This window comes from Aeromonas sp. 603404, assembly GCF_049171775.1.
GTDB classification, from domain to species: Bacteria; Pseudomonadota; Gammaproteobacteria; order Enterobacterales; family Aeromonadaceae; genus Aeromonas; species Aeromonas veronii_A.
Window position 1 is genome coordinate 1 of record NZ_JAAKPE010000020.1, and the last position, 57213, is coordinate 57213.

55 protein-coding genes (1 of these 55 only partly in view) are annotated in these 57213 nt (G+C 60.0%); 24 read left to right on the plus strand and 31 right to left on the minus strand.

Features of this window, described 5'->3' with window-relative positions; translation table 11 throughout:
* From G5306_RS19425 to trhA, 3 genes are all read right to left on the minus strand, one after another.
* The coding region (locus G5306_RS19425; RefSeq protein ID WP_421313511.1) for a retention module-containing protein at positions 1-1550 on the minus strand (1550 nt) is incomplete at its 3' end.
* A gap of 229 nt (positions 1551-1779) precedes the next feature.
* On the minus strand, positions 1780-3441 hold the full coding sequence (locus G5306_RS19430) for a putative transporter (RefSeq protein WP_216952965.1): 1662 nt from the start codon (positions 3439-3441) through the stop codon (positions 1780-1782).
* Between the two features lie 127 nt (positions 3442-3568).
* Positions 3569-4204, minus strand: coding sequence for a PAQR family membrane homeostasis protein TrhA (gene trhA, locus G5306_RS19435; RefSeq protein ID WP_421313513.1), 636 nt, complete (start codon positions 4202-4204; stop codon positions 3569-3571).
* 175 nt (positions 4205-4379) lie between these two features.
* Between trhA and G5306_RS19440 the strand changes: the two genes are divergently transcribed.
* The 3 genes from G5306_RS19440 to G5306_RS19450 all read left to right on the plus strand — a co-directional run bounded on the left by G5306_RS19440 (position 4380) and on the right by G5306_RS19450 (position 6878).
* Positions 4380-5903, plus strand: coding sequence for an aminotransferase class V-fold PLP-dependent enzyme (locus G5306_RS19440; protein ID WP_421313515.1), 1524 nt, complete (start codon positions 4380-4382; stop codon positions 5901-5903).
* Between the two features lie 90 nt (positions 5904-5993).
* Entirely contained in the window at positions 5994-6557 is a 564-nt protein-coding gene (locus G5306_RS19445) for a septation protein A (protein WP_064335576.1), read from the plus strand.
* Positions 6558-6581: 24 nt separating this feature from the next.
* Positions 6582-6878, plus strand: a complete 297-nt coding sequence (locus G5306_RS19450) for a YciI family protein (protein ID WP_265061416.1) — start codon at positions 6582-6584, stop codon at positions 6876-6878.
* 87 nt (positions 6879-6965) lie between these two features.
* Here the strand turns inward: G5306_RS19450 and cysQ are convergent, their stop codons facing one another.
* On the minus strand, positions 6966-7721 hold the full coding sequence (gene cysQ, locus G5306_RS19455) for a 3'(2'),5'-bisphosphate nucleotidase CysQ (protein WP_421260601.1): 756 nt from the start codon (positions 7719-7721) through the stop codon (positions 6966-6968).
* A 47-nt stretch (positions 7722-7768) separates the two neighbouring features.
* A complete protein-coding gene (locus G5306_RS19460) occupies positions 7769-8629 on the minus strand; it encodes a DeoR family transcriptional regulator (RefSeq protein WP_421313517.1) in 861 nt (286 codons plus the stop codon).
* A gap of 274 nt (positions 8630-8903) precedes the next feature.
* Here G5306_RS19460 and kbaZ point away from each other — a divergent pair, with 274 nt between their 5' ends.
* The 10 genes from kbaZ (at position 8904) to G5306_RS19510 (ending at position 18867) form a co-directional block, all read left to right on the plus strand.
* Positions 8904-10217 (plus strand): tagatose-bisphosphate aldolase subunit KbaZ, encoded by a 1314-nt coding sequence (gene kbaZ / locus G5306_RS19465; protein ID WP_421313519.1) that lies wholly within the window; start codon positions 8904-8906, stop codon positions 10215-10217.
* 12 nt (positions 10218-10229) lie between these two features.
* Positions 10230-11399, plus strand: coding sequence for an SIS domain-containing protein (locus tag G5306_RS19470; RefSeq protein ID WP_421313521.1), 1170 nt, complete (start codon positions 10230-10232; stop codon positions 11397-11399).
* Positions 11399-11872 carry a PTS N-acetylgalactosamine transporter subunit IIB gene (gene agaV / locus G5306_RS19475; protein ID WP_005335358.1) on the plus strand — a complete coding sequence of 158 codons (474 nt, stop codon included), beginning with the start codon at positions 11399-11401 and terminating at the stop codon, positions 11870-11872. The genes G5306_RS19470 and agaV overlap by 1 nt, the downstream gene beginning before the upstream one ends.
* A 15-nt stretch (positions 11873-11887) precedes the next feature.
* Positions 11888-12661 (plus strand): PTS N-acetylgalactosamine transporter subunit IIC, encoded by a 774-nt coding sequence (gene agaW / locus G5306_RS19480; protein ID WP_005354369.1) that lies wholly within the window; start codon positions 11888-11890, stop codon positions 12659-12661.
* Entirely contained in the window at positions 12651-13529 is an 879-nt protein-coding gene (agaE, locus tag G5306_RS19485; RefSeq protein WP_005354370.1) for a PTS N-acetylgalactosamine transporter subunit IID, read from the plus strand. Before agaW ends, agaE begins: the two co-directional genes overlap by 11 nt.
* A 48-nt stretch (positions 13530-13577) precedes the next feature.
* A complete protein-coding gene (gene agaF / locus G5306_RS19490; RefSeq protein WP_236368401.1) occupies positions 13578-14018 on the plus strand; it encodes a PTS galactosamine/N-acetylgalactosamine transporter subunit IIA in 441 nt (146 codons plus the stop codon).
* Positions 14018-15217 carry an N-acetylglucosamine-6-phosphate deacetylase gene (gene nagA / locus G5306_RS19495; RefSeq protein WP_236368402.1) on the plus strand — a complete coding sequence of 400 codons (1200 nt, stop codon included), beginning with the start codon at positions 14018-14020 and terminating at the stop codon, positions 15215-15217. The genes agaF and nagA overlap by 1 nt, the downstream gene beginning before the upstream one ends.
* Positions 15208-16062 carry a tagatose bisphosphate family class II aldolase gene (locus G5306_RS19500; protein WP_421210083.1) on the plus strand — a complete coding sequence of 285 codons (855 nt, stop codon included), beginning with the start codon at positions 15208-15210 and terminating at the stop codon, positions 16060-16062. The genes nagA and G5306_RS19500 overlap by 10 nt, the downstream gene beginning before the upstream one ends.
* A gap of 104 nt (positions 16063-16166) precedes the next feature.
* On the plus strand, positions 16167-17636 hold the full coding sequence (gene malX, locus G5306_RS19505) for a maltose/glucose-specific PTS transporter subunit IIBC (protein ID WP_232354435.1): 1470 nt from the start codon (positions 16167-16169) through the stop codon (positions 17634-17636).
* Positions 17623-18867 carry a MalY/PatB family protein gene (locus G5306_RS19510; RefSeq protein WP_323928053.1) on the plus strand — a complete coding sequence of 415 codons (1245 nt, stop codon included), beginning with the start codon at positions 17623-17625 and terminating at the stop codon, positions 18865-18867. Before malX ends, G5306_RS19510 begins: the two co-directional genes overlap by 14 nt.
* A gap of 96 nt (positions 18868-18963) precedes the next feature.
* On the opposite strand, the gene pdxJ is transcribed toward G5306_RS19510, so the two are convergent.
* From pdxJ to rpoE, 10 genes are all read right to left on the minus strand, one after another.
* A complete protein-coding gene (gene pdxJ / locus G5306_RS19515; RefSeq protein WP_421313524.1) occupies positions 18964-19701 on the minus strand; it encodes a pyridoxine 5'-phosphate synthase in 738 nt (245 codons plus the stop codon).
* 84 nt (positions 19702-19785) lie between these two features.
* Positions 19786-20496, minus strand: a complete 711-nt coding sequence (recO, locus tag G5306_RS19520; RefSeq protein ID WP_005335391.1) for a DNA repair protein RecO — start codon at positions 20494-20496, stop codon at positions 19786-19788.
* On the minus strand, positions 20497-21396 hold the full coding sequence (gene era / locus G5306_RS19525; RefSeq protein WP_042053921.1) for a GTPase Era: 900 nt from the start codon (positions 21394-21396) through the stop codon (positions 20497-20499).
* The gene (rnc, locus tag G5306_RS19530; protein ID WP_005335394.1) at positions 21393-22064 is read right to left on the minus strand and encodes a ribonuclease III; all 672 of its coding nucleotides are present in this window, start codon (positions 22062-22064) and stop codon (positions 21393-21395) included. Before rnc ends, era begins: the two co-directional genes overlap by 4 nt.
* Positions 22065-22988, minus strand: coding sequence for a signal peptidase I (lepB, locus tag G5306_RS19535; RefSeq protein ID WP_005335395.1), 924 nt, complete (start codon positions 22986-22988; stop codon positions 22065-22067). It abuts the gene before it with no gap.
* Positions 22989-22991: 3 nt separating this feature from the next.
* Positions 22992-24785 (minus strand): translation elongation factor 4, encoded by a 1794-nt coding sequence (lepA, locus tag G5306_RS19540; RefSeq protein WP_005335396.1) that lies wholly within the window; start codon positions 24783-24785, stop codon positions 22992-22994.
* 116 nt (positions 24786-24901) lie between these two features.
* Entirely contained in the window at positions 24902-25363 is a 462-nt protein-coding gene (locus G5306_RS19545) for a SoxR reducing system RseC family protein (RefSeq protein WP_319920499.1), read from the minus strand.
* A gap of 100 nt (positions 25364-25463) precedes the next feature.
* Positions 25464-26444, minus strand: a complete 981-nt coding sequence (locus tag G5306_RS19550; protein ID WP_421313526.1) for a MucB/RseB C-terminal domain-containing protein — start codon at positions 26442-26444, stop codon at positions 25464-25466.
* 21 nt (positions 26445-26465) lie between these two features.
* The gene (locus G5306_RS19555; RefSeq protein WP_421313528.1) at positions 26466-27068 is read right to left on the minus strand and encodes an RseA family anti-sigma factor; all 603 of its coding nucleotides are present in this window, start codon (positions 27066-27068) and stop codon (positions 26466-26468) included.
* Positions 27069-27090: 22 nt separating this feature from the next.
* A complete protein-coding gene (gene rpoE / locus G5306_RS19560; protein WP_042062096.1) occupies positions 27091-27672 on the minus strand; it encodes an RNA polymerase sigma factor RpoE in 582 nt (193 codons plus the stop codon).
* Between the two features lie 182 nt (positions 27673-27854).
* Between rpoE and nadB the strand changes: the two genes are divergently transcribed.
* The gene (nadB, locus tag G5306_RS19565; protein WP_005354382.1) at positions 27855-29462 is read left to right on the plus strand and encodes an L-aspartate oxidase; all 1608 of its coding nucleotides are present in this window, start codon (positions 27855-27857) and stop codon (positions 29460-29462) included.
* 155 nt (positions 29463-29617) lie between these two features.
* Here nadB and G5306_RS19570 read toward each other — a convergent pair whose 3' ends face one another.
* Both G5306_RS19570 and G5306_RS19575 read right to left on the minus strand, forming a co-directional pair.
* Complete coding sequence (locus G5306_RS19570; protein WP_421313530.1) at positions 29618-30010, minus strand: protein YgfX; 393 nt, start codon at positions 30008-30010, stop codon at positions 29618-29620.
* A gap of 19 nt (positions 30011-30029) precedes the next feature.
* Positions 30030-30299, minus strand: a complete 270-nt coding sequence (locus G5306_RS19575) for a succinate dehydrogenase assembly factor 2 (protein WP_005335417.1) — start codon at positions 30297-30299, stop codon at positions 30030-30032.
* A gap of 111 nt (positions 30300-30410) precedes the next feature.
* On the opposite strand from G5306_RS19575, the gene ygfZ reads away from it, so the two are divergent.
* Positions 30411-31319 carry a tRNA-modifying protein YgfZ gene (gene ygfZ, locus G5306_RS19580; RefSeq protein ID WP_421313531.1) on the plus strand — a complete coding sequence of 303 codons (909 nt, stop codon included), beginning with the start codon at positions 30411-30413 and terminating at the stop codon, positions 31317-31319.
* Between the two features lie 6 nt (positions 31320-31325).
* Here the strand turns inward: ygfZ and G5306_RS19585 are convergent, their stop codons facing one another.
* Entirely contained in the window at positions 31326-32207 is an 882-nt protein-coding gene (locus tag G5306_RS19585) for a LysR family transcriptional regulator (RefSeq protein WP_076494938.1), read from the minus strand.
* A 125-nt stretch (positions 32208-32332) separates the two neighbouring features.
* Here G5306_RS19585 and G5306_RS19590 point away from each other — a divergent pair, with 125 nt between their 5' ends.
* Positions 32333-32779, plus strand: a complete 447-nt coding sequence (locus G5306_RS19590; protein WP_047436069.1) for a PACE efflux transporter — start codon at positions 32333-32335, stop codon at positions 32777-32779.
* 162 nt (positions 32780-32941) lie between these two features.
* Here the strand turns inward: G5306_RS19590 and G5306_RS19595 are convergent, their stop codons facing one another.
* The gene (locus G5306_RS19595; RefSeq protein WP_421313532.1) at positions 32942-33298 is read right to left on the minus strand and encodes a hypothetical protein; all 357 of its coding nucleotides are present in this window, start codon (positions 33296-33298) and stop codon (positions 32942-32944) included.
* Between the two features lie 244 nt (positions 33299-33542).
* Between G5306_RS19595 and cutA the strand changes: the two genes are divergently transcribed.
* From cutA to G5306_RS19615, 4 genes are all read left to right on the plus strand, one after another.
* Positions 33543-33860, plus strand: coding sequence for a divalent-cation tolerance protein CutA (gene cutA, locus G5306_RS19600; protein WP_139733334.1), 318 nt, complete (start codon positions 33543-33545; stop codon positions 33858-33860).
* Entirely contained in the window at positions 33857-35656 is a 1800-nt protein-coding gene (locus G5306_RS19605) for a protein-disulfide reductase DsbD (RefSeq protein WP_421313534.1), read from the plus strand. The genes cutA and G5306_RS19605 overlap by 4 nt, the downstream gene beginning before the upstream one ends.
* Complete coding sequence (locus tag G5306_RS19610; protein WP_236382560.1) at positions 35646-36137, plus strand: GNAT family N-acetyltransferase; 492 nt, start codon at positions 35646-35648, stop codon at positions 36135-36137. Before G5306_RS19605 ends, G5306_RS19610 begins: the two co-directional genes overlap by 11 nt.
* A gap of 70 nt (positions 36138-36207) precedes the next feature.
* A complete protein-coding gene (locus G5306_RS19615; protein WP_042080037.1) occupies positions 36208-36621 on the plus strand; it encodes a hypothetical protein in 414 nt (137 codons plus the stop codon).
* Between the two features lie 54 nt (positions 36622-36675).
* Here G5306_RS19615 and G5306_RS19620 read toward each other — a convergent pair whose 3' ends face one another.
* From G5306_RS19620 to G5306_RS19670, 11 genes are all read right to left on the minus strand, one after another.
* Positions 36676-37263, minus strand: coding sequence for a hypothetical protein (locus G5306_RS19620; RefSeq protein WP_421313537.1), 588 nt, complete (start codon positions 37261-37263; stop codon positions 36676-36678).
* Between the two features lie 235 nt (positions 37264-37498).
* Positions 37499-38803 carry an NAD(P)/FAD-dependent oxidoreductase gene (locus G5306_RS19625; RefSeq protein WP_421313539.1) on the minus strand — a complete coding sequence of 435 codons (1305 nt, stop codon included), beginning with the start codon at positions 38801-38803 and terminating at the stop codon, positions 37499-37501.
* Positions 38804-38962: 159 nt separating this feature from the next.
* Complete coding sequence (gene fbaA, locus G5306_RS19630; RefSeq protein ID WP_005340963.1) at positions 38963-40042, minus strand: class II fructose-bisphosphate aldolase; 1080 nt, start codon at positions 40040-40042, stop codon at positions 38963-38965.
* Between the two features lie 115 nt (positions 40043-40157).
* Entirely contained in the window at positions 40158-41321 is a 1164-nt protein-coding gene (locus tag G5306_RS19635; protein WP_005335436.1) for a phosphoglycerate kinase, read from the minus strand.
* 61 nt (positions 41322-41382) lie between these two features.
* Entirely contained in the window at positions 41383-42393 is a 1011-nt protein-coding gene (epd, locus tag G5306_RS19640; RefSeq protein WP_139402656.1) for an erythrose-4-phosphate dehydrogenase, read from the minus strand.
* A gap of 60 nt (positions 42394-42453) precedes the next feature.
* Positions 42454-43383 carry an ROK family protein gene (locus G5306_RS19645; protein ID WP_270906106.1) on the minus strand — a complete coding sequence of 310 codons (930 nt, stop codon included), beginning with the start codon at positions 43381-43383 and terminating at the stop codon, positions 42454-42456.
* Positions 43384-43495: 112 nt separating this feature from the next.
* Positions 43496-44563 (minus strand): uroporphyrinogen decarboxylase, encoded by a 1068-nt coding sequence (hemE, locus tag G5306_RS19650; RefSeq protein ID WP_005335440.1) that lies wholly within the window; start codon positions 44561-44563, stop codon positions 43496-43498.
* A gap of 180 nt (positions 44564-44743) precedes the next feature.
* Positions 44744-45523, minus strand: a complete 780-nt coding sequence (gene nudC / locus G5306_RS19655) for an NAD(+) diphosphatase (protein ID WP_421313540.1) — start codon at positions 45521-45523, stop codon at positions 44744-44746.
* Positions 45524-45782: 259 nt separating this feature from the next.
* A complete protein-coding gene (gene putA / locus G5306_RS19660; protein WP_421313542.1) occupies positions 45783-48947 on the minus strand; it encodes a bifunctional proline dehydrogenase/L-glutamate gamma-semialdehyde dehydrogenase PutA in 3165 nt (1054 codons plus the stop codon).
* Positions 48948-49260: 313 nt separating this feature from the next.
* Complete coding sequence (locus G5306_RS19665; protein ID WP_216952951.1) at positions 49261-49866, minus strand: TIGR04211 family SH3 domain-containing protein; 606 nt, start codon at positions 49864-49866, stop codon at positions 49261-49263.
* 147 nt (positions 49867-50013) lie between these two features.
* Positions 50014-50763 (minus strand): potassium channel family protein, encoded by a 750-nt coding sequence (locus G5306_RS19670; RefSeq protein ID WP_266135366.1) that lies wholly within the window; start codon positions 50761-50763, stop codon positions 50014-50016.
* Positions 50764-50863: 100 nt separating this feature from the next.
* Between G5306_RS19670 and G5306_RS19675 the strand changes: the two genes are divergently transcribed.
* The gene (locus G5306_RS19675) at positions 50864-52114 is read left to right on the plus strand and encodes a methyl-accepting chemotaxis protein (RefSeq protein WP_421313544.1); all 1251 of its coding nucleotides are present in this window, start codon (positions 50864-50866) and stop codon (positions 52112-52114) included.
* A gap of 140 nt (positions 52115-52254) precedes the next feature.
* Here the strand turns inward: G5306_RS19675 and gltX are convergent, their stop codons facing one another.
* The gene (gene gltX / locus G5306_RS19680; RefSeq protein ID WP_421313546.1) at positions 52255-53670 is read right to left on the minus strand and encodes a glutamate--tRNA ligase; all 1416 of its coding nucleotides are present in this window, start codon (positions 53668-53670) and stop codon (positions 52255-52257) included.
* 260 nt (positions 53671-53930) lie between these two features.
* Here gltX and G5306_RS19685 point away from each other — a divergent pair, with 260 nt between their 5' ends.
* From G5306_RS19685 to G5306_RS19695, 3 genes are all read left to right on the plus strand, one after another.
* A complete protein-coding gene (locus G5306_RS19685) occupies positions 53931-56033 on the plus strand; it encodes a methyl-accepting chemotaxis protein (RefSeq protein WP_421213425.1) in 2103 nt (700 codons plus the stop codon).
* Positions 56034-56132: 99 nt separating this feature from the next.
* Positions 56133-56801 (plus strand): LysM-like peptidoglycan-binding domain-containing protein, encoded by a 669-nt coding sequence (locus G5306_RS19690; RefSeq protein ID WP_005349384.1) that lies wholly within the window; start codon positions 56133-56135, stop codon positions 56799-56801.
* 274 nt (positions 56802-57075) lie between these two features.
* Positions 57076-57213 carry the 5' portion of a cold-shock protein gene (locus tag G5306_RS19695; protein WP_005338972.1) on the plus strand. The gene runs 72 nt beyond the window's last position, so 138 of the gene's 210 nt are visible here — the first part of the coding sequence; it begins with the start codon at positions 57076-57078; its stop codon lies off the right edge, out of view.

Genomic DNA, 57213 nt, shown 5'->3' on the forward strand with positions numbered 1-57213 from the left:
GACTTGCCGTTCACGTCGGTCACGGTCAGGGTGACTTTCTGACCATCTTCCACGTTGCTGGTCGTGCCCTTGAGCTCGACCGCCTTGGCTTCATCCACCGACAGGTTGCCATCGCCAATCGCCGCCAGGTCGATGCTCGGCAGGTCAGTATCCACTTCATAACCTTCGCTGTCGGTCGCGGTGGCGCTGTTGCCCGCCACGTCGGTGCTGGTCACGCTGGCATCGATGGTGCGGTCGCCATCGGCCGCCAGATCGCTGCCCGCCACCAGGATGGTGAAGCGGCCATCGGCAGCCACCTTGCCGGTGTATTCGGTGTTGTTGACGGTCAGGGTGACGGTGTCCCCTACCTTGAACTCGCCCGTCACGGTGCCGCTGACCGGGATCTGCTGACCCGCTTCAGCGGCGTTGATGACGTCGTCGGCGGTGATGTCGGCATCCAGGGTGATGGCCAGGTCAGGGGCCTTGCTATCAACACTGCCATCGTCGGTAGCGGTACCTGTGTTGCCAGACGGATCGGTGATGCTGGCCGTCACCTTATAGCTGCCTTCCGCCAGCGGAGTAGTGACATCTACGCTGTAACCACCACCCGGTTGCACGATGGCGGTCAACGTTTGTTGAGTGCCATTGGCATCGGTCACGACCAGAGTGACCGTGCTGCCAGCAGGTGCATCCGTAGTGCCCGTAATGGTCGGGGTGGTGTCATTGGTATTGTCAGGTGCATCAACAGTAATCACCGGAGCGGTTACATCCACACTGCCATCATCGGTCGCGGTGCCGGTGTTGCCGGCCGGATCGGTCACGGAAGCCGTCACCTGATAGCCCCCTTCGGCCAGCGGTGTGGCGACATCCACGGTGAAGGTGCCATTAGGTGTGACAATAGTGGTCAGGGTCTGCTGATTGCCGTTGGCATCGGTCACCACCAGGGTCACCGTGCTGCCAGCAGGCGCATCCGTGGTTCCGGTCAGGGTCGGAGTGGTGTCATTGGTATTGTCTGGCGCTACCACGGAGATGGTTGGAGGCGTAAGGTCAAATACCTCATCTTCTCCTGCAGCATCCAGCGGTGGCTCGCCATTGGTGTTGTAGGTGGTATCGAAGGTCGCTTCGGCAATGGTTGCGGAGCCGGTACGGTCGATGGTGACAAAACCGCCGTTGCCACTGGCTCCGGCTACACCACCAACCCCGCCACCACCGGCAGCAGGTGCACCGCCTGCGGCGGAGGCTTCAAAGGCCTGAGTCGGGTCAGCGCCACCCAAAATGGCTTCTTGCAGGGCACTGATATCATCGGGTGTGCCTGCGGCACTGTTTTGCGCCAGCTGGGGAGCATCTTCCTCTTCGGCAGGCTCACTCTGCTCGCTGGCAGGTTGCACATTGAAAGACTGTCCGCCGCCCATGAAACTGGCGCCATCCGGCGACATGATCACCGCCCCTTTCGGCAGCACATCCCCTTCCACCAGCAACTTGCGGCTACCATCTGCAGCCACCTGATAAACTTGACCTTTGAGCTGGGTGACGGTTACGCCCTGTTCCAGAGTAACGGAATTGGTAATCATGTTCTCTCCTGAATCCTGATTTGCATGCAAAAAGCCACAGCCTACTCTGCACAGAGAGAGAGCAAATAACCAGTTCGAAAATTCGAAAGAATAGACTGATTTGAGGCTGGACCGTTCAGCCAGACAGAAGGGTGATGAGGGGATTACCGAAAAATAAAAACTAAAATTATCAATATATTACATTATAATGGCAGGAGCATGACAAGGCATGCTCCTGTCCGGTTTAACCCTATGCACCGGCCCAGAGGATGATGGCCAGCAGTTGTGGCGAGATGATCCGCAAGAACATCACCAGCGGGTAGACAGTGGCGTATGAGAGCGCACTGGCACCACTGGTCGGGTGCATGGCGTTGGCAAAGGCCAATGCGGGAGGATCCGTCATGGAGCCAGCCAGCAAGCCACAGAGGGTGAGATAGTTCATCTTGCCATAGAGACGCGCCAGCACCCCGACCACCAGCAAGGGGATCAGGGTAATCGCTGCCCCATATAGCATCCAGGAGGGGCCATCACCGTTGATCAGGGTATCAACAAAGCCGGCCCCTGACTTGAAGCCAACCACCGCCAGAAACAGCACGATCCCGATCTCCCGCAGCGCGAGGTTGGCGCTGGGGGGCATGAACCAGTAGAGCTTGCCGATGCTGCCGATCCGCGACAGGATCAGCGCCACCACCAGCGGCCCCCCCGCCAGACCCAATTTGAGAGCGGCCGGGAATCCGGGCAGGTAGAAGGGGATGGAGCCGAGCAATACGCCGAGGCCAATCCCGATAAATACCGGCAACATCTGCACCTGTTGCAGTTTTTGTTGCACGTTGCCGACCACATTGGTCACGGCCTCGATGGCATCGAGACGACCTACCAGGTTGAGGATGTCACCAAACTGCAGACTGGTCTGGCTGGTCGGTACCAGCTCGATACCGGCCCGGTTGAGGCGCGAGATCACCACGTCATAGCGCTGTTTGATGTCAAGATCGCGGATCTTCTTGCCCAGCACCTGCTCGTTGGTCACCACGACCCGCTCCACCCTCAGGTCGGTACCGCGAGTCGATAGGGAGGTGTCGACCTCTTCACCCAGCACCAGCAACACCTTGTGCAGTGCATGGCGCTCACCAACCAGGTGCAGCAGGTCGCCCAGCTCGATACGGGAATCAGGGCGCGGCACCATCAGCTCGTCGCCACGCTTGAGGCGTGAGCAGATGACATCAGACTCGTCGAGACTCGGGATCTCGCTCAGCATCAAGCCATGCATGTTGGGGTTGCGTACCGCGATGTTGATGGTCTGCAAGCTCTCCTTGGTTTTACCTGTCTGCAACTCGAACTGGGCGGCTTCATCGTCGATCTTGATGCGAAAGAAGACCCTGACCAGCCACATGGTGAGCAAAATGCCGCAGATGCCGAATGGATAGGCCACTGCGTATCCCATCCCCATCAGCCCGGTTGAACCATGGGGAGCTCCCAGCTCCGCCAGGATCTGCTGACCCGCACCAAGAGATGGGGTATTGGTCACGGCACCGGAGAAGACCCCGAGGATCACCGGTAGCGGCACATCAAACAGTTGATGAAGTGCCGCCGCAACGATGCACCCCAGGATAACCAGCAAAGCAGCAAAGGCATTGAGCTTGAGTCCGGAGCTGCGCAATGACGAGAAAAAACCGGGGCCGACCTGAATGCCGATGGTATAGACAAACAGGATCAGGCCAAACTCTTGAATAAAATGGAGTGTTTGCTCATCGAGCGCCAGCTCTGACACCCCGGCAAAGTGACCCACTATGATGCCGCCGAACAGCACCCCACCGATCCCTAACCCAACGCCATAGACTCGCCAGTTTCCCAGCCAGAGTCCTAGCACTGCCACCAGCGACAACATGCTGATGGAAAGCGCGATTTCACTCATTTCGTGCATCCTTTGCGAATTGAACTGGCCCTAGCTTGTCAGCAAACGCTGATGCCAACTGTGTGATACCGCACGAATTTATCCTTTTACGCGCCAAAAATACCAATTAAGGGCTAGTTACAAGACGTTAGGCGACGTAGCCGTAAATGGCCATAAAGTGACAAACGCTGCCACCCAGCACAAAGATATGCCAGATGGCGTGGTTATAGGGGAGCTGCTTGGCCACATAGAAGATGACCCCGAGGCTGTAGATAAGGCCGCCAAGCCCGAGCAGCAACAACCCCTCACCGGCCAGATGGATATAGAGCTGGTAGATGACCACCAGCGACAGCCAGCCCAACATCAGGTAGGTAAAGAGCGACAACTTCTTGAAGCGGTTGATAAACACCAGCTTGAACACCACCCCGGCCAGCGCCAGGGCCCAGATCACCACCATCAACCCCTTCGCCAACGGCGTATCGAGCGCCACCAGCAGAAAGGGGGTATAGGTGCCGGCAATCAGCAGATAGATGGCACAGTGATCAAACACCTTGCACCAGCGTCTGGCACGCCCTTCAGCCATGCTGTGATAGAGGGTCGAGGCGAGATAGAGCAATACCAAACTGCCGCCATAGAGGCTGTAGCTCACCAGCGCCTGCGTACCCTGTCCCCATCCCTTGATGAGCAACAGCACCAGCCCGACAATCCCCAGCAACAATCCCGCACCGTGACTCAGCCGGTTTGCCAGCTCCTCCCGGGGGGAGTAATCCATCACACCACTCATAACATCGACTCCACAATAACTGTGGCTCACTCTACCCAGCACCATTTCGGAGTACAAGTGTTCGCTTAAAAAATGGGGTGGCTGTCACCCGCCCCCCTTTGGTGTATGCTCTGCCGCCGATGCCCGAGACAAGCGGCATAGACACCTAACCCGGTGACCTGGTCTGGAGAACCTGATGAAGTTGACTGAGTTGTTTGCACAAGCGGATCCCGCCTTTGGCGAGGCGATGAACACCTTGCTGGAGAGCTTCCACCACTCCGACGACAGTCAGGCCCCCTATCAGCGCGACCTGTTCACCCACCAGCTCGATCAATCCCGCATGCCTGCAGTCGGCCAACCTATCGAGGAGTATCTGGCGCGGCTGGCTACTCTGGTACCCGGCGCCTCGCACCTCACCTCGCCACGCTACATGGGCCACATGACGGCGCCCCTGCCGGCCTATACCGCCGAGCTGTCGCGCCTGCTGGTGATGCTCAACCAGAATCCGATGAAGATGGAGTCCTCCCGCCTGCTCAGCTTTCTGGAGCGGGAGGTGCTGGCCAAGCTGCACCGCCTCATCTATGGCAGGGACGATGCGTTCTACGGCGAGCAGATGCATGCCAAGGATGCCGCCCTCGGCGTCATGACCAGCGGCGGCACCATCGCCAACGTCACAGCTCTCTGGCTGGCCCGCAACCGCGCCTGCGGCGACAACCTGTTCGCGCTCTATGAGCAAGGCTATCGCGGTGCAGTCATTCTGGGCTCCCGGCTGATGCACTACTCCTTCGACAAGGGGATGGATCTGCTGGGACTGGGCGCCCGCAGCGTCTGGCGCCTCGAGACCGACGAGCAGAACCGGCTCAGTCTGGCTGCGCTGGAACAGGCGCTGATCCAGTGCAAAGAGCAGAAATTGAAAGTACTGGCATTGGTCGGCGTGGCAGGCAGTACCGACTTTGGCTCCATCGATCCCCTGCCTGAGCTGGCGGCCATTGCCGAACGAGAGCAGATCCACTTCCACGTGGATGCTGCCTGGGGTGGCCCGACCCTCTTCTCCCCCCGCTATCAAAACCTGCTGGCCGGGATCGAGCGCGCAGATACCGTCACCCTCGATGGCCACAAACAGCTGCTGGTGCCGCTCGGTACCGGCATGCTGCTCTGCCGCCAGCCCGACCTGATGATGGCGGTCAAGCGGGAGGCGCCCTATGCCATTCGCGCCACCTCGTTCGATCAGGGCCGCTTTACGCTGGAGGGCACCCGCCCGGCCAACGCCCTCTATCTGGACGCCGCCTTCCAGCTGTTTGGCCAGCAAGGCTATGCCGACCTGATCGAGGCCAACTACGACCGCGCCCGGCTGATGGCAGATCTCATCGAAAGTGACCCCGCCTTCGAGCTGATGTCGGCACCGGTGATGAACCTGCTCTCCTACCGCTGCATCCCGCCCCATCTGCAGGGCAAGGTGCTGGACGAAGCGGCCAACGAGCAGATCAACGCCTTCAACGTGGCGCTACAAAAAGCCCAGCGCGCCGAGGGGCACAGCTTTGTCTCCCGCACCCAGCGCGCTGTGTTGCGCTACGGCGCCCAACCGCTCACCCTGCTGCGCGCCGTGCTGCTCAACCCGCTTATCGAAGAGCGTCATATTCGCGACCTGCTGGCCGATCAGCAGCGACTGGGGCTCACCATTGCTCGCCAACTGTTTGGCGACAGCACGGAACCGGCGTAAAAATGAGCGGTCTTATTCATTTGCCGTTGTCCGCCATGCAGGTAGACTGGGCGAAATTTGCAGGCCATCTTTGAGGACTAGGCGCCAACAATGAAGCAATTTATTGAATTTATTCCACTTATCGTTTTCTTCGCGGTCTACAAGTTCTACGACATCTACATGGCTACCGGCGCACTGGTGGTGGTCACCGGTCTGCAGCTCGCCTATAGCTGGATCCGCTATCGCAAAGTCGAGAAGATGCAGCTATTCACCTTCCTGCTGGTTGGCTTCTTCGGCGGCCTCACTGTCTTCTTCCACGATGACACCTTTATCAAGTGGAAAGTGACTGTCATCAACGTACTGTTCGCACTGGGTCTGCTCATCAGCCGCTACGGCTTTGGCAAGAATCTGATCAAACAGATGCTGGCCAAAGAGCTGCAAGCGCCCGATAAGGTCTGGGACACAGTCAATCTCGGCTGGGTCGGCTTCTTTACCGTCTGTGGCCTGCTCAACCTCTACGTGGCGTTTAACCTGCCGCAGGAGATGTGGGTCAACTTCAAGGTGTTCGGCCTGCTGGGGATGACGCTGGTCTTTACCCTGCTGAGCGGCGTCTATCTCTATCGCCATATCCCTGCCGAGCAGTTGTCCCAGCAAAAAGACGAACCCAAAAAGTAACCCTCATCAGAAAAGGATTGTCTCATGTGGTATCTCATCTACTCCGAAGATGTCCCCGATAGCCTGCCACTGCGCAAGCAAGTTCGCCCTGCCCATCTGGCTCGCCTGCAAGCCCTGCAGGATGAAGGGCGCCTGCTGACCGCCGGCCCCAACCCGGCTATCGATGCAGAGGATCCGGCCGATGCAGGCTTTACCGGCAGCACCGTCATCGCCGAGTTTGCCTCGCTGGCTGACGCCAAAGCCTGGGCCGATGCCGATCCCTATGTTGTAGCTGGCGTCTATGCCAAAGTGACCATCAAGCCGTTCAAGAAAGTCTTTTAAAACTGCGTCAAATACAAAGAGGCCGGAACGGATGTACAACCCGCTCCGGCCTCTTTTTATTGCGCGATGCTCAGCGCACCAACAAGGTCACGCTCTGGCGACAAACCAGGGATTGAGGATATCGGGCTTGTTGTAGGCAAGGGGTGAGCCATCGAGCTGGGTGACGCTGCCACCCGCCCCCTCCAGCACCGCCTGTGCAGCGCCGGTATCCCACTCGCAGGTAGGTGCGAGGCGCGGATAGAGCTCGGCGCCCCCCTCGGCAATGATGCAGAACTTCAGCGAACTGCCCATGGAAACCAGCTCGATCTCGCCAAAAGGAGCCAAGAAATCGAGGGTTTCCTGCGACAGGTGGTTGCGACTGCCCACCACTCGCCACGCCTCGCCTTCACGATGAGGCCGGGTCTGGATAGGCTCGCGCTTGCCATCGGCGATGCGCCAGGCACCGAGACCCTTTCCGCCATACCAGAGCTTGTCCAGCACAGGGGCATAGACCAGCCCCCAGCGCGGCGCCCCCCCTTCAATCAGCGCGATATTGACGGTGAACTCGCCGTTGCGGGAGACAAACTCCTTGGTGCCGTCGAGGGGATCCACCAGCCAGTAGCGGGACCAGCCGTGGCGTGCAGCCATCACCTCGGGCCCTGACTCCTCCGACAATACGGGAATATCCGGAGTCAGCCGCGCCAACCCCTGAACGATCACCTCATGAGCCCCCTTGTCGGCCGCGGTCAGCGGACTCTCGTCGCTCTTGTACTCCACAGCGAAGGGCTGGCTGTAGATGGCCATGATGGCCGCTCCCGCCGCACGGGCGACAGGTTCAAGTTCGGTGATATCGGGGTGGTACATAACAGGCTCGATCAGTGAGTGAGAAACCCAGTCTATCGCGTTTGTCATCAACCGCTTATAGCTGATTGCACTGGATTATATTGCCCCTGCTTCTCCTGCCCCTTGCCGCCATCGGCCGGTACCAGCAGCACTTCGATACCGGCATTGCGCAAACCGGAAAGGATATCGGCAGGCACGGCATCGTCGGTGATCAGGGTGTGAATACGCAGGGTATCGATGATCTTGTGCAGGCTGCGCCGGCCAAACTTGCTGGAGTCGGTGACCACCACAATCCGCTCGGCTACCTGACACATGCAGCGGTTGAGGCGCGCTTCGTCCTCATGATGGGTGCTGACGCCGCGCTCCAGATCGATGCCATCCACCCCGAGAAACAGCATGTCAAAGTGGTAGTTTTGCAGGGACTGCTCCGCTTGCGCACCGTAGAAGGAGAGCGACTTGCGGCGCAGATGTCCGCCCGTCATCAGCAGCTCCACCCCTTCTGCTTCGAGCAGTTCATTCGCCACATTCATGCCGTTGGTCATCACCAGGATCTCCTGATGTCCCTTCAGATGTCGCGCTACCTCCAGTGTTGTCGTCCCCGAATCGAGGATAAGGCGACAACCTGAGGGCACCAGGGTCGCCGCCAGCGCGCCTATCCGCTGTTTCACGGGAGTATTGAGCACACTCTTGTCGGCAATGGTGCGCTCCGGCACCGTCTGACCCGGCTCGCACAACAGGGCGCCACCGTAGGCACGCACGGCCACCCCCTGCTTCTCCAGAAAGGCCAGATCGTTGCGGATGGTCACGGTAGAGACCTGATAGTGACTCGCCAACTCGTTGACCTGAACGCTGCCATTGCTGCGCAGCTGCTGAATAATCCGCTCCCGCCGCTCGCTGGTTCCGAGCGCACCTTTTTCGCTTGTTTGCATAGTTCTTCTGCCGGAATGCTGTAGTGAAAGATCGCTTTCACTTCGTTACGTTTGCATATTAACGCTCAGCGAAGGTGCCAAATCAAGCCTTCATTACGCTTTACCACTACTCTCATCATCTTTCCCCACCATTCAAAATCTTTCGATACCTTTCTTTTTGTGATCCCTTTCAAGATCTGACGACTCTTTTGTTTCGTTTTCTTTTCCTCCCCACTACCGTAAAGAAAAGAAATCGAAAGAACATTTCCATCCGCAGCAACCAAGGAACATCAAAATGAAATCCATGCTGGCACTGGTCGAAAGACATAAACAGGGAGAACAGACCGGGATCTACGCCGTCTGCTCCGCTCACCCGCTGGTGCTGGAGGCCGCGCTACGGCTGGCCGCCGAAGGGGATGAGCTGCTGCTGGTCGAGGCCACATCCAATCAGGTGGATCAGTTTGGCGGCTATACCGGCATGACCCCCGCCGACTTTCGCGATCGCCTCTACGAGCTGGCGGCACAGTGTCACTTTCCGGCGCAGCGCCTCATTTTGGGGGGCGACCATCTGGGCCCCAACCGCTGGCAGGGGGAACCGGCCGAGCAGGCCATGGCCCATGCCGGAGATCTCATCGCCAGCTATGTCGCTGCCGGGTTCAAGAAGATCCACCTCGACTGCAGCATGTCCTGTCAGGGTGATCCCGTTCCCCTGACCGATGAGCTGGTCGCTGAAAGGGCGGCACGGCTGGCGCAGATCGCCGAGCAAACCTGTCTGGCCACTTTTGGCGAGAGCGATCTGGTCTATGTGATTGGCACCGAGGTGCCGGTGCCGGGCGGTGCCCATGAAGATCTTGCCGAGCTGGCGGTCACCACGCCGGAGGCGGCACGCCACACCCTCGAGGCCCATCAACAGGCCTTCAACAAGGCGGGGCTGGCCCATATCTGGCCCAGAGTGATCGGTCTGGTGGTGCAACCCGGCGTCGAGTTTGACCATACCCGCGTCATCGATTACCGGCCCGAAAAAGCGGCGCCCCTTAGCCGGATGATCGAAGCCTATCCCCACATGGTGTTCGAAGCCCACTCCACCGATTACCAGACTCCCGAGGCCTACCGCCAGCTGGTACGCGACCACTTTGCCATTCTCAAAGTCGGCCCCGCCCTCACCTTCGCCCTGCGCGAAGCGTTGTTTGCCCTCGCCGCCATCGAGGAGGAGCTGGTGGTGGCCAAGGCCTGTTCAGGTCTGCGCAAGGTGATGGAAGAGACCATGCTGGAGCGCCCCGACTTCTGGCGCAACCACTACCAGGGCAGTGCCAACGAGTGCCGGCTGGCCCGTGGCTACAGCTATTCGGATCGCATTCGCTACTACTGGCCCGATAGCCGGGTCGATGAGTGCTACGCCAGATTGCTGGCCAATCTGGCGGCGGAGCCCATCCCGCTCCCCCTGCTGAGCCAGCATCTGCCCCTGCAGTATCGCAAGGTGCGTCAGGGCACGCTCTCGGCCAATCCCCATGACCTCATTCTCGATCAGGTGCAGGAGGTGCTGCGGCACTACGCCAGCGCCTGCACTGCGGCCTCTCGCCGCCATTCCCAGCTCGACCCTGTTGTATAAGGAGTTGCAGACATGATCCTTGGTTATTCAGAAGAGATATTGCGCAGTGCCAATGGCCTGGCGACTGCCCGTGAAATTCGCCAGCAACCCGCCACCTGGCGCGAGACCCTCGCCATGGTCGAGGAGTGCCGTCCTGCGCTGACCCGTTTTCTGACCCCCCTGCTCGCCCGACAAGAGCTGCGCATCATCCTGACCGGGGCTGGCACCTCCGCCTTTGCCGGTCGGGCGCTCGCCCCCTATCTCTCGGCCCACCTGCATGCCCGGGTCGAGGCGATCGCCACCACGGATATCGTCACCAATCCGGCCGAGTATCTGGCCGAAGATTGCCCGACCCTGCTTATCTCCTTTGCCCGCTCCGGCAACAGCCCCGAGAGCGTGGCGGCGGTCGAACTGGCCAGCCAGCTGCTCAGCCACTGCCACCATCTAGTGCTGACCTGCAACGGTGAAGGGGCGCTCTATCGCCGCTGCCAGCAAGATGCCCACTCTCTGGCCCTGCTGATGCCGCCCCAGACCAATGATCGCAGCTTCGCCATGACCAGCAGCCTGACCAGCATGATGCTGAGCTGTCTGGCTCTCTTTCTGCCAGAGCGGTTCAACCGCCAGCACTGCGAGCAGCTGGTCGCTACCAGCGACGCCATTCTGGAGCAGGTTGTGCAGCGCGTACCGGCCTGGAACGAGCCGTTGCCCGAGCGGGTCATCTATCTTGGCAGCGGCAGTCTGCAAGGGGTGGCGCAAGAGGCGGCACTCAAGCTGCTGGAGCTGACAGCCGGCCGTCTGGTCGCCATGTTCGACTCCCCCACCGGCTTTCGCCACGGTCCGAAATCGGTCGTCAACGAACAGACGCTCATCGTGCTGCTCATCTCCAACGACCCTTACACCCGGCAATACGATCTGGATCTGCTGCGCGAGCTGCGAAGCGATGGCAAGGCCGCCCGGGTGGTCGCCATCGCCGACCAGCGCCATCCCGCCATCGAGGAGGGGGAGTACATCTATTTGCCCGCCACCCTGCATGGCGACGATGCCCAGCTCGCCTTCTGCTACCTGCTCTATGCCCAGTACTACGCCTTCCATACCTCGCTGGGACTGGGGATCAGCCCGGACAATCCCTGCCCCACCGGTCAGGTCAACCGGGTCGTACAGGGGGTCAATATCTATCCGTTCCACCAAGAAGGAGTGCTGTGATGCCCAATATCGTATTGAGCCGGATCGATGAGCGTCTGATCCACGGTCAGGTCGGCGTCCAGTGGGTCGGCTTTGCCGGTGCCAATCTGGTGCTGGTCGCCAACGACGAGGTGGCAGAGGACCCCATCCAGCAGAACCTGATGGAGATGGTGCTGGCCGAAGGCATTGCGGTGCGGTTCTGGCCGCTCCAGAAGGTGATCGACAACATCCACAAGGCGGCAGATCGCCAGAAGATCCTGCTGGTCTGCAAAAACCCGACCGATTTCAACACTCTGGTTCAGGGAGGTGTCCCCATCTCCCGGATCAACGTCGGCAACATGCATTACGCCGACGGCAAGCGTCAAATCCACAAGACCGTATCCGTGGACGAACAGGACATCACCGCATTTCGCGCCCTGCGGGACGCCCGTGTCGAGTGCTATGTCCAGGGCGTGCCGACCGAACCGGCACAGGACATTTTCAATTTGCTCTGATTAAGGACAATTGTGATGGAAATCAGTTTGTTACAAGGTCTGCTGCTTGGCATCCTGGCGTTCTTCGCCGGACTCGACCTGTTCAACGGTCTGACCCACTTCCACCGTCCCGTGGTGCTGGGGCCGCTGGTTGGCCTCATCCTCGGCGACCTGCCTACCGGTATTCTGGTGGGCGGTACTCTGGAGCTGGTCTGGATGGGGTTGGCCCCGCTGGCGGGGGCGCAACCGCCCAACGTCATTATCGGCACCATAGTCGGCGCCACCTTCGCCATCACCACCGGGGTCAAGCCGGATGTGGCGGTAGGGGTTGCCGTTCCCTTCGCCGTTGCCGTGCAGATGGGGATCACCTTCCTCTTCTCGGTGATGTCGGGGGTGATGTCCCGCTGCGATCGCATGGCCGAAGCGGCTGACGTGCGCGGTATCGAGCGGGTCAACTACCTGGCACTGCTGGCGCTGGGCACTTTCTACTTCCTCTGTGCCTTCCTGCCCACCTACTTCGGGGCCGAACATGCCAAGGCGGCCATCGACGTGCTACCTGCCCGCCTCATCGACGGCCTCGGCGTTGCTGGCGGCATCATGCCCGCCATCGGTTTTGCCGTGCTGCTCAAGATCATGATGAAGAACGTCTATATCCCCTACTTCATCCTCGGTTTCGTCGCTGCCGCCTGGCTCCAGTTGCCGGTTCTGGCCATCGCCGCCGCCGCGCTGGCCATGGCCCTGATCGACTTCATGCGTACCACCACCCCGCAAGCTCGTCCTGTTCAGGAGGAAACCGAAGATGGCATCTAACAACACAGCTGCGCGGATCATCTCCAGCGCCGAACCGCACAATACCCGGCCACAATCCGACGACACCTATGAAGATCAGCAGCTTGGCGCCGAGCTGACCAAGCAGGATATCAACCGCTTTGCCTGGCGCTCCCTGCTGCTGCAGGCCTCCTTCAACTATGAGCGGATGCAGGCCTCCGGCTGGCTCTATGGGTTGCTGCCGGCACTGCAGAAGATCCACACCAATCCGCGGGATCTCTCCCGGGCCATGAAAGGGCACATGGGTTTCTTCAACACCCACCCCTTCCTGGTCACCTTCGTGATGGGGATCGTGCTGGCGATGGAGCGCTCCAAGCAGAACGTCAACAGCATCCAGAGCACCAAGATTGCCGTTGGTGCACCGCTCGGCGGGATCGGCGATGCCATGTTCTGGCTCACCCTGCTCCCCATCTGTGGCGGCATAGGGGCAGATCTGGCGCTGCAGGGCTCCATCATGGGTGCCGTGGTCTTCTTCCTGCTGTTCAACGTGGTCCACTTCGGCCTGCGTTTTGGTCTGGCGCACTACGCCTACCGCATGGGGGTAGCGGCGATTCCGGTCATCAAGGCCAATACCCGCAAGGTGGGGCATGCTGCCTCCATCGTCGGTATGACGGTGATCGGCGCGCTGGTCGCCACCTACGTGCGTCTTGGCACCACGCTGGAGATCACTGCCGGTGATGCAGTCGTCAAACTGCAGGCGGATGTGCTCGACAAGCTGATGCCCGCCTTCCTGCCGCTGCTCTACACCCTGGCGATGTACGCCCTGATCCGCAAAGGCTGGAGCCCGCTGCGCCTCATCGTCATCACGGTGGTACTCGGTATCGTCGGCAAGTTCGCCGGTTTCCTCTAATCCGGAGCCGGCAGCAAGCCGGCCCCCTTTGCAGTAAAGGAACAGACTATGTTGGGCATCATTATTTGTGGTCATGGCGGTTTCGCCAGCGGTCTGGAGCGCGCCATGCTGCAGATCCTCGGCGAACAGAAAGCGGTTATCGCCATCGACTTTCCCGAGAGCTCCACCACCGCCCTGCTGCAGGCACAGTGCGAAGCGGCGCTGGCAGAGGTCGACAAGGGGGATGGCGTGGTCTTCCTGACCGACCTGCTCGGCGGCACCCCGTTTCGGGTCGCCTCTACCCTCTCACTGCACCAGCCAGAGCGGGAGGTCATTACCGGTACCAACTTGCAGCTGCTACTGGAGATGGTGCTGGAGCGCGATGGCCTCAGCGCCCGTGAATTCCGCCGGCAGGCCCTTGATTGCGGCCACCGGGGTCTCACCTCGCTGGCAGATGAGATAGGTAAAGAGCGTCAGGCAGATGCCGCTCTCGTCGAGGAGGGCATCTGATGGCCTCACGGATCCGTGCCCGTCGCCTGCTGACCGAACAGGGTTGGCTGGAACATCAGGAGCTGACCCATGAAGGGGGCATCATCACCGCCATCGACCCCATCACGGATGGCGATCCGGCGCGAGATGTCGAGCTGCTGGTACCTGCGCTGATCGATGGTCATGTCCACGGCGGTGCGGGCGTCGATGTCATGGATAACGATGAGGGCGCGCTGGCAACCTTGTCGATGGCCAAGGCGACAGAAGGGGTCGGCGCTTTTCTTGCCACTACGGTCACCGCCCCACTCCCCGAGATAGAGCAAGCTCTTGCCCGCATTGCCGATGGCGTTGCCCGTGGCATGCCGGGCGCAGAGCTGCTCGGCTGCTATCTGGAAGGGCCCTACTTCACACCGGACAACAAGGGCGCCCACGATCAGGCGCTGTTTCGGGAGCTGGATATTGCCGAGCTGAACCACCTGCAACAGCTGGCGCGCGGCACCCTGAAGGTGGTCGCGCTGGCACCGGAAAAGCCCAACGCCATCGCGTCCATTCACCATCTTGCCGCAAACGGCGTGCGGGTAATGCTGGGCCACTCGGCGGCGGATCACAATACCACCATGGCGGCGCTGGCAGCGGGCGCCTCCGGGCTGGTGCACTGCTTCAATGGCATGCGCGGCCTGCACCACCGCGAACCCGGCATGGTCGGTGCAGGTCTTGTCCATCCCGCTGCCTGGCTGGAGCTGATCGCCGATGGCAATCATCTCCACCCGAGCGTGCTCAAGCTCTGTCACTGCTGCGCCGGCCAGCGCCTGCTCTTGATCACCGATGCGATGCGCGCCGCCGGTATGCCCGACGGTCACTATCTGCTTGGCAACTATCGGGTCGAGATGAAGAACGGCGTGGTACGCACCGAAACCGGCGGTCTGGCGGGCAGCACTCTCACCCTGCTTGGCGCCGTACGCAACATGGTGCAGCTGGCGGATGTGCCGCTCGATGAAGCCATCGCAATGGCCTCGCTGGCACCAGCAAAGATGCTCGGCATTGCCGATCGTCTCGGTTCACTGGCGGTTGGCAAACAGGCCAACCTGCTCGCCCTCACCACTGAACTCAATCAACAACACATCTGGGTAGCTGGCTGGGAGATAAACCCGACCCAGCTCTCCTCCCTTTTCTCAGGATCTCGCGTCAATCAGGACGCTCAGGAGTCACTATGTATCTGATCTCTTCCCATGAAATGCTCAAAGATGCCCAGCGCCGTGGCTACGCCGTACCGGCTTTCAACATCCACAACCTGGAAACCGTGCAGGTGGTGGCTCGCACCGCCGCTCGCATGCGCTCTCCGGTGATCTTGGCTGGCACCCCGGGCACCTATCGCCATGCCGGGGTCGAATATCTGGTCTCCATCTGTCAGGCAGCTGCTCATGAGTACCGCATCCCGCTGGTGCTGCATCTGGATCACCACGAAGACGAGCAGGACATCCACAACAAGGTCGAAGCGGGCATTCGCTCGGCCATGATCGATGCCTCGCACTTTCCGTTTGAAGAGAACATCGAGAAAGTACGCAGTGTGGTCACTTTCTGCCATCGCATGGGCGCCAGCGTTGAAGCGGAACTGGGCCAGCTGGGTGGTCAGGAAGATGACCTCATTGTCGATGCCGCAAATGCCAAATTTACCGATCCGCTGAAGGCTGCCGAGTTTGTCCGCCGTACCGGTATCGACTCGCTGGCCGTGGCCATCGGTACCGCACACGGCCTCTACAAGGAGGAGCCCCGTCTGGACTTTGCACGCCTCGCCGCCATTCGCGAGCAGGTAGATATTCCGCTGGTGCTGCACGGCGCCTCCGGCGTACCGGAGGCCGATGTGCGCCGCTGCATCGAACTCGGGATCTGCAAGGTCAACGTTGCGACCGAACTGAAGATAGCCTTCGCCGATGCAATGAAAGCCTTCCTTGGCTCTCATCCGGATGCCAGCGACCCGCGCCAGTATCTGGTACCCGCCATGGCCGCCATGGAGGAAGTTGTCGAGGCGAAAATCCGTATGTGCATGAGTAATAACAAGATTTGATAACAATAAAATTACGGTAACAGGTCTGGGAGATAATAATGATGGCTCGCGCATCCTTGCGAAATAAGGTATGGGAATTTGCCCAGAGTTTGGGGAAAACATTCATGTTTCCCGTCTCTTTGATGGCATTCATGGGACTACTGCTGGGGGTGGGGTCATCCATTACCAGCCCCTCCACCATAGATAATTTTCCTTTTCTTGGTGGAGAATATACCCAGCTCGTCTTCAATCTGGTGGCAACCGTAGGCAGCTTCGGCTTCACCTATCTGCCCATCATGTTTGCCATCGGTATTCCGATGGGATTGACCGAAAAGAACAAGGGTGTCGCGGCCTATTCCGGTTTCGTCGGCTATATGGCGATGAATATCGGGATCAACTTCTATCTCGCCAGTACCAGCCAACTGGCTTCGCCGGAAAATATCAAACTGGCGGGGCAAGCCATGGTGATGGGGGTTCAGACCCTCTCCATGGGTGTGCTGGGTGGCATAGTGTCGGGGATCGTAACCTACTTCATCCATCGCCGTTTTTATAACCTCAAACTGCACGACGCCTTCTCGTTCTTCAGCGGCCTGCGCTCCGTGCCCATCATCACCGTGCTGGTCATGTCGCTGATAGGTCTCGCCATGCCGCTCTTCTGGCACTATGTGGCGCTCGGTATTACTGCGGTCGGCAACATGATCATCTCTGCCGGCTCTTTTGGTGCCTTCCTCTACGGAGTGGCCATCAACCTGCTCAAACCGCTCGGTCTGCACCACATCATGCTGGCCATGGTGCGCTTTACCCCGGCAGGCGGTACCGAGCTGGTCAATGGCGAAACCATTTCCGGCGCGCTCAATATCTTCTTCGCCCAGTTGAAAGCGGGTGAACCTATCAGCCCGGCAGCAACCGCCTTCCTGTCGCAAGGGTTTATGCCGACCTTTATATTCGGTCTGCCTGCTGCAGCGTTGGCCATGTATATGGCAGCCACGCCCGGCAATCGAACCAGAATCAAGAGCCTGATTATCTCCGGGGTACTGGTCTCTATCGTGACCGGTATTTCCGAGCCCATCGAATTCCTGTTCCTGTTTGTCGCGCCGGTACTCTATCTGTTCCATGTCTTTATGACCGGCGCCGCGCTCTTTGTGGTGGCCATGTGTGGCGTCACCATCGGCAATACCGATGGCAGTGCACTTGACCTGCTTATTTTCGGCATCATGCAGGGCTGGCAAACCAAGTGGTATCTGATAATTCCCATTGGCCTTATCTGGTCTGCCATCTATTTCACCGTCTTCTACTGGTACATCAAGAAATATGACATCAAGACCCCCGGCAGGGATGAGGTCGATGATATCCAGATTGCGAAACACGACCCGGCCGTGATCCTGAGTGCCCTCGGTGGCAAGGAGAATATCGTCAGCCTGGACAACTGCGTCACACGGCTGAGACTGGTGGTACACGATATGGGCAAGCTGCAGGAGAAGATCCTGAAACAGGCTGGCGCCCTCTCCGTCGTCAAGATCGACGAGCACAGCGTGCAGGTCATCATTGGCGCTCAGGTTCAAACCGTGAAGGATAATCTCGATGCTCTCCTGTAAAGATCGGGAGGCCCTGCGCCTCCCAACCCCCTCTGCCGACTTGCAATCCTCCCGTTTCGACGAGCTGGCAGATCGCATCAGCGACAAATGCCGCAAGTGGGATATGAAAGTGATCGAGAGCCGCTTTGGCCCCGTTCCCGCCGACAGCATTCCCATGTGGATTGCCGATATGGATTTCAAATCGCCGCCGGCTGTGGCTCGCAAGTTCAGCGAAATCATCAGCTGGGGCACCTTCAGCTACACCCACTGCATCGATGATTTCTACGAGGCGGTCATCAACTTCCAGGCCCGCCACCACAAGGTCGCGGTGGAACGGGAGTGGATCACCCTCTCCTATGGTACCGTCTCCACCCTGCACTACACGGTGCAGGCATTCTGCCAGCCGGGTGACAGCATCATCATGAACACCCCTGTCTATGATCCCTTTGCCAAGGCGGCCGAAAGGCAGGGGGTCAAGGTTGTCGCCAACCCGTTAGCCCTGAACAAAGGACGATACCGGATCGATCTGGCGAAGCTGGAGGAGCAGATCATTAGCCACAAGCCCAAAATCTATTTTCTCTGCTCGCCCCATAACCCGTCGGGCAGGATCTGGAGTCAGGCCGAGCTGGAAGCCGTTGCCGACATCTGCCTGCGCCATCAGGTGTTGATGATGGTCGATGAAGTGCATGCAGAGCACATCATCCATGGCGAGTTCGTCTCCTTTCTGGCACTGGAGGAGCGTTACTGCAACAACATGATGCTGATGAGCTCGCCCAACAAGGCATTCAATCTGGGCGGATTGAAAACCTCCTACAGCATCATTCCAAATCCGCAGATAAGAAACCGCTTCAGAGCGCGCCTTGAGCAGAACTCCATCACCTCTCCCAATGTGTTCGGGCTCTGGGGAATTATCACCGCCTATAACGAGTGCGATGCATGGCTGGCCGAATTGAATCTCTATCTGAGAGAGAACTACGCCCTGCTGGCGCGCTACTTCAGGGAGAATCTGCCCGACTTCCAAGTCATGCCGATGGATGCCTCCTATCTGGTCTGGGTCAATACCAAAGGGAGCGGAATGAGCGCAAGCGAGGTGACCCGCAGGTGGGCAGTCGAAGCGGGGGTCATCATCGAAGATGGCTCCCACTACGTCAGCGATGGCGAAGAGTATGTGCGGATCAACATAGGCACCTCCCGCCAGCTGCTCGGCGAGGCGCTGCAACGTCTGGGAAGATGGGCGCAGCAGCAGGTCTGACGACTGCGATATTCCCATCGGCAGAAACAACAAAAGGGACGCCATGGAGTCCCTTTTGTTTCATATGGCCACTGTGCGTTGCCAGTGCCCGAAGCATCAGATCCCCTGACGGGCTTCCTGCATCAGCAGGCGCATATCGCTCACGGCCTTGGCCAGACCATCGAAGGCGGCACGGCCAATGATGGCGTGGCCGATGTTGAGCTCATAGAGCTCGGGGATAGCAGCGATAGCCTTGACGTTGTGGTAGTGCAGGCCGTGGCCGGCATTGACCTTGAGCCCCTTGCCAGCGGCATAGGAGGCGCCTGCGGCGATACGCTTGAACTCGGCGTTGCGCTCGGCATCGGTGGTGGCATCGGCGTAACGGCCGGTATGGATCTCGATAAAGGGGGCGCCACTCTCGGCAGCCGCATCGATCTGGATGGGATCGGCATCGATAAAGAGCGAAACCTGGGCCCCCACAGCGGAGAGACGGGCAACAGCGTCAGTCACCTTGGCCAGCTGACCGGCCACGTCCAGACCGCCCTCGGTGGTCACTTCGGTGCGCTTCTCCGGCACCAGACAGACGAAGTGGGGATTGATGCGGCAGGCGATGCCGATCATCTCTTCGGTCACGGCCATCTCCAGGTTCATTCTGGTCTGGATAGTCTGGCGCAGGATCTCCACATCGCGGTCGGTGATGTGGCGGCGATCTTCACGCAGATGCACGGTAATGCCATCGGCCCCGGCCTGTTCGGCAACGAAGGCGGCCTGAACCGGATCCGGATACTGGGTGCCACGGGCGTTGCGCAGGGTGGCGATATGGTCGATGTTCACACCCAGATAGATTTCACTCATTGAGAACTCCTTGAAAGGCTTCATCTGTTGACTGCGCGGTCAGCGAATCACCCCGCGCCAATATCCGTATGTCTGTAATCTGTGTCAGCCTTGCATGCTGGCTTTGCGTTTTAAAAACAGCTCCCGGCTCTTTAGCTGGCGCTTGCCCAGATAGGGTTGCAGTGCCAATCGGCTGAAACGTTTGGCCGCCTGCAGCAAGGGAGGGGTATCGAAACGTCCCTCGGCAAAGGCGAGCAGGTGGGCACCGAGAAACAGGGTACGGGGATCCGGCGCCCGCTCGCAAGCAACAAAGCCCAATTCACGCTCGAAGCCATAGAGCAGGGTCGGCTCGATGGGCGACTCGTCGTCCGCCGTGTATTCGAAATCCACCGCATAACCGAGCGCCTGCAACAGCAGGAACTCGAAGCGACGCAGCGGCAGCTCCGGCGTCTCGCCATCGGCCAGCGCCATGATGGCACGGGCATAGGCGTCGAATACTTCGGGGAACGGGGTGTGCGCTTCCAGCAGGTAGTAAACCAGCTCGTTGAGATAGAGGCCGTAGAAGAGGCGATCGCCGCCGAGACGCAGGGAGTGATCCGGGCATTCGACCTGGGTGAGGTTCTTGAGATCGCCCTTGCCGCGCCAGGCGATGGTGAGCAGGGTAAAGGGTTGCAGCAGCCCCTTGAGAGGGGAGCGTGGCCCGCGAGAACCGCGAGCCACCAGAGTAAATCGGCCACTATCCTGGGTGAAGACCTCGACCAGCTGGCTGGTCTCCCGATAGGGCCGACTGTGGATGACGAAAGCCGGGGTCAGCAATCAGTCGTCGCCATACCCGAGGCTGCGCAGGGCGCGCTCATCGTCAGCCCAACCGGATTTGACCTTGACCCACAGCTCGAGGTGCACCTTGTTCTGGAACAGACGTTCCATATCGAGGCGCGCTTCGGTGCCTATGGTCTTGATCTTCTCGCCCTTGTTGCCGATGACCATCTTCTTCTGGCCATCGCGCTCGACCAGGATCAGGCCGTGGATGTGGTAGAGGCCGTTCTCTTCCACCTTGAAGCGCTCGATCTCCACCGTCACCGAGTAGGGCAGCTCCTCACCGGTGAAGCGCATCAGCTTCTCGCGGATGATTTCGGAGGCCATAAAGCGGGAGGAGCGGTCAGTCACGTAATCTTCCGGGAAGAAGTGGACGTTTTCCGGCAGCAGATCCTTGGCCCACTCGCGGATCTTCTCCACATTGGTGCCCTTTTCGGCACTGATGGGCAGAATATGGGCGAAGTTCATCTGTTGGCCCAGCCACTCGAGGTGGGGCAGCAGATCTTCTTTCTCTTTGACGTTGTCGATCTTGTTGACCGCCAGCACCACAGGGCACTTGAGATTGCGCAGCTTGCCCAGCACCATCTCGTCGTCTTTGGTCCAGTGGGTACCGTCGACCATGAACACCACCATGGCCACATCACCCAGCGAACTGGTGGCGGCACGGTTCATCAGGCGGTTGATGGCCCGTTTCTCTTCAATGTGCAGACCCGGGGTATCCACATAGATGGTCTGGTAGTTCTCCTCGGTATCGATCCCCAAAATCCGGTGACGGGTGGTCTGGGGCTTCTTCGAGGTGATGCTGACCTTCTGGCCAAGCAGCTTGTTGAGCAGGGTGGACTTGCCCACATTCGGGCGGCCCACGATGGCGACAAAGCCGCAGTAGGTGGTATCTGTCATGACAGTTTTTCCAATGCTTGCTGCGCCGCGGCCTGTTCGGCCTTGCGACGGCTGGTGCCGACCCCGACGAGGGGACCATCCAGACCTTCCACGTCACACTGGACAGTGAACTCCTGGTTGTGGGCCTCGCCCTTGACGTTGGTCACAGTGTAGGTCGGCAGGGATTTGCGGCTTCCCTGCAAAATTTCTTGCAGACGGGTCTTGGGATCCTTCTGCTCGATGCCCGGCTTGATCTCTTCCAGGCGGCTGGCATACCAGCTCAGCAGCAGTGTCCGCACCGTCTCAAGATTGGTATCCAGATAGACGGCACCGATCACCGCCTCGACCGTGTCAGCCAGGATAGATTCACGGCGAAAACCGCCGCTCTTGAGTTCGCCGGGGCCCAGGATCAGGTGATCACCAAGGTCAAACTCCCGGCCCAGTTCGGCCAGGGTCTTCTCGCGCACCAGGGTGGCGCGCATCCGGCTGAGATCCCCTTCCGCCGCTTGCGGGAAGCGGTGGAAGAGATCGTCGGCAATCACCAGACTCAAAATCGAGTCACCCAGAAATTCCAGTCGTTCATTGTGACGGGAGCCGGCGCTGCGGTGAGTCAGCGCCCGGGTCAGTAGTTCCAGATCCGCAAAGACATGCCCGAGACGGGACTGCAGTCTGTTCATCTTGATATTCATTTACTTGATTCCGCCAATGCGGTTGAAGCGCACACCTGTCGGTACCCAACTTGGCAGCAGGGAGCCTTCTTCGCGCTCGAATTCAAAACTTATCCAGATAGCGACCGCCTTGCCGACCAGATTCTGTTCGGGCACAAAGCCCCAGAAGCGGCTGTCGGTGCTGTTGTCGCGGTTGTCGCCCATCACGAAATACTGGCCTTCCGGTACCACCCACTCGTCGGGGTAGGTGCCGGGCTGGCGATAGTAACGGCCAACCATGTCGGGCATCAGCGGATTGCGCAGGGTCTCGTGGGAGACATCACCCAACTGCTCGGTATAGCGGTCAAGGGGGATCCCCATCTGGGTAAATTCGCCTCTTTGTTCAAACTTGACGTCGAGCTTCTTGAAGCCCGGGCACGTTTTCCCTTCCTGCTCTTCGCACTTGGGCCGGATCATCAGCTCCTTGTTGCGATAGATGACCCGATCACCCGGCATGCCGACCACCCGCTTGATGTAGTCAACGCGCGGTTCAAGGGGATACTTGAACACCACCACGTCGCCACGCTTGGGCTCGCCAGTCTCGAGGAACTTGGTGTTGGTCACCGGGTCCCGCAGACCATAGGCAAATTTTTCCACCAGGATGAAGTCGCCCACCAGCAGGGTGGGCATCATGGAACCTGACGGGATCTGGAACGGTTCAAAAATGAACGAACGCAGGATCAGCACAAAGGTGATGACCGGGAAGACCCCGGCGGTCTGTTCAATCCAGACCGGCACGGGGGCGACCTTGGCCAGGGTCTTCTCATCCAGGTGGGCACCGCCATGGGCACGAGCCACGGCAATCTTGGCGGCGCGCTGCTTGGACCAAATCATCTTGTCCAGACACCAGATAACACCGGTGATCGCGCAGACCACCACCAGGATCAGGGAAAACGTGCTTGCCATCTATTAATCCTTTCCGACGTGGAGAATCGCGAGGAAGGCTTCCTGCGGCACGTCGACACGGCCGAGGGACTTCATCCGCTTCTTACCTTCTTTCTGCTTGTTCAGCAGTTTCTTCTTACGACTCACGTCACCACCGTAACACTTGGCGGTTACGTCTTTACGCAGAGCCTTGACGGTGCTGCGAGCGATGATCTGGTTGCCGATGGCTGCCTGAATGGCGATATCGAACATCTGGCGCGGGATCAGCTCGCGCATCTTCTCCACCACCTGACGACCGCGATACTGGGCGTTGTCCTTGTGGGTGATGATGGCCAAAGCATCGACCCGCTCACCGTTGATCATGATGTCCAGACGGACCATGTCGGAGGTTTCGAAACGCTTGAAGCCGTAATCCAGCGAGGCGTAACCGCGACTGGTGGATTTCAGACGATCGAAGAAGTCGAGCACCACTTCCGCCATCGGGATTTCATAGGTCAGTGCCACCTGCTTGCCGTGATAGACCATGTTGGTCTGCACGCCACGCTTCTCGATACAGAGGGTGATCACGTTGCCCATGTACTCCTGCGGCAGCAGGATATGACACTCGGCGATCGGCTCGCGCATCTCCTTGATGCTGGTGATGGCGGGCATCTGGGCCGGGCTGTCGATGTGGATGGTGGAGCCGTCGGTCAGCTCGATCTCGTACACTACAGTCGGCGCCGTGGTGATCAGATCCAGATCGTATTCACGCTCCAGACGCTCCTGAATGATCTCCATGTGCAGCATGCCGAGGAAGCCGCAACGGAAGCCGAAGCCCAGCGCAGTGGAGCTCTCCGGTTCGAAGAACAGGGAGGCATCGTTCAGGGAGAGCTTGTCGAGGGCGTCACGGAACGACTCGTAGTCATCGCTGGAGATAGGGAACAGACCCGCATAAACCTGCGGCTTCACCTTCTTGAAGCCAGCCAGCGCCTTGTCGGCACCGTTCTTGGCCTGAGTCAGGGTATCGCCCACCGGCGCGCCGTGGATGTCCTTGATACCGCAGACAACCCAACCTACCTCGCCGCAACCCAGCCCCTGGGTATCCACCTGCTTGGGCGTGAAGATACCGATACGATCGACACCCCACACCTGACCGGTGCTCATCACCTTGATCTTGTCGTTCTTCTTCAGGGAACCGTTCTTGATCCGCACCAGAGAGACTACGCCCAGATAGGAGTCGAACCAGGAGTCGATGATCAGCGCCTGCAGCGGGGCATCCGGGTCACCTTCCGGTGCCGGGATCTTGGCGACGATCTCTTCCAGCACCAGGTCAACACCCAGGCCGGTCTTGGCGGAGCAGCGCACCGCATCGACCGCGTCGATACCGACGATGTCTTCGATCTCCTCGGCAACCCGCTCGGGTTCTGCGGCCGGCAGGTCAATCTTGTTCAGCACCGGCACCACTTCCAGATCCATTTCCATGGCGGTATAGCAGTTTGCCAGAGTCTGTGCCTCAACCCCCTGGCCGGCATCCACCACCAGCAGCGCCCCTTCACAGGCCGCCAAAGAGCGGGAGACCTCGTAGGAGAAATCCACGTGGCCCGGGGTGTCGATAAAGTTCAGCTGGTAGGTGTTACCGTCTTGTGCCTGGTAGTTCAGGGTCACACTCTGTGCTTTGATGGTAATGCCGCGCTCGCGCTCCAGATCCATGGAGTCAAGCACCTGAGCCTGCATCTCGCGGTCGGACAAGCCACCGCAAGTCTGGATCAGACGGTCCGACAGGGTCGATTTACCGTGGTCGATGTGCGCAATAATCGAAAAGTTACGAATGTGTTTCATCGAGCAAGAGTCACTCAAAATTAGTTAAGGTCAGTTATGGAGGCGCGATTTTACTGGATAACCCGGCTGACGGCCATTCTTTAGTCGCCAGCGCCAGTGAAATAGCGCCTGTTCGGTCAGGGGAGGATGCGGACAGGGACGACAACGCCGAGCATCTGCGGGCCGTAACGCCCCTGATCCAGGCGGTTGGAAAAGTAACGAACCAGTAAAAAGCCCAGCACGCCCCCCAGCAGGCAGCAGAGAATGGTCATTCCCTCCCCGCCCGAGAGCAGCGGTGCCAGCCAGAGCTGCCCCAGCAAGGCGCCGGCCAACAGGCAGAAAAGCGGCAGCACATAGACCAGCGCCGCCCCGCGCAGCAGACTCTCCTGCGGGATACCGAGCCTCACTTGCTGGCCAACCCGCACCTCGGCGGTCAGCCTGACTCGCAAGCGAGGAGCTTTCAGGGGAAACGCCTTGGCAACGGTGCCGGTACCGCAGTTGGATTGCTGCTGACAACCACTGCAGGCGGAGCGACGCTCGCACTCCACCCAAGCATGGTCACCCTCAATGGCCACCACGGTCGCCAGCTCTTCACTCATCTCATTCACGGCAACACCTCGTGCTCATGCAATGGCAGGATCTGAACACGACTCACAGCCAACGGCAAGCCGCACACTACTGTGAACCCAGAACATGGACTCACTGCACCGCTTCGTTGCGAGCCAACGGCTGCACCGACTCGGCGATGCGTTTGGCTGTCTCGGCAGGCACTTCCCCAACCACGGTGATCTCGACCCCCACCTCGTTGACGTAGCTCACCAGCGAGGTCGCCCCCTGGCGGATCAGCTGCTGGCGCACCGCCTGCTTGGGATCGACCCGAGAGACGTAGACCGAGAGATCCACCAGGCCATCGGAGAGCATCATGTAATCCACCGGTACACTGGTGGTCACCAGCTGGTGCCGGTCTTGCGACAGCACCTTGAAGCCATCGGGCAACCAGGTGATCTGCCAGTTCAACTGCTGTTGCGGTGCAGGATAGGCATCCTCCAGCGCCAGCGCCGAGGGCTGCTTGCTGTTGGCCAGCTTTACCAGCCATGGGGACGGTTTTTGTTGCAATTGCAGATCCACCCCCAGCATCTGCTCCACTAGATTGCCCTCCCGCTCCACCATGTCGACTCGCAGCAACAGGTGACTACGTTCGTCAATCCAGAGCACAAAGCCATACTTGTCAGCTTCCTTGGGCACCAACCTGACGACTTGAGCGACCTCGCCGGCCACCCGGCTACGGCCAGCAAGCACAGGATCATAACTCTCCAGCACCTGTGCCAACGGCATCTTCACCAGGGTCGACCAGATACCGGGAAAGCGGGCATCCTTCAGGGTGTAGGGATCATGGCTGTTTTCAAAGAAGGTGTACTCGTTCTGACGCTGGAGATACTCGATCGCCTTGCCGTCAAGGTAACTGAGGTGGGCCACTTCCTTGCCGTTGATGACGGCATGGCTGATCCGGATCGGTTCAAGACGCCCCTGACGGGCCTTGACCATGGACAACTCGAAATTCTGTTGCTGCACGGCACTCTGCATCTGCTGCAACAAGGCCTCGGCCGACTTATCGTCGGCCGAGGCCTTGGCACTGATCAGCAGGAGAGAGGCCAGCAAAATACGGCTGGACTGGCGCACGTTTGTATCCCTGACAATTCGTTATTGTTGGATCTGTCTGTCTTGCAACAGGCGCTGCTGCAACTGGTGGTCACGCAGGAAGGCGTTAATCCGCTCCCGCTGCTCCTGCATCTGCTGTTCGGTCAGCCCTTGCTGACGGGCACGGGCGCCATCCTGTTGCGGATAGTGAACACTCACCGGCGCCGCACTGCCACCGATTGGAATGGTATTGAGCACCGGATTGGCCGGAACGCCATCCTGCCCCTGATACTGCTGCACCCCGAAGATAACGGCAGCGGCCACGGAGGCGGCAATGGCATATTGACCCAGTTGCTGACCGACACGGCGGAACAACGGAACCACACTAGAATCTGTCTTGACCGGTGCAACGGCAGGTTGCAGTACGGGAGCCGTCTCGACCGGCTTGGGTGCCAGTATGGTGGGCTCATCCTCCAGCGCAGCCATAATGCTGTCACTGAGATCCAGTTGCAGATTGACCGGCAGGTCACCCCGCATGGCATCGCCGATCAGGTGGTAACGACCCCAGGTATCTTGCAAGTCGGAGTCCATCTCCAGCTCGTTCAGTACCTCTGCGTCACTCAGCTCACCATCCATCAGGGCAGAGATTTGCTCTTTATTTGCCATAAGTTAACCCGTCTTTCCCCAGTTAATTCTCGATCAGAGGTTGCAGCTTTTTATCGATTGCTTCCCTCGCCCGGAAGATACGGGATCTGACCGTACCCACAGGGCAATCCATGATTTCGGCAATCTCTTCGTAGCTCAGCCCTTCCAGTTCGCGGAGGGTGATAGCTGTCCTCAGGTCTTCCGGCAATGCCTCAATGGCTGAAAACACGGTGCGTTTGATCTCGTCAGTCAGCGCCAGGTTTTCGGGGGTTGAGACCTCTTGCAAGGCTTCACCGCCGCCATAAGACTCCGCTTCGTCAGCCTCCACATCACTGCTCGGGGGCCTACGCCCCTGGGAGGTCAGATAGTTCTTCGCCGTGTTCACGGCAATTCGGTACAACCAGGTGTAAAAAGCACTTTCGCCACGGAATGTCGGCAATGCACGGTAGGCTTTTATAAAGGCCTCTTGCGCCACATCGGGCACATCGCCGGGATTGTTGACATACCTGGCAACCAGGTTGACCACCTTTTGCTGGTATTTTTTTACCAACAGGTTGAAAGCTGCTTTATCGCCGCGCTGGACCCGTTCAACCAGTTGTTCGTCCAGTAGATTCTGGTCGCTCATCAGAGCCGTAAAACCCCCATCAGGTTATCGTTCTTCTTTTCCGGCCCTTCCTAAGCGCACAAGTTCAGACAGGGAGAATCAGAGAAAGTTCGCTTCAATTGAAAAAAATGTGATGCAGGCTGCATCCTCGCCCTCGCTTGGGCTACCATGGTGCCAGTTCTTAATCCAGGCCAATGATACTTATGAAAGCAAGTGTTGAATACCTTTGCGATGTACTGATCATTGGCAGCGGTGCCGCTGGTTTGTCCCTCGCGTTGCGATTGGCAGACCACGCCAAAGTCCTGGTTCTGAGCAAGGGGCCTATCAGTGAAGGGGCCACTTTCTATGCGCAAGGAGGCATCGCTGCCGTTTTCGACGAAACCGACAGCATCGAATCCCACGTGAGCGACACGCTCAACGCGGGCGCCGGGTTGTGTGACCCAGCAGTGGTGGAGTTCACCGCTCGCCACGCCCGCGAGTCCATCCAGTGGCTCATTCAGCAAGGGGTCCCCTTCGATCAGGAGGAGAACGCCGACGGTGAATCCCAGTACCACCTCACCCGGGAAGGGGGCCACAGCCATCGCCGCATCTTCCACGCGGCGGATGCCACCGGCAAGGCGGTGCAGCTCACCCTGATCGATCAGGTTCGCGCTCACCCCAATATCCAGCTGATGGAGCGCTTCAACGCGGTCGACCTCATCACCACACGCAAGCTCAACCTGCCAGGCAACAAGGTGCTGGGCGCCTACGTCTGGAACCGCAACGCCGAGCAGGTCGAGGTGATCCGCGCCCGTTTCGTGGCACTGGCCACCGGTGGTGCCTCCAAGGTCTACCAGTACACCTCCAACCCGGATGTGAGCTCTGGCGATGGCATCGCCATGGCATGGCGGGCCGGCTGCCGGGTGGCGAACCTGGAGTTCAACCAGTTCCACCCCACCAGCCTGTTCCACCCCGATGATCCCAACTTCCTGCTGACCGAAGCGCTGCGTGGCGAGGGGGCCTATCTGCGCCGCCCGGACGGCAGCCGCTTTATGCCGGAGTTTGACGAGCGGGCCGAGCTGGCGCCGCGCGACATCGTCGCCCGCGCCATCGACCACGAGATGAAGCGGCTCGGGGCGGATTGCATGTATCTGGATATCAGCCACAAACCGGCCGATTTCATCATCAAGCACTTCCCGACCATTTATGAGCGCTGCCTCGCGGTCGGCATCGACATCACCAAGGAGCCGATGCCCATCGTGCCGGCTGCCCACTACACCTGTGGTGGCGTGATGATCGACAACAACGGCCAGACCGATATCCCCGGTCTCTACGCCATCGGTGAAGTGACCTACACCGGTCTGCACGGCGCCAACCGCATGGCCTCCAACTCCCTGCTGGAATGCGTGGTTTATGCCCATCAGGCGGGGGCCGACATTCTGGCCAAGCTGCCGATGAGCGTGGAGCCGCCGCGCCTGCCGGTGTGGGACGAGAGCAAGGTGGAAGATTCCGACGAACTGGTGGTGATCCAGCACAACTGGCACGAGCTGCGGTTGATGATGTGGGACTACGTGGGGATAGTGCGTACCAACAAGCGCCTGGCCCGCGCCAAGCGCCGTATCGACCTGCTCAAGCAGGAGGTGCAGGAGTACTACGCCAACTTCCGTGTCTCCAACAACCTGCTGGAGCTGCGCAACCTGCTGCAGGTGGCCGAGCTTATCGTCAACTGCGCCCTGCAGCGCAAGGAGTCTCGCGGCTTGCACTACAACCTGGATTATCCGGATATGCTGCCAGACTCCAAGCCGACCGTGCTGACCCCGGAGCGGGATTAATCCCCCTTCCCGCAAAACGTTACAGCAATCAGTGACCCCGCCCCGGCGGGGTCACTTGTTTTCAACCGCTTTTCAGCCACAAAAAGAGTGTCGCCAGCCACATGGCAACAGCTTATCGCGATAAATCAGCGCATGGTCATCACGGAAAGCAGGCGTCAGCGCCGGGACGGCAGAAAGTGGATGGCTCGCGCCAGCAGGCGGTAATGTTCGGGGGGAAGGGCATCGGAGAAGAGCCACAGTTGCCGTGGCGACACGGCTCCACTCTCTTGCGGATCGGGACAAAGCGCCAGCCTGAGCACACCGGGCAGAATGCGGCTTTTCTTGTCAAGCTGATAGCGACGACCTTGCCACTGCAGCCACTGGCCATCCCAGACGAGCTCGAACGGGGGCGCGGCGAGCGCACGCCAGCTCAGCCAGAGCGCCGCCAGCCAGACGGGCAGCAACAGTGCCCACTGCCAACCGGCAATCAGGCCAGCCACCGGCCAGAGCAGCAACAGAAAGAGGGCCACCAGCAAATATTGCTGATGGCGGGAGGGGTGAACCGTCATGATCACCCGCTCCACAGTATTACCCCTGGCGGTCGTGGCGCGCCTGATTGCGCTCCAGGATCATCGGGATCATGGCGGCAAATGCCGGATCGGCAGGGACACCATGACCCATGCACCATTTGAACAGATCCGGATCGTCGCTCGCCAGCAGGCGGATAAAGGTCTGCTGATCGGCTTCGCTCAGGGAGTCGAACTCGTGTTCGAAAAAGGGCATAAAGATCACATCCAGCTCGAGCATACCGCGACGGCAGGCCCACTTCAGGCGGGATTTTTCAACTGGGCTCAACATGGCACTCTCCTTACAAAGACCGGGGGATGGTACCAGCTGGATTTTCCGGCTGACAAACATTAGTTACGTCTTTACCATGCAGCTCACATACTTTCTCTCTGGAATACCATCGTGAGCCTGCAACCACCTGTTTTTCCTGCCGAGCCGACCCGCTTCCCCCTGACCAAGCTGGCCATCACCCGTATCAGCGGCCAGGATCGCGCCAAATATCTGCAAGGTCAGGTCACCTGTGATGTCAACGCCCTGCAACCGGGGCAACAGACCCAGGGTGGCCACTGTGATCCCAAGGGCAAGCTGTGGAGCAATTTCCACCTGCTCTGCCTCGACGACAGCCTGCTGCTGCTGACCAGCCCTTCCGTGTTGGAACGTCAGTTGCCGGAGCTGAAGAAATTTGCCGTCTTCTCCAAGGTCGAGATCGCCGCCGATGAGCGTCACGCCACCGGGATCGCCGGTACGGGCAGCGATAGCTGGATCTCTGCCCAGTTCGGCCTTGAGCAGAGCGGTCTGATCGACGGCGGCATGGCGGTGAAGATTGAACAGGATCGCTGGCTGCTGGTCAGCAATCAGCAAGCCGATGCCCTGCCGCAAGGTGACGAGTCACTCTGGTGGGGGCTCGAGATCAAGGCGGGTCTGCCACATATGGAAGCGGTGCATCAGGGGGAGTTCATCCCGCAGATGCTCAACCTGCAGGCACTGGACGGCATCAGCTTCAACAAGGGCTGCTACATGGGGCAGGAGACGGTGGCCCGCGCCAAGTATCGCGGCGCCAACAACCGCGCCCTGTTCCTGCTGGCGGGGACTACCGGCGAGCCAGTTGCCAGCGGCGATACCCTGGAGCTGCAACTGGGTGACAACTGGCGTCGCAGCGGCATGGTGCTCAACGCCTGGCAACAGGCCGGGCAGGTGTGGCTCACCGCCGTGCTACCAAAAGATACCGAGGCTGACGCCCAATTCCGCCTCAAGCAGGACGAAGGCTCCCGCCTCACCCTGCAACCCCTGCCTTACGCCCTGACCGAGTAAGGTCGGCTAGCGAGGCACCCGCGCCAGCAGTGCCTCCTTCAGCCAGCGCCCCGCCTGCCCCAGCGGGCGGGCGCGATGCCACTGCAGTTCCAGCGCCAGCGCGTGGCTGGCGATAAAGTCCGGCTCCAGCACCACCACTTCGCCGCGAGCCAGCGGCTGATGCAGCAGAAATTCCGGGATGGCGGACCAGCCAAGGCCCCGCTTGACCAGCTCCAGCACCCCGAGATCCCCCTCGACCCACCACACCTGAGCCGAGATGCGAAAACGCTGGCGCTCGCTCCCTTCCCGTCGGCCGGTGACCATCAGCTGGCGTGCCCCCTGCAGATCGACCTCCCGCAGCGGCTGCTTGCGGGCCAGCGGATGATCCGGTGACACCACCAGCGGCATGGTAACCTCCCCCAGCGAATGGGCGACTATCTCCCGCTGGGGATGCACCTTCTGATAGCTGATGCCAAGCTGGGCCCGGCCGGTCACCAGCATCTCGGTCACATCCTCCATCAACGGGAAGAGCAGCTCCAGCTCCACGGTCGGGTAACGAGTGGCGAACTCCTCCAGCAGGGTGCCGAGCCAGGGCAGGTGGGAGTCATCATCGATGGCCAGAGTGAGGCGCGTCTCCACCCCGGCCGCCAGCTCCCCGGCAATGGATTGCAATCGTTCACTCTGCGCCAGCAGGATCCCCGCCTCCTGCACCATGCGGGCCCCCGCCTCCGTCAGCTGCGGATAGCGGCCGCTGCGGTCAAACAGGGTGAGCGCCAGATCGATCTCCAGATTGGCGATGGCGCTGCTCACCACCGACTGCGCCTTGCCCAGCTTGCGGGCGGCAGCGGAAAACGAGCCGGTTTCGGCGGCCGCCAGCAAGATCCTCAGTTGTTCCAGTGATGGCGTCATCTCATGGCCCTCCGGCAAGCTCTCTCATCCATCTATTTTAGCGATGGATACCAACATGAATCTATCGCTAAAGATCTATAGATTAACCAGCAATCCGTGAATAAATCTGATTGAGAGAGTGACTTATGCGTACCCGTAACGATCGCCTGCGCCATGCCATTGGCTTTGAATTTATTGGCCTGCTGATTGCCGCCCCGCTGGCCAGCTGGGTTACCGGGGTCGGGCTCAACCATATGGGCCCGCTGGCACTGTTCTTCTCGGTGTTGGCAACCGTCTGGAACTACATCTACAACATCGGGGTCGACAAGCTGCTGCTGAAATATCAGGGCCATACCCACAAAACCCTGTGGCAACGGGTGCTGCATACCTTCGGCTTTGAGGGCGGTCTGCTGATCGTCGCGCTGCCGGTCATGTCCTGGTGGCTGAGCGTCAGCCTGCTGGAGGCGCTGGTGCTGGATCTGGGCTTCGTCGTCTTCTACCTGATCTATGCCTTCGTCTACAACTGGGGCTATGACAAGGTGTTCCCCATCCCCCGCGAAGTGCCGCACGGCATGCCACAAGAGGCGCGCTAAGGCACGAATCCGTTGGATTGAAACCGAGAAGTGAAGGTCAACAAGGGAAGGCAACAGAAGAAACGACACGGCCCCATCATGGCAGACATGATGGGGCCGCAAAAAGTGTCAGCGCTGGCAGGTCGGCTGATTCAGAGGTAAGGATTCAGACCTGCCCGTCGCTCAAGCCTGGGCCTTGAGCTCTTCGCCGCTCTCGTCGGCGGCGGCAGCCTCTTCAGGCTGGGCCTGGGCAGCCTGCAGCGCTTCCAGCTCGCTCTGATAATCGCTCAGGATCTGCTGGGCAACCGCCATATCTCCCTTGTGTTTGCGCTCGAACAGATGGTGCTGCACCACGCCGTTGAGATACTCCACTGTAATGGGCTGCTCAAGGGTTCCCATCAACTCCTCTTTCTCCAGCTCGGCATTGATTTCATCGGCGGTCGTGCGCAGCAGCCCGGCCAATTGAACCAACATGCGGCGCTCACCTTCGCGCAGCAGGCTCAACATGCGGTTTCTCTGCTGCTCATTCTGTTGGGTCATACATTTCCTTACGTCAATTGGGAACAAGCCCGCTCATTCTGCCCTGTCCCCATGACAGCGTCTATCTCATGCCCCCCACAAATTTTTGGCGCTGGCTCACAAATGGCTACAGATGCTATTTGAAGCGGCTCTGGGGTATAGTAGCCGCTGATTTTCAGGCGCTTTTTTCACCTTCATCCGCGGAAAGGGATGAGACGGCAAGAGCGCCTGCCCGGTTTACCCCAACGAGGTGAAGATCCGCTTTATGACCGACGCCATTGTGGTGCTCTGCACCTGCCCAGATCAAACCAGTGCCGACCTTCTCTGCGAACAGTTGCTGAACCAGCGGTTGGCCGCCTGCATCAATCAACTGCCGGGCGTCACCTCTGTCTATCGCTGGCAAGGCAAGGTGGAGCGCGCCACCGAGATCCAGCTCATCATCAAATCCCGCCAGCCACTCTTTGCCGAGCTGCAGGCATGTATTCAAGCCAATCACCCCTATGAGGTGCCCGAGCTGCTGGCCCTGCCGGTGAGTGCCGGACTACCCGCCTATCTCGACTGGCTCAATGGGGAGACCTCATGACGTTCACCCGCTTGCTCTCTCCCCTGTTGCTGCTCTGTGCCCTGTTGACGACAGCGGCGGGCAGCGCCCCTGCCCACGCCAGCGGCACCGATCTGCTCAGCTCGCTGGGCATTGAGGCCAATGCCAAACCCAAATTTTTGCAGGTCGATGAGGCCTTTCAGATCGAGAGCGAACAGCGTGGCGATCAGCTGCTGCTAACCCTCCACATCGCCGACGACTACTACCTCTATCGCCATAGCCTGCGCTTCAAGGGGAACAACCTCACCTTCAGCGAGCCGACCCTGCCGGAAGGCACCGAGCACGAGGATGACTTCTTCGGCAAGACCCGGGTCTACTACCAGCAGGTGAGCATCGCGGTGCCGCTAAAGGAGGTGGGCGACGGCGCCACCCTGCGGGTGCGCTATCAGGGCTGCACCGACGGCCTCTGCTACCCGCCGACCGACAAGCTGATCGATGTGGCCCCGCTGGTCACGGCAACCACAGCATCCACTGCTGAAACGGCACAAAGCGTCGCACCGGTTAGCCAGCAGGATCAGCTCGCCGCCGCCCTCGGCAATCAGGGTTTCTGGCTCAGCATCGTCGCCTTCTTCGCGCTGGGGCTGGGGCTCGCCTTCACCCCCTGCGTATTCCCCATGTACCCAATCCTGACCGGCATCATCGCCGGTGCCGGCCATCGCCTCTCCACCGGCCGCGCCTTCCTGCTCTCCATGGTCTATGTGCAGGGGATGGCGGTCACCTACACCCTGCTGGGGCTGGTAGTGGCCTCGGCAGGTCTTAAATTCCAGGCGGCGCTGCAACACCCCTATGTGCTGATCGCCCTCTCGGTGATGTTCGTGCTGCTGGCCCTCTCCATGTTCGGACTCTATACCCTGCAACTGCCGAGCAGTTTGCAAACTCGGCTCTCCAGTCTCTCCAACCGCCAGCAGGGCGGCTCTGTGGTCGGGGTCGCTATCATGGGAATGATCTCCGGGCTGGTCTGCTCACCCTGCACCACGGCGCCGCTCTCGGGGGCACTGATCTACGTGGCCCAGAGCGGCGATCTCTGGCTCGGCGGGGCGGCGCTCTATGCGCTCTCACTGGGGATGGGTCTGCCGCTGCTGCTGCTCGGCACCTCGGGTGGCAAGCTGCTGCCCAAGGCGGGCGCCTGGATGGATGTGATCAAGCAGCTGTTTGGCTTCGCCCTGCTGGCAGTGCCGATCCTGCTGCTGTCACGGCTCTGGAGCGATCAGATTGCCACTCTAGCATGGCTCGGCTGGGGGCTGCTGCTGTGCGGTTATCTCTATCACCACAACCAGCACCAGCCCCACTCGGTGGCCAAAAGCGTGCGCGGCTTCGTGTTGTTGCTGGCGATGATCAGCGCCGTGGTAGTGGGCAAGGATCTGCTGCAACCGGCCGCTCCTGCTGCCGTCACGGCGGATGCCGGTCAAACGGCACCGCAGTTTATCCGCATCAAGACGCTGGATGATCTCAAGGTGCAGCTGGCCGCCGCCCGCGGCAAGCCAGTGCTGCTCGACCTCTACGCCGACTGGTGCGTCGCCTGCAAGGAGTTCGAGCACAAGACCTTCAGCGATCCCGCGGTGAGGGAGCGCTTCGGCCAGATGGTGCTGCTGCAGGCGGATGTTACCGCCAACGACGATGCCGATATCGAGCTGCTCAACACCCTCAATGTGCTGGGACTGCCGACCCTCATCTTCTTCGACCGCGAGGGCAAGGAGCTGACAGGGCAGCGGGTCACCGGTTTTATGGGGCCTATCCCCTTTGCCAAACATCTCGAGATGGTAAGTGATGCACACTGAGTTGCGTCGGCTGCAGACAAGCGATGCACCTGCCTTGCAGCGGCTGTTCGAGCAGGCCCCCTCCTATCAGGCGGCGGTGAGCAATGCCCCTCTCTCTGCACAGGCAGGAGAAGAGGAACTTGTCGCCTGCCCACCCGGCCTGCCTCTCTCCGACAAACATCTCATCGGCCGCTGGGAGCAGGGAGAGCTCACCGCTGTCATTGATCTGCTGCGCGGCTACCCCAATCCAGACACCGCCTATCTGGGTCTGTTACTGGTGGGGGAACCCTGGCAAGGGTGTGGCCGTGGTCAGTCGCTCTATCTTCACGCCTGCACGATGGCAAGCTCATGGGGGGCTACCCGGCTTCGCCTGTCAGTGATTGCCAGCAATGAGAGTGCTCTATCCTTCTGGCTGCGCAGAGGCTTCACCGAGTGCTATCGCCGCGAGCTGGCAGGTTATCGGGCCGAGGCCATCGTGCTGGAACGTTCACTGGAACCGTGAGCCGAGGTTTGCCGCCGCGCATTCGCGTGGCACAATCGCCCCTCTCGTTTTGTACTTGTCCGGAGTTTTGATGAAAAAGTGGTTCATCCCCCTGCTAGCCCTCTGGCTTTATGGCTGCAGTGCAGGGCCCGGTGAAGAGGATATCCGCCAGCAGGTCACCGCCAAGCTGCTGGCCGAGACAGACGCCAACCTGTTCGATATCAGCGACTTCACCATCCTCGGCAAGGAGGAGCGGATGGAGGGGGTCTATCTGGTCAAGGTGAGTTACCAGCTCCACTTCAAGCAGGGGCTCGATCAGTTGCAGGTGTTGCACGACGAGGACCTGGTCTACGACCGGGTAGGCCCCTTCCAGCAGGAGATGGGGCTGATGGAGCTCGAGCGCAAATATGGCGAGTTCGAGGCGGGCCAGGTGCTGCCACAAGAGGCCGAGGTGTGGATGATGAAGGACGAACAGGGGTGGCGACTGGCGGAACCGGCCCAATAAAGGGCTTTCCGCCCCTTATGCTCTGCAACTACTCTACTGCCGTTGCCAACCAGCTCAAACCTGGGTATCGACCCGATACCCTTTTCGCTCGGCAGGTTCGCTCGGCAGCTTGCTGGCCAACCCTGACAGCACCTCCTTGAGGGTAACCCCGCTCTCTGCCGCACCACTGCTCTCCAGCAGCTTGGTCAGCTGGCTCTGCAAGGGGTTCACCGCTTCACGCTCGGCTCCTGGCTCGCTCTCTTTGTCCTGTCCGCCCTGTTGATCCAGCGTATCCAGCAGGCGCTCCAGATCCCGTTTGAGCGAGTTTTCGCTGCTGTCGGCGATGGCGAGTTTGCGCTGTTCCTGCTCTTGCCGCTGTTGTTGCTGCAATGCCAACTGTTGCTCCTGCTGCTGTTGCAGGGAGCCCATCATGGTGTTGATGAATGCTTCCAGCGAATCCCTGATTGAAGCACTGCTCCCGCCGCCATCCGCCCCTTTCGGCGACAGCCCGAGCTTATCCAGCACAGCGCCAAGGTCGCGCACCAGGCTGTCATTGCCCGTTGATGGTGAAGTTGCAACCCTCTCCTGTGCCTGCACAGCGGGAGAACCCTGCCGTTGCGCCAGCGGGCTGAGCCCGCCTGACGCGACCACATTTATCTCCATCTTGGTCCTCCTCCCCCCGTCTCCAGCCCTTTCTCGGCAAATATTCGGCAATCTGTCAAATCCTTGCCCCTTGGCAGATAACCGCTCTCACACCTAAAAGATAGCGCCAACGGGACGAGATTGGCGCGAATGCATCTTTTGGTCTATAGGGCGGAACGATAGTGCCAACCCGCTATAAACAAGGGCTGGCAAGGGGGCTTAGTTCAGCCATCACTGCGCAGGCTGACAATGGGGGTCAGAAGATATCCTTCATCCGGTGCCACAGCATACCCAAAGCCAGCAGCGGGGAGCGCAGCGCCGGGCCGCCGGGGAAGGTGATATGGGGCACGCTGGCAAAGAGATCGAAACCCCGGCTCTCGCCGCGGATCGCCTCGGCTACCAGCTTGCCCGCCATATGGGTGGCGTTGAGGCCGTGACCCGAATAGGCCTGGGCGTAGAACACGTTTGGGTATTCCTTCAAGCGGCCAATCTGCGGCAGCCGGTTGGCGCCAATCCCGATCATGCCGCCCCACTGAAACTCGATGGCGGTACCAGCCAGCTCGGGGAAGACCCGCAGCATCTTGGGCAACATGAAGGCCTTGATGTCGCGGGGATCCCTTCCCGAGTAGTTGCAGGCGCCGCCAAACAGCAGGCGACCGTCAGCGGAGAGGCGGTAGTAGTCGAGCGCCACGTTCTGATCGCACACCGCCATGTTTTGCGGTAGCAATCGCTGGCGCAAGCGGCGATCGAGCACCTCGGTGGCGAGGATGTAGGAGCCCGCGGGTAGCACCCGCCCTCCCAGCTCCGGATTGAGGTCGTTGAGATAGGCGTTGCAGCCGATCACCAGATAGTCGGCAGTGACCCGCCCATGAGCCGTGGTCACCTCTACCTGCTTGCCGTAATCGATATGGGTCACTCTGGAGTGTTCAAACAGGGAAACCCCGAGGCTGGCAGCGGCGCGCGCCTCGCCGAGCGCCAGATTGAGGGGATGGAGATGGCCGGAGCCCATGTCGATAAGGCCGCCGATATAGCGATCCGACCCCACCACGCTATGGATATCTTCCCGCGGCACCAGTTTGAGTTCGTGCTCATAGCCAAGGCTCGCCAGATGGTCGAGATCCTCCTCGAAACCTGCCAGATGGCGCTGACGGGTGGCCAGATCGCAGTAACCCCAGGTGAGGTCACACTCGATATTGAAACGCTCAACCCGCTCGCGCACCAGCTGCACCGCCTCCAGCCCCATCAGGTCGAGTTCGCGCACCCCTTCCTCACCAATCCAGCGGGCGAACTGGCTGGTATCGTGACCGATACCGCGAATAAGCTGGCCGCCGTTGCGCCCCGACGCCCCCCAGCCGATACGGTTGGCCTCCAGCAAGGCGACCTTGTAACCGGCATCAGCCAGATTGATGGCGGTATTGAGACCGGTAAAGCCGCCGCCGATGATGCAGACGTCAGCCTTGTGCTCCCCCTCCAGCTCGGGCCACTGTTGCGAGTCGTTGCGGGTGGCCGCGTAGTAGGAGGCGACGTGCTCCTGATATCCGTTGTGCTTTCCTGCCTGCATACTCAGCATCCTGCCTTGGTTGCAAATTGTTTAATAAAATAAGCAAAGTTGTTTCGATAATACCCAGTTCCCCCTCCACTCACCAACCGGTGCGGATCACAGAAATGCAAAAGGCGCCCCGAAGGGCGCCTTTTCATGCAATCAAGGTGCGGTAACGAATTACAGTACGTCGATGGCGTTCAGGTCGGAGAATGCTTTCTCCAGACGAGCGATCATGGAAGTCTGACCTTCACGCAGCCATACGCGCGGATCGTAGTACTTCTTGTTCGGCTTGTCGGCGCCTTCCGGGTTGCCCAGCTGGCCTTGCAGGTAAGCTTCGTTCTTCTTGTAGAAGTTCAGCAGACCTTCCCAGGTTGCCCACTGGGTGTCGGTGTCGATGTTCATCTTCACTACGCCGTAGGAGATGGACTCGCGGATCTCTTCCAGAGTGGAACCTGAACCACCGTGGAATACGAAGTCCAGAGACTTGGCTGGAACGCCAAACTTCTCGGAAACGTACTTCTGGGAAGCGTCCAGGATGGACGGGGTCAGTTTGACGTTACCCGGCTTGTATACACCGTGTACGTTGCCGAAGGAGGCAGCGATGGTGAAACGCGGGCTGATCTTGGACAGACGCTCGTAAGCGTAAGCAACATCTTCCGGCTGGGTGTACAGAGCGGACTGATCCATGTGGCTGTTGTCGACGCCGTCTTCTTCGCCACCGGTGCAACCCAGTTCCAGCTCCAGAGTCATGTTCATCTTGGCCATGCGGGTCAGGTACTCGCAGCAGATGTCGATGTTCTCTTCCAGAGACTCTTCGGACAGATCCAGCATGTGGGAGGAGAACAGCGGCTTGCCGGTTTCAGCAAAGTGCTTCTCGCCCGCTTCCAGCAGACCGTCGATCCACGGCAGCAGCTTCTTGGCAGCGTGGTCGGTGTGCAGGATTACCGGCACGCCGTAGGCTTCGGCAACAGCGTGAACGTGCTTGGCACCAGAGATGGCACCCAGGATGGCAGCTTTCTGACCTTCCAGCTTCAGACCCTTACCGGCGGTGAACACGGCACCACCGTTGGAGAACTGAACGATAACCGGCGCTTTAACCTTGGCGGCAGCTTCCAGTACGGCGTTCACGGAGTCGGTACCAACGCAGTTTACGGCCGGCAGAGCAAAGCCGTTCTCTTTAGCGATGGCGAACACTTTCTGAACGTCATCACCAGTGATCACGCCGGGTTTTACGAAGTCGAAAATTTTCTTAGACATGTTTAATCGTCCTGTCTCGTATGCCGTTAATAAAAAATGGGGGGTTCATCATGAACCGGCACAGCGGGCACATGATAAACGAAACGGGAGGCTTTTGCCCCCCGTTCCGGGTCAATTAGGCTTTGGCGCGCTGTTCCAGAATCGCAACAGCCGGCAGTACCTTGCCTTCTACGAACTCCAGGAAGGCGCCGCCGCCAGTGGAGATGTAGGAGACTTTGTCAGCGATGCCGAACTTGTCGATGGCAGCCAGGGTGTCGCCACCGCCAGCGATGGAGAAGGCCGGAGAAGCAGCGATGGCTTCAGCGATAACCTTGGTGCCTTCAGCGAACTGGTCGAACTCGAACACGCCAACCGGACCGTTCCACAGGATGGTCTTGGCGTTCATGATGATGTCAGCCAGGGCCTTGGCAGAATCCGGGCCGATGTCGAAGATCATGTCGCCGTCGGTCACGTCAGAGACGGACTTGATGGTCGCCGGAGTGGACTCGGAGAACTCGGCACCTACAACCACGTCGGTGGTCACAGGAATGTTGGTCTCGGCAGCCAGTTTCTTGGCGGTGTCGATCAGGTCGTGCTCGCACAGGGACTTGCCGACGTTGTGACCGGCAGCAGCGATGAAGGTGTTGGCGATGCCACCACCGACAACCAGCTGGTCAGCGATTTTGGAGAGGGATTCCAGAACGGTCAGCTTGGTGGAGACCTTGGAGCCGCCAACGATGGCAACCATCGGGCGCTCGGGCTTCAGCATGGCTTTGCCCAGCGCTTCCAGTTCACCCGCCAGCAGCGGACCGGCACACGCGACCGGAGCGAACTGGGCAACACCGTAGGTGGAACCTTCGGCGCGGTGAGCAGTACCGAACGCATCCATTACAAAGACGTCACACAGGGCGGCGTATTTTTTGGCCAGCTCTTCGGTGTTCTTCTTCTCGCCTTTGTTGAAGCGGCAGTTTTCCAGCACAACCAGCTCACCGGCAGCGACTTCTACGCCATCCAGGTAATCCTTGGCCAGGCGAACCGGGCAGGACAGAGCGTCTTTCAGATAGTTGACAACCGGAGCCAGGGAGAATTCTTCGTTGTATTCACCCTCGGTCGGACGACCCAGGTGGGAGGTGATCATCAGCTTGGCGCCCTTTTCCAGAGCCAGCTTGATGGTCGGCAGAGTCGCAACGATACGTGCATCGGAGGTGACCTTGCCGTCTTTTACCGGTACGTTCAGGTCAGCACGGATCAGAACGCGTTTACCCGCCAGATCCAGGTCAGTCATCTTGATAACAGACATATTCAGTCCTCTATATTTTCCAGGTAATGTTAAAAACAGTAACCTTTCGCCCGGGGCAGGCTCAGCCTGCGGCCATCATGGCCCGGGTGGTATCCAGCATCCGGTTTGCGAAGCCCCATTCGTTATCGCACCACATCAACATCTTGACGAGGTTGGCATCGCTCACCCGGGTCTGGGTACCATCAATGATGCAGGAGTGTGCATCATGATTGAAGTCTACGGAGACCAGAGGTTCTTCCGTGTAATCCAGAATACCGTGTAATGTACCTCTGGATGCCCGTTGCAGGGCTTGATTTACGTCACTAACTGTCACTTTTTTACGAACAGTAATACTCAGATCCATCGCTGTTACATTGATGGTCGGCACCCGCACCGCGATCGCCTCGAACTTGCCGGCGAAGTGGGGCAGGATGCGCTCCAGCCCCTTTGCCAGCTTGGTATCCACCGGAATGATGGACTGACTGGCAGCGCGGGTTCGGCGCAAGTCACTGTGGTAGGCATCGATGACTTGCTGATCGTGCATGGCCGAATGAATTGTCGTAATAGTACCACAATTTATCTCGAATTCTCGATGCAATGTTTCAATCACCGGCACCACGCAGTTGGTGGTACAGGAGGCGTTGGAGACGATCCGCTCCGCTCCGGTGAGGGTATGATGGTTTACCCCGTAGACCACGGTGGCATCCACATCGGCATCCGCCGGGTGGGAGAAGAGCACCTTGCCCGCCCCCGCCGCCAGATGCAGCTCGGCATCGGCCCGCGAGCCGAATACCCCGGTGCAATCGAGCACCACATCGACCCCCAGCGCCCGCCACGGCAGCTTTGACGGATCCCGCTCGGCAAACAGGGAGATGAGATCCTCCCCCACCAGCATGCTGTTGCCCGCCAGTTGCACCGGATGGTGGAAGCGACCGTGACTGGTATCGTAACGGGTCAGGTGCACCATGGCCTCGGGGGCCGCCAGCTCGTTGATGGCGACGATCTTGATGGTCTTGTCGCGCCCGCTTTCATAGAGGGCTCGCAACACGTTGCGACCGATCCGCCCGTAACCATTGATGGCAATCTTGATCATCGAGAATCCGTTTCCTTGAACCAGCAACAAGACGGCGCACCGGCCGCCCGGGAGCCCCGGCTACGACAGCAGGGCCTCCTTGAATTCACCGCGGGCCAGCAGTGCGGCCCCGAATACCCCGGCACTGTCACCCAGGGCAGGAGCAATAATGGGGGTTGCGAAGCGGGGATTAAAGAGGAAAGGCAAAATTGTCTGCCGCCCGGCGCTGTAAAGGCTCTGCACATTGCCCACCCCACCGCCGATGACGATCACATCCGGGTCGAGAATGTTGACCACATTGGCCAGCGCCTGACCAAACAGCAGGTGCAGCCGGTCGATGGTGAGCCTGGCCACATGATCGTGAGCCGTGGCGGTCGCGATTTGGGCGAGCGAGAGGTGGCGCTTGGCCTTCGCCTCGTACCAAGCCTCCAGCGCCGGGCCGCTGATCAGGGTCTCGACGCAGCCACGCTTGCCGCAGTAGCACTCGGGGCCATCAGGGGAAAGCACGTTGTGGCCCCACTCACCGGCGATGCCGTGGTGGCCGTTGAGGATCTGGCCGTTGATGACGATACCGGAGCCGACCCCGGTGCCCATGATGATGCCGAATACAACCTTGGCATCGGGATGGTGCTGACGCACCGCCCCCAGATGAGTTTCTGCCAGCGCGAAGCAGTTGGCATCGTTGGCGATCAGCACCGGCACGCCCAGCTTGCGTTCCAGATCCTCCTTGAACGGCTTGCCGTTGAGCTCGGTGGTGTTGCAGTTCTTCATCAGGCCGGTCTGCGGATCCCGCGCCCCCGGCGTGCCCATACCGATGACAGCCGGGCACTGGCCAATCTTCTCGGCACACTCATCCACCAGCTTGGCGATCTGGCCGATCATATGGTCATAACCGCCCGCCCGCTCGGTGGGGATGCGATGGCGCAGCAGCACCTCGTCGCCATCCAGCACCACACATTCACACTTGGTACCGCCAAGATCGATACCCCAATCCAGTGACTTGCTGCTCATCTTGCCTCCTGCACGGCCGCCACGCTCTCGTCGTCGCAGCGCCATTTTTTAATGTAAAACGGGGCCTGACGGCCCCGGATATCAAACAAACTCTTCTTCTCTCGCCCCGGCCTTAGCGACCGTGGTACTGGGCTGAGAGCTCGTGTACCGCGTTGACGAACACACCGGCATGTTCCGGGTTCACATCCTGATGGATGCCGTGGCCGAGGTTGAAGACGTGGCCATTGCCGTGACCGAAACCGGCCAGAATGGAGGCGACCTCTTCACGGATGCGAGCTGGAGTGGCGTAGAGCATGGAGGGATCCATGTTGCCCTGCAGCGCCACCTTGTCACCGACCCGACGCTTGGCGTCGGCGATGTCGGTGGTCCAGTCCAGACCCAGCGCATCGCAACCGGTGGCGGCGATCTGCTCCAGCCACTGACCGCCGTTCTTGGTGAACAGGGTGACCGGCACACGGCGACCGTCGTGCTCGCGGATCAGGCCATCGACAATCTTGTGCATGTACTGCAGGGAGAAATCGCGGTAATCGCGCGGGGTGAGCACGCCTCCCCAGGTGTCGAACACCATGACCGCCTGGGCACCCGCCTTGATCTGGGCGTTGAGATAGGCAATCACGCTGTCGGCCAGCTTGTCGAGCAGCAGGTGCAGGGTTTGCGGCTCTGCGTACATCATCTGCTTGATCTTGGTGAACGCCTTGGAGCTGCCCCCCTCCACCATGTAGGTGGCCAGAGTCCATGGGCTGCCGGAGAAGCCGATGAGCGGCACTTCACCCTTCAGCTCGCGGCGGATGGTGCGCACCGCATTCATCACGTAGCCCAGCTCATCTTCCGGATCCGGAATGGGCAGCGCCTGCACGTCGGCCATGGAGGTGATCGGACGCTCGAAACGCGGGCCTTCACCCTGCTCGAAGTAGAGACCGAGCCCCATGGCATCGGGCACGGTCAGGATGTCGGAGAAGAGGATGGCGGCATCGAGCGGGTAGCGGCGCAGCGGCTGCAGGGTGACTTCACAGGCCAGCTCGGCATTGCGGCACAGAGACATGAAATCCCCCGCCTGGGCGCGAGTCGCCTTGTATTCCGGCAGATAACGGCCAGCCTGGCGCATCATCCATACCGGGGTCATGTCCACGTCCTGACGCAGCAAAGCGCGCAGGTATCGATCGTTCTTCAGCTCTTTCATCCCAGTTCCTGAGTTCGTATCACGCATAAAATGGCGGCCATAATACCACTTTGCCCACCGGATCGGACTGCCCAAAACGTGGCAAATGGACGCGCGGTTGCAAAGATGTGAAGGGGCGCAAACCAGAGCGCCCCGTTTTTAAAAAGAAGTGCAAAAAGGTTGGCGAAAAGATAAGCGCCGTTACCCCTCGCCAGCCAGTGACAACTCGATCAGCCGCCGGGCGATGGTGCCGTGAGGTGGCAAACGCGGCAAGCGGTCGGCGGTAAAGAAATCGGCGGCCACCAGTTCGTCATCCTGCACCCGGATCTCGCCGCTCTCGTAGTCGGCGGTAAAGCCCATCATCAGGCTGTGGGGGAAAGGCCAGGGCTGGCTCGCCACATAGCGCACATTGCGCACCCGGATGCCGCTCTCCTCAAACACCTCCCGTGCCACGCACTGCTCAAGGTCCTCTCCCGCCTCCACAAAGCCGGCCAGCACGGTATACATGGGATCGTCCGCCTGATAGTGACGGCGATGGGCCGCCAGCAGGATCTCCGCCCCCTTGCGCACCGCCACGATAATGCAGGGTGAAATGCGCGGATAGGCCGTGTGGCCGTGGTGGCACACCTGCGCCCACTCCCCCGCCTTCGGGGTCATGGGGGCGCCGCACTCACCACAGAAACGGTGGGTGCGGCGGAAGGCAACGAGCTGCCAGGCGCGGCCCGCGAGACGAAAGCCCTCCTCGTCCCCCGCCACCATCAGCTGGCGCAGGGGGGCCATCATAGTCGTGTCGGCCTCAGCCCCCAGATCCAGCAGATAGCAGGGCAGCCCCTGCCACTCGTCAAAACGCTCGAAAGGGGCGTCAGCCAGCGCTGCGGGCAGGCACGCTTTACTACCCTGTGGCACCTGACCCTGCTGATCGAGCAGTACCAGATGATCGCCCCCCAGCACGAACCAGCGGGCTTGTTCAGTTAATGACATCGGATAAACACTCTCGTTAAGTCAGATTAAACAACGCCACGGTCACAGCAGGCTGCAGCAGGGGCAAAATAGCGCGAATGGGCCCCATCTTACGACTGGCAAGCGCCACTGACGACCCCGCCGCCACAACAAAATCGTCTCCGATCTTCTCCCCGCCGGGGCCAAAACTGGCGAGCAAGAGGAGCATACCAACAAAGAGGCCGCCCGAAGGCGGCCCGCTGTTATCCGGTATCCCGTATCCGGCCTCTATCGACGCTGATCAGGCATCGCCCATCGCCAACAGGGAGGCGTTGCCGCCCACCGCCGTGGTGTTGATGGTACGGGTCTTCTCGGTAACAAACCGCCCGAGATAGTGGGGGCCACCCGCCTTGGGGCCGGTGCCGGAGAGTCCCTGGCCGCCGAACGGCTGCACCCCGACCATGGCGCCGATCTGGTTGCGGTTGATGTAGACGTTGCCCACGTTGATGCGGCTCGCCAGCTCCTCCGCGTGGGATTCGTTGCGGCTGTGGATCCCGAGCGTCAGGCCGTAGCCGGTGCCGTTGATGTCGCTGATCACCTTGTCCAGATCCCGAGTCGCGTAGCGCACCACGTGCAGGATGGGGCCGAACTGCTCCTTGGCCAGCTCGCGGATGGAGCCGATCTCCAGCGCGGTCGGCTGGACGAAGTGTCCCTCCATGGTCGCGGCGGGCATCGGCGCCTGGGCAATCAGGCGAGCGCGCGGGATCATGTAGGCGAGATGAGCATCAAGACCGGCCTTGGCATCGGCATCGATCACCGGGCCGACATCGGTGTGGTGCTCGGCCGGGTTGCCCACTTTCAGCTCCTGCATGGCACCGGTGAGGATCTCCAGCACTCGCTCGGCGATCTCCTCCTGCAGGTAGAGCACCCGCAGGGCCGAGCAGCGCTGACCGGCGCTCTGGAAGGCGGCGCTCACCACGTCGCGCACCACCTGCTCCGGCAGGGCGGTGGAGTCGACGATCATGGCGTTCTGGCCGCCGGTCTCGGCGATAAGCGGCAGGATGGCGCCATCGCGCTGGGCCAGGGTCATGTTGATGAGCTTGGCGGTCTCGGTGGAGCCGGTGAAGCAGACGCCGCCGATGCGCGGATCCGCCGTCAGCTTGGCACCCACGGTGGCGCCGTCACCGGGCAGCAGTTGCAGCACGTCGCCCGGAATACCGGCCTGATGGGCCAGAGTCACCGCCAGATGGGCGATAAGGCCGGTCTGCTCCGCCGGTTTGGCTATGACGGTATTGCCGGTGGCCAGCGCAGCGGCGATTTGGCCGAGGAAGATCGCCAGCGGGAAGTTCCACGGGCTGATGCAGACAAAGACACCGCGCCCCTGCAGGAACAGCTCGTTCTGCTCGCCGGTATAACCGGGCAACAGGGTCGCCTGCCCCATCAGGCCGCGGGCCTGCACCGCGTAGTAGCGGCAGAAATCGACCGCTTCACGCACCTCGTCGATGCCATCTTGCAGCAGCTTGCCCGCCTCGCGGGTACAGAGGGAGACAAACTGCTCGCGGTTCGCTTCCAGCAGATCCGCCAGCTTCTCCAGCGCGGCAGCACGCTCGCTTACCGGGGTGTCACGCCAGCGCGGGAAGGCAGCGTGGGCGGATGCCAAGGCCTGCTCCACCGCCTGCTCGTCGGCCCAGTGGATCTTGCCGACGGTGAGGCTCACATCCTGCGGGCTCAGCACGGTGCGTGCCTCGCTGCGTTTGAGGGTCTCGCCATCGACGATGGGGCCCGCCAGCCACTGCTTGCTCTCCAGCTCTTTCAAGCGGGCGAAGAAGGGGCGCTGGATGGAGAGGATGTTCATGTTGACGCCACTGGAGTTCTTGCGGTCGCTGAACAGGTTCACCGGCTGCGGAATCCGGTCGTTGGCAAAGCCGGAGTAGCGCTTGAGGGTGCGCAGCGGATGCTCGGCCAGTGAATCTACCGGGGTGTTGGGGTCCACCAGCTTGTGAACGAAGGAGGTGTTGGCCCCGTTCTCCAGCAGGCGGCGCACCAGATAGGGCAGCAGATCCTTGTGGGCGCCGACCGGCGCATAGATGCGGCAGTGCAGGCCGGGATTGTCGTTCAGCACGGCGTTGTGCAGCTCCTCGCCCATGCCGTGCAGACGCTGGAATTCAAACTGGCGATCACCGGCCATCTCCAGAATGCTGACCACGGTATTGGCGTTGTGGGTGGCGAACTGGGGAGCGATAAAGCCGCGAGTCGGCTCGCTCAGCAGGTAGCGGGCGCAGGCGAGGTAGGAGATATCGGTGCCCGCCTTGCGGGTAAAGAGCGGGTAGCCGGGCAGGCCCGCCTGCTGGGCATATTTCAGTTCGCTGTCCCAGTAGGCGCCTTTTACCAGTCGCACCGGAATGAGGTCACCCTGCTCGCGGGCCAGTGCGGTGAGCCAGCAGAGTACCGGCAGGGCGCGCTTGGAGTAAGCCTGCACCACCATGCCGAGCTTGCCCCAGCCACGGTTGGCGTCGGAGCGGTAGAGCTGCTCGAACAGATCCAGCGACAGCTCGAGTCTGTCCATCTCCTCGGCGTCGATGCTGATGGCCACATCCTTGTCGCGGGCCAGACGCACCAGCCCCACCAGCCGCTCGCACATTTCACCGAGCACCCGTTCGCGGTTGGCCACGTCATATCGCGGATGGAGTGCCGAGAGCTTGATGGAGATGGAGGGGGCCGGGCCGCCGTCGCTGACCCGCTCGTTGCCCACCGCCTCGATGGCGTTGCGGTAATCGGTCAGATACTTGTCGGCATCCTGCATGGTCAGCGCAGATTCACCCAGCATGTCGTAGGTATGGGTGTAGCCCAGCTCGCGGGATTTGCGGCTCGCCTTGAGCGCCTCCTTCATGTCGCGCCCCAGCACGAACTGCTTGCCCATGATCTTCATGGCGGCATACATGGCGGATCGCACCACCGGCTCCCCCAGCTTGTTGACCATGCGCCCCAGCAGGTTGGCCGGGTTGCCGTCGAGCTTTTTGTCGAGCTTGATAATCTTGCCGGTCAGCATCAGCCCCCAGGTGGAGGCGTTGACCAGAGTAGAGTCGCTCTTGCGGAAATGAGATGACCAGTTGGCGCCGGAGAGCTTGTCCTTGATCAGGGCGTCAGCGGTCTCGGCATCGGGAATGCGCAGCAGCGCCTCGGCCAGACACATCAGGATAATCCCCTCCTGGGTATCCAGGCTGTACTCCTGCAGGAAGGCGTCGATACCGTCACCGGAGCCGCTCTCCTTGCGCACCTTGGTCACCAGAGTACGGGCACGCTGGGTCACCTGCTCCAGCGAGGCGCCATCCCCCGGCAGCATGGCCGACAGTTCGGCCAGATAGGCATTTTCATCCACCACATAGTTCTGGGTGATGGCTTCGCGCAGGGCGGCCAGATCAGAGGGGATATAGTCAGCGGCAAGTACTTGAGTAGCTTTGAACATATGGGGTCTTCCTGTACGCCCTAAGGCTGATATCGACAAAGGCGGTCGCGCCGCCGAAACGCCGACAATGTATACAATATCCTCCCCTATATGAAATGAATTTGTTGCCACTCTTTAACAAAGATCGCTAATTCACCCTATTCATTCCCTTTTGAAGCCAGCCCGCCAATAAACATGAGGGTCATCTGACTTCATTTTGTATACGATCTGCCGCCGCTCTATCGCAAAGCAGCCACCCATCCCCCCAATACGCCCCAAAAAAAGAAGGGCCGCCACGGCGACCCTTCTCATCAATTTATTCAGCCAAATGCTGTCAGTTCATCCAGCGATCGCCACGACTGCGACGACGGGGCAGCATGGGCAGCAGGATACCAAGCAGGATACCGGCCCCCACCATGGCACCACCACGGATAAACCAGTCCATCTGCATGTCGTGTTCCTGGTTGTCGTAGCTCTGGGTCAGGGCATCATTCTGCTCTTTGAGATTGCTCATCTCCTCACCCTGACTGACCAACTGGGCCTTGAGAGCGGCGATCTCCTTGCTCTGGGCAGCGATCTGGCCATCCTTTTCGGTAAAGCGTTTCTCGTTGTCACCGTTGAGATTTTGCAGGCGGGCCTTGAGCTCATCCCGCTCCTTTTCAACCTGAGGGAGCCGCTCACGCAAGCTGGGCTCACTCTGTAGTTCGCTGCTTTTTATCCACCCTTCGCGGCCACGCCCGTCCACCACCTGGGTGAATCCGGCCTCGCCGTTCACCGCCTTCACCTCCAGCGGTTCACCAGCCTTGACGCTACCGAGGATCCGGTACTGGGTACCCGGACCATTGTGGATATAGGTAAAGATGTTGTCTGAAACATAACGGGTATCGGCCAGTGCCTGTTGGGCACACAAGCAGATCAAAATCCCGAGAAGGGCGCGCATGGTCGATCGGTTCTCTTTTTCTGGTTTGGACAAGAGGTTGAATGTTAAGCCGCCAGCAGGCTAAAGGACAAGCAAAGAAAAAGCAGCGCCCCCCCGGATATAAAGCGCGGAGTTGCGAGTCACCTCGCAACTTGCCCGCCCTTGGCCTCACTTGTTTTTTAGCTCCCGCACCTCGCTGCGCAGGGCGCGGATCTCTCGCAGCAACTCCTCTTGCTGGTTGTTGTAGTGATGACGCCACTTGTCGGTCTCGCTCTCCTTGGCAGGCTGCAAAAAGATGCTGGCCATAAAACCGCTTATGGCACCAAACAGACCGACCCCGAACAGGATCAGCAGGCTGGCGACAAAACGCCCCTCCTCGGTCTTGGGTACCAGATCGCCATAGCCCACGGTCGACAGGGTCACCAGCGTCCACCAGAAGGCGTCATAGGGGGTCTCAATCTGGCTGCCGGGCTGGCCCGACTCAATCCAGTACATGACGCCGGAGCCCAATCCCAGCAGCAGGACGAAGAGGAAGAGGATGCCGGAGAGGGTGGTCTCGTTGCGCTCGCGACGGAACATGGCCCAGAGATCCGGGTGCTCCTTGAACAGTTGATAGACCCGCCACAACTGGAGCAGTCGGGCCCAACGCAGCTGCTCCACCATCGGCAGACTACCCGGCAGATAGAACCAGTTTGCCTTGAAGTAGGCTTTGCGGTCTGGAGCACGGATCCAGCCATAAGCAAAATGCGCGAGGAAGAAGTAGCAGATCAGACTGTCCAGGTCATAGAAGAGCTGCAGGGTCTGGGGAGTCAGGGTTTCGTGGCCCCACCAGCGGGCCGTCACCAGCAGAACCGAGACAATCGACAGAAATGCCATCAGCAGATCCATCGCCCGTAGATGAGTTAAGTGATGTCGCATACATTTTCCAACTTTAAGCACAGTGCGAATTAATAAAAGAGAAGATAATGCCGATAGCCTTGAGGGCAAAGGAAAAGCGATATTCAAAGGAGATTTTACGATGCAGTTGAACCTGCTGGAGAAGCGGATGAGCAACATTCGGCTGGTGCCGAAAGTGGTGTTGCTGATGGTGGTGAGTACCATTTTGCTACTGACCAAACTCTGGTTTGATACCAACAATCTGGAGACCACCCTGCTCAGCGAGGGGCTTGATCCGGACAAAGCCAACGCCATTGCCGACCGCCTGCTCTGGAGCGGCCTGATGGAGACCACCATCATGGGGCTGCTGTTCGTGATCCTGCTGATGACCGGTTCCCGCCTGATGGTCAAGCAGGTGCACTATCTGGTGGATCTGCTGGAGCGCTTCGCCAAGCGGGATCTCAGTCACAAGGTGTTGCTCAAATCTCGGGATGAATTCGGTGACATCGCCAAGGCGGTCTCCCACTCGCAGGAGAACCTCAAAGCAGTGTTTAACAACCAGCGCGCCGCCTGCCAGGAGCTCAACGACATCGCCTCTCAGGTCACCCTCTGCATGGAGGAGACCAACGAAGCGATCAACGAAGAGTTCACCCAGATCGAACAGCTGGCGAGCGCCATGAGCCAGATGGTCGGCGCCATTCGCGAAGTGGCTGCCCATGCGGATCAGGCCTCTCACGCCACCGCCGAAACCAGCCAGCTGGCGGAAGAGGGAAGCCGCTGCGTCGCCGATACCGTCAGCACCATCGACACCCTCTCCGGCAACATCCAGCGCTCCGCCACCGTGGTCAACGAGGTGGAGCAGGGGGTCGAGCGCATTGGCTCTGTGGTCGACACCATTCGCGGCATCTCGGAGCAGACCAACCTGCTGGCACTGAACGCCGCCATCGAAGCGGCTCGCGCCGGTGAAGCGGGTCGTGGCTTTGCCGTGGTGGCCTCCGAAGTGCGCGAGCTGGCCAACCGGGCTCAGGCCGCCACCGTCGAGATCCAGAAGATGATCGAACAGCTGCAGGGCAATGCCCATCAGGCTGGCGAACTGATGGCCCAAAGCGTACAGCAGGCCGACAAGGGGGTGGAACAGGTGACCCAGGCCGGTACCCAGCTCGCCACCATAGTGCAGCGGGTACAGGGTGTCGCCGACATGAACCGCCACATCGCCGCCGCCTCCGAGCAGCAGAGCTCGGTCGCCGAAGAGATGCGCGGCAATCTGGAACAGGTCAAGCAGATTGCCGAAGGCTCCGTCGTGGTGCTGCGCGAGCTGCAAGAGGCCTCCGAGCTGGTCGAACAGCACAGCAAGGAGCTCGACAGCCAGATCCACTCCTTCAAGCTCGCCTGACTGCTCGCCCTGGTCGGGCATGACCGCGTTGTGCCCTGCCGCCGCTCCCGGCCATAAAAAAATCCGAAACCAGTGGTTTCGGATTTTTTCTATCGGACAAAGGGCAGGCTCGGCTATCGCCTTGCCCACTCTTGCACAACTTACTCGGCAGCCATACGGGCTTCGATGTAAGCCAGTGCGCGGTCGATACGCGCCAGTACGCGCTCCTTGCCCACCAATGCCATTACGGCGTCGATGGCAGGGGATTGACCCAGACCGGTGACGGCCACACGCAGCGGCATACCAACCTTGCCCATGCCCTGACCCAGCTCGGCGGCAGTGGCTTCAATCAGCTCGTGCAGCGCTTCGGTAGTCCAGCTATCCAGTGCAGCCAGCTTGGTTTTGGCCAGAGCCAGCGGCTCGGCAGCCACGCCGCGCAGGTGCTTCTTGGCAGCGGCTTCGTCGATGGCCTCGTACTCTTCGAACAGGTAGCGGCTCTGGGCGGCCATCTCGACCAGGGTGTTGCAGCGCTCGGCCAGCAGGGTGACCACGTCGGCCAGCGCCGGGCCATTGCTGGTGTCGATCTTCTGGTTTTCCATGTGCCATGCCAGATGCTTGGCAACATAGGCCGGATCCAGGCTGCGCATGTAGTGGTTGTTCAGCCACAACAGCTTGTCGGTGTTGAAGGCGGAGGCAGACTTGGAGATGGCATCCAGGCTGAACAGCTTGATCATCTCTTCCAGGCTGAAGATCTCCTGATCGCCGTGGGACCAGCCCAGACGCACCAGATAGTTCAGCAGCGCTTCCGGCAGGTAGCCGTCGTCGCGGTACTGCATCACGGAGACTGCACCATGGCGCTTGGAGAGCTTGGCACCGTCGTCACCCAGGATCATGGATACGTGGGCAAATTCCGGTACCGGCGCGTTCAGCGCCTTATAGATGTTGATCTGGCGCGGGGTGTTGTTGATGTGGTCTTCGCCACGTACCACGTGGGTGATCTCCATATCCCAGTCATCGACCACTACGCAGAAGTTGTAGGTCGGCGCGCCGTCGGTACGGCGGATGATCAGATCGTCCAGCTCGGTGTTGGCGAACTCGATGCGGCCACGGACGTGGTCATCGAACACCACGGAACCTTCGGTCGGGTTGCGGAAGCGAATCACGTGCGGCGCATCGGCCGGGTGATCGTGGGCATGATCGCGGCACTTGCCGTCATAACGGGGCTTCTCGCCGTTGGCCATCTGGCCTTCGCGCAGCGCTTCCAGACGCTCTTTGGAGCAGTAGCACTTGTAGGCGCGGCCATCGGCCAGCATCTCGTCGATCAGCGCGTTGTAGCGATCGAAGCGCTTGGTTTGGTAGTAGGGGCCCTCATCCCAGTTCAGCCCCAGCCATTCCATGCCCTCAATGATGGCGTCGATCGCCTCCTGAGTGGAACGTTCCAGGTCGGTATCCTCAATACGCAGCACGAACTCACCGCCCTGGTTCTTTGCAAACAACCAGGAATAGAGTGCGGTACGGGCACCGCCGACATGCAAAAAGCCGGTCGGGCTGGGAGCAAAACGGGTTTTGACTTTCATCTTTAAGCCTTGTGTAGAGGGCCTTGGGCCAATTCGTTAGAAAAAACCGTCGCATTTTAGCACCGACAAAGACGGATGGGAAAACCATGAAGTGGCAACAGGGCCTGGTAGCGGGGAAAATTTGACCCTTCTCACCTGCCCATCAATCTTTGAAGGGGATCGCAAAACAAAATCCCCATTTCCGATTTGCTATGGGAAGTGTTGGAGAGCTGCCTCCTCCGGCCGATATCCAAATAGCGCTCACCAACAAGGAAGAGACGATGCAGTTCCGTTCGATCCAAAACCGCATTCTAGTGATGGCCGGGATTGCCATGACCACCGCCCTGGTCATCCTGATCCTGCTCAACCAATACTCCGGCCAACAGACCCAACAACTGACCATCAGCTCCAGCCGTGAAGCGCTGCAGCAGGAGGCTTGGCAGAAGGTCAGCGCCAATGCCCGCGCCGAGGCGGCCACCATCACCCAACTGCTGCAAAAGGGGCTCTCCTATACCCAACAGATGGCCAGCGCCCTCGCCCTGCAACAGCAGGGCAAACTGCCGCTGGATCGCCAGCAGGCCACCGACCTGCTCAAGGCACAACTGGCGCTGGAGCCGCAACTCTATGGCGCCTTTGCCGGCTTTGAGCCCAACGGTTTCGACGGTCAGGATGCCGCCTTCGTCGGGCAGAGTACGCTGGGCAGTGACGACAAGGGGCGCTTCGTGCCCTACTTCTATCGCGACAAGGATCAAATCGGTACCGATCTGCTGCTCTCCATCGACAAGACCGACCCGGACGAATTCGGCAATCCCGCCAACGACTACTACGCCTGCCCGAAACGGGAAGGGCGCTCTTGTCTGATCGATCCCTTCAAGGTGGATATCAACGGTCAGCAGGTGCTGGTGAGCACTATCACCACCCCCATCATGGTGGATGGTCAGTTCAAGGGGATCGCAGCGCTGGATCTGGCGGTGGACTCCATCAGTCGTCAGGCCAAGAGCCTCAACAGCAATATCTATGATGGCCAGGGGGAGACCCTGATCGTCAGCGCCGCCGGTGTCATCACCGGCACCAGCGGTGATGCCAGCCAGCTCGGCAGCAGCGCAAGTAAGGTGCTGGGCAACCAGTGGCAGCAGTACCTGAAACCGGAAGTGCAGCGTCAGGAGCTGGACGAGTCATTCCGTATTTCCGTCCCCATCATGGTGCCGGGAATGAGCCGCAACTGGGCCATCATCGTCACCCTGCCCTACAAGGTGGTACTGGCGGGGGCCGATCAACTGGAAAGCCAGCTGAGCGACATGAACCAGGCAGCCATGACCCAGCAATTGGTGGGTGCCGTTATCGTACTGGTGCTGGCGCTGGCCACCATGCTGGTGATTGCCCGCAGCATCACCGGCCCTATCCGTCAGATGGTCAGCCTGGTGGATGACATCGCCGATGGTGAAGGGGACCTCACCAAACGCCTCACGACCCGATCTGTCGATGAGCTGGGGGATCTCGCCAAGGGGATCAACCGCTTTATCGACAAGCTGCAAGGGCTGCTCGGGGATGTGCTCAAGACTGCCAGCGAGGTGAACCGTTATGCCGGTGATACCGACCGCATCGCCGGTCAGACCGACAACAACCTGCAGCACCATCAAGCGGAGATGGAGCAGATGCTGACCGCGGTACAGGAGATGTCCTACGTCAGTCAGGAGGTCGCCACCCACGCCAACAATACCGCCGACTCGGCCAAACAGGCGCAAAGCGCTGCCGATCAGGGCAAGGAGCGCTTCCAGCAGGTGATCCAGTCGATGCACAAGGTCGCGGCAGAAGCCGGTAAAGGGGCCGAAGTGGTGGAAGGGCTGGCTCACGACAGCGCCCAGATCACCAGCATCCTCACCGTCATTCAGGGGATTGCCGACCAGACCAACCTGCTGGCCCTCAACGCCGCCATCGAGGCTGCACGGGCTGGCGAGCAGGGCCGCGGCTTTGCGGTGGTGGCCGACGAGGTGCGCAAACTGGCGGGCAACACCCAGCAGGCGGTGCAGAACACCCAGGAGTTGATCGAGAAGATCCGCCTCAGCTCCACCAATGCAGTCAACGCCATCACCCAGAGCCAGCAGCTGACCCATCAGGCGGTGGGCGAAGCGGATCTGGCGGAAGAGGCGCTCGGCAGCATCTACCAGGCCATCTCCACCATCAACGACATGACCTATCAGATCGCTTCCGCCGCCGAAGAGCAGAGCTCGGTCTCAGAAACCGTCTCCGGCAACCTGTCAAAAACCAACGCACTGGCCAACGACATTGCTCAGGATGCGACCGAAACGGCCAAAGCCAGTCAGGCTTTGCGTCAGGCTGCCGACAAATTGCAGCAATTATTGGGTCAATTTCGTCTCAGCTGATAATTTTCCGCCTCAGGACTCTCCCCCTCGGGGGCGAGTCCGTTTACCATAGGCGACGAATTTGCCTGATGGCAGGCAATGTAGTGAGAGGTAAATGCCGTGCCCACCCCGGACCGTCGCCCACGAGGCCATAACAGACGAGCCCAGCAGCGTCGCCAAGACGAATCACAAGGATCCCTGCTCCATCGCATCAATGCCGCGACCCTGTCCCTGCGCCAACGTTTTGGCCAAGGGATGAGCAACCTCGGCCAACGCCGCCAGGATGCCAAAGCAGGCAAATTCAAGCTGTCCAGCCCGCTGCCCCGCAAAAACACCATAGGTCTGCTGATCCTGATCCCGCTCTGGTTGCTGGTACTGGCCTGGGAGCCGGCACCATCCGTTCCCAAAGCAGCCCCTTCCGGCTCGCTGGAAGTGCCGCTGGCCGTACCTGCTCAAGCTCTAACTGTCGGTAATGGCGCGGCAGGCAGTGCCCCCGCGGCAGCCAAGCCGGTCGAAGAGAAGGTCAACGGTACCTGGCTGCAACACGATGTGCAGGCGGGTGAGACCCTCTACTCCATCTGGCGTAAATTCGAGTTGCCGGGTGCCGAGCTGAGCCGCCTGATCGCCATCGAGGGACCGGATCGCCCCCTGACCCGCCTGCAATCGGGCCGCTCTATCTTCATCCTGGTGGACGACACCCGCCGCATCCAGCGGGTGGAGATCCGCTCCTACGGTCAGGCGGTTTATCGCTACGACCGGCAGGGCGAAGGGTTCGCCCTCAAGGAATAATAAAAACGGGAGGCGCTGGCCTCCCGTTTTTTTCAGTCAAATATCTTCAAATAAGCTACTGACTTCACAATATTTTTAGCTTGTTCAAAAAACGAAAGGGGTCAAATTGACAAGGATCGGCGCTAACGTACAATCGTTTGTGCTTTAGACAGGGATTGTTCTACGTGCTACTGGGACAAAGAGACGTGGTCAGTCATGAGCCAACCCCTGCTTGCAAGGCAAATGCAGCCCAGCACGGGCTTAGTTTCATTTTGTTATTGATAGGATTTAGCACATGTCTGACATTCGCACCGGCCAGGTAAAATGGTTCAACGAAACCAAGGGTTTTGGCTTTATTGAACAATCCCAGGGTCCGGACGTATTCGTTCACTTCTCCTCCATCCAGAGCACCGGTTTCAAAACTCTGGCTGAA

Excerpts from the sequence above, each read along its gene's own strand:
- G5306_RS19430 (WP_216952965.1), bottom strand. The coding sequence starts at position 3,441 with ATGAGTGAAATCGCGCTTTCCATCAGCATGTTGTCGCTGGTGGCAGTG.
- trhA (WP_421313513.1), bottom strand. The coding sequence starts at position 4,204 with ATGAGTGGTGTGATGGATTACTCCCCCCGGGAGGAGCTGGCAAACCGG.
- G5306_RS19440 (WP_421313515.1), top strand. The coding sequence starts at position 4,380 with ATGAAGTTGACTGAGTTGTTTGCACAAGCGGATCCCGCCTTTGGCGAG.
- G5306_RS19445 (WP_064335576.1), top strand. The coding sequence starts at position 5,994 with ATGAAGCAATTTATTGAATTTATTCCACTTATCGTTTTCTTCGCGGTC.
- G5306_RS19450 (WP_265061416.1), top strand. The coding sequence starts at position 6,582 with ATGTGGTATCTCATCTACTCCGAAGATGTCCCCGATAGCCTGCCACTG.
- cysQ (WP_421260601.1), bottom strand. The coding sequence starts at position 7,721 with ATGTACCACCCCGATATCACCGAACTTGAACCTGTCGCCCGTGCGGCG.
- G5306_RS19460 (WP_421313517.1), bottom strand. The coding sequence starts at position 8,629 with ATGCAAACAAGCGAAAAAGGTGCGCTCGGAACCAGCGAGCGGCGGGAG.
- kbaZ (WP_421313519.1), top strand. The coding sequence starts at position 8,904 with ATGAAATCCATGCTGGCACTGGTCGAAAGACATAAACAGGGAGAACAG.
- G5306_RS19470 (WP_421313521.1), top strand. The coding sequence starts at position 10,230 with ATGATCCTTGGTTATTCAGAAGAGATATTGCGCAGTGCCAATGGCCTG.
- agaV (WP_005335358.1), top strand. The coding sequence starts at position 11,399 with ATGCCCAATATCGTATTGAGCCGGATCGATGAGCGTCTGATCCACGGT.
- agaW (WP_005354369.1), top strand. The coding sequence starts at position 11,888 with ATGGAAATCAGTTTGTTACAAGGTCTGCTGCTTGGCATCCTGGCGTTC.
- agaE (WP_005354370.1), top strand. The coding sequence starts at position 12,651 with ATGGCATCTAACAACACAGCTGCGCGGATCATCTCCAGCGCCGAACCG.
- agaF (WP_236368401.1), top strand. The coding sequence starts at position 13,578 with ATGTTGGGCATCATTATTTGTGGTCATGGCGGTTTCGCCAGCGGTCTG.
- nagA (WP_236368402.1), top strand. The coding sequence starts at position 14,018 with ATGGCCTCACGGATCCGTGCCCGTCGCCTGCTGACCGAACAGGGTTGG.
- G5306_RS19500 (WP_421210083.1), top strand. The coding sequence starts at position 15,208 with ATGTATCTGATCTCTTCCCATGAAATGCTCAAAGATGCCCAGCGCCGT.
- malX (WP_232354435.1), top strand. The coding sequence starts at position 16,167 with ATGTTTCCCGTCTCTTTGATGGCATTCATGGGACTACTGCTGGGGGTG.
- G5306_RS19510 (WP_323928053.1), top strand. The coding sequence starts at position 17,623 with ATGCTCTCCTGTAAAGATCGGGAGGCCCTGCGCCTCCCAACCCCCTCT.
- pdxJ (WP_421313524.1), bottom strand. The coding sequence starts at position 19,701 with ATGAGTGAAATCTATCTGGGTGTGAACATCGACCATATCGCCACCCTG.
- era (WP_042053921.1), bottom strand. The coding sequence starts at position 21,396 with ATGACAGATACCACCTACTGCGGCTTTGTCGCCATCGTGGGCCGCCCG.
- rnc (WP_005335394.1), bottom strand. The coding sequence starts at position 22,064 with ATGAATATCAAGATGAACAGACTGCAGTCCCGTCTCGGGCATGTCTTT.
- lepB (WP_005335395.1), bottom strand. The coding sequence starts at position 22,988 with ATGGCAAGCACGTTTTCCCTGATCCTGGTGGTGGTCTGCGCGATCACC.
- lepA (WP_005335396.1), bottom strand. The coding sequence starts at position 24,785 with ATGAAACACATTCGTAACTTTTCGATTATTGCGCACATCGACCACGGT.
- G5306_RS19545 (WP_319920499.1), bottom strand. The coding sequence starts at position 25,363 with ATGAGTGAAGAGCTGGCGACCGTGGTGGCCATTGAGGGTGACCATGCT.
- G5306_RS19555 (WP_421313528.1), bottom strand. The coding sequence starts at position 27,068 with ATGGCAAATAAAGAGCAAATCTCTGCCCTGATGGATGGTGAGCTGAGT.
- rpoE (WP_042062096.1), bottom strand. The coding sequence starts at position 27,672 with ATGAGCGACCAGAATCTACTGGACGAACAACTGGTTGAACGGGTCCAG.
- nadB (WP_005354382.1), top strand. The coding sequence starts at position 27,855 with ATGAAAGCAAGTGTTGAATACCTTTGCGATGTACTGATCATTGGCAGC.
- G5306_RS19570 (WP_421313530.1), bottom strand. The coding sequence starts at position 30,010 with ATGACGGTTCACCCCTCCCGCCATCAGCAATATTTGCTGGTGGCCCTC.
- G5306_RS19575 (WP_005335417.1), bottom strand. The coding sequence starts at position 30,299 with ATGTTGAGCCCAGTTGAAAAATCCCGCCTGAAGTGGGCCTGCCGTCGC.
- G5306_RS19585 (WP_076494938.1), bottom strand. The coding sequence starts at position 32,207 with ATGACGCCATCACTGGAACAACTGAGGATCTTGCTGGCGGCCGCCGAA.
- G5306_RS19590 (WP_047436069.1), top strand. The coding sequence starts at position 32,333 with ATGCGTACCCGTAACGATCGCCTGCGCCATGCCATTGGCTTTGAATTT.
- G5306_RS19595 (WP_421313532.1), bottom strand. The coding sequence starts at position 33,298 with ATGACCCAACAGAATGAGCAGCAGAGAAACCGCATGTTGAGCCTGCTG.
- cutA (WP_139733334.1), top strand. The coding sequence starts at position 33,543 with ATGACCGACGCCATTGTGGTGCTCTGCACCTGCCCAGATCAAACCAGT.
- G5306_RS19605 (WP_421313534.1), top strand. The coding sequence starts at position 33,857 with ATGACGTTCACCCGCTTGCTCTCTCCCCTGTTGCTGCTCTGTGCCCTG.
- G5306_RS19610 (WP_236382560.1), top strand. The coding sequence starts at position 35,646 with ATGCACACTGAGTTGCGTCGGCTGCAGACAAGCGATGCACCTGCCTTG.
- G5306_RS19615 (WP_042080037.1), top strand. The coding sequence starts at position 36,208 with ATGAAAAAGTGGTTCATCCCCCTGCTAGCCCTCTGGCTTTATGGCTGC.
- G5306_RS19620 (WP_421313537.1), bottom strand. The coding sequence starts at position 37,263 with ATGGAGATAAATGTGGTCGCGTCAGGCGGGCTCAGCCCGCTGGCGCAA.
- G5306_RS19625 (WP_421313539.1), bottom strand. The coding sequence starts at position 38,803 with ATGCAGGCAGGAAAGCACAACGGATATCAGGAGCACGTCGCCTCCTAC.
- fbaA (WP_005340963.1), bottom strand. The coding sequence starts at position 40,042 with ATGTCTAAGAAAATTTTCGACTTCGTAAAACCCGGCGTGATCACTGGT.
- G5306_RS19635 (WP_005335436.1), bottom strand. The coding sequence starts at position 41,321 with ATGTCTGTTATCAAGATGACTGACCTGGATCTGGCGGGTAAACGCGTT.
- epd (WP_139402656.1), bottom strand. The coding sequence starts at position 42,393 with ATGATCAAGATTGCCATCAATGGTTACGGGCGGATCGGTCGCAACGTG.
- G5306_RS19645 (WP_270906106.1), bottom strand. The coding sequence starts at position 43,383 with ATGAGCAGCAAGTCACTGGATTGGGGTATCGATCTTGGCGGTACCAAG.
- hemE (WP_005335440.1), bottom strand. The coding sequence starts at position 44,563 with ATGAAAGAGCTGAAGAACGATCGATACCTGCGCGCTTTGCTGCGTCAG.
- nudC (WP_421313540.1), bottom strand. The coding sequence starts at position 45,523 with ATGTCATTAACTGAACAAGCCCGCTGGTTCGTGCTGGGGGGCGATCAT.
- putA (WP_421313542.1), bottom strand. The coding sequence starts at position 48,947 with ATGTTCAAAGCTACTCAAGTACTTGCCGCTGACTATATCCCCTCTGAT.
- G5306_RS19665 (WP_216952951.1), bottom strand. The coding sequence starts at position 49,866 with ATGCGCGCCCTTCTCGGGATTTTGATCTGCTTGTGTGCCCAACAGGCA.
- G5306_RS19670 (WP_266135366.1), bottom strand. The coding sequence starts at position 50,763 with ATGCGACATCACTTAACTCATCTACGGGCGATGGATCTGCTGATGGCA.
- G5306_RS19675 (WP_421313544.1), top strand. The coding sequence starts at position 50,864 with ATGCAGTTGAACCTGCTGGAGAAGCGGATGAGCAACATTCGGCTGGTG.
- gltX (WP_421313546.1), bottom strand. The coding sequence starts at position 53,670 with ATGAAAGTCAAAACCCGTTTTGCTCCCAGCCCGACCGGCTTTTTGCAT.
- G5306_RS19685 (WP_421213425.1), top strand. The coding sequence starts at position 53,931 with ATGCAGTTCCGTTCGATCCAAAACCGCATTCTAGTGATGGCCGGGATT.